49 protein-coding genes and 1 tRNA gene (2 of these 50 cut by a window edge) are annotated in these 57,671 nt (G+C 51.7%); 14 read left to right on the top strand and 36 right to left on the bottom strand.

Going from position 1 to position 57,671, the window contains the following annotated elements:
- On the top strand, positions 1-171 hold the 3' end of the coding sequence (locus NG653_RS04425; protein ID WP_252740460.1) for a DUF6733 family protein. It extends 582 nt beyond the left edge of the window; the window shows 171 of its 753 coding nt (coding positions 583-753); the start codon falls outside the window, past its left edge; the stop codon is at positions 169-171.
- Between the two features lie 162 nt (positions 172-333).
- On the opposite strand, the gene NG653_RS04430 is transcribed toward NG653_RS04425, so the two are convergent.
- The 3 genes from NG653_RS04430 to NG653_RS04440 all read right to left on the bottom strand — a co-directional run bounded on the left by NG653_RS04430 (position 334) and on the right by NG653_RS04440 (position 3,124).
- The gene (locus NG653_RS04430; RefSeq protein ID WP_252740461.1) at positions 334-1,017 is read right to left on the bottom strand and encodes a DUF1684 domain-containing protein; all 684 of its coding nucleotides are present in this window, start codon (positions 1,015-1,017) and stop codon (positions 334-336) included.
- Positions 1,018-1,122: 105 nt separating this feature from the next.
- The gene (locus NG653_RS04435; protein WP_252740462.1) at positions 1,123-2,535 is read right to left on the bottom strand and encodes an alpha/beta hydrolase family protein; all 1,413 of its coding nucleotides are present in this window, start codon (positions 2,533-2,535) and stop codon (positions 1,123-1,125) included.
- A 100-nt stretch (positions 2,536-2,635) separates the two neighbouring features.
- Complete coding sequence (locus NG653_RS04440; protein WP_252740463.1) at positions 2,636-3,124, bottom strand: Lrp/AsnC family transcriptional regulator; 489 nt, start codon at positions 3,122-3,124, stop codon at positions 2,636-2,638.
- A 112-nt stretch (positions 3,125-3,236) separates the two neighbouring features.
- Between NG653_RS04440 and NG653_RS04445 the strand changes: the two genes are divergently transcribed.
- A complete protein-coding gene (locus NG653_RS04445; RefSeq protein ID WP_252740464.1) occupies positions 3,237-3,629 on the top strand; it encodes a hypothetical protein in 393 nt (130 codons plus the stop codon).
- A gap of 18 nt (positions 3,630-3,647) precedes the next feature.
- Here the strand turns inward: NG653_RS04445 and NG653_RS04450 are convergent, their stop codons facing one another.
- The gene (locus NG653_RS04450) at positions 3,648-7,106 is read right to left on the bottom strand and encodes a methylmalonyl-CoA mutase family protein (RefSeq protein WP_252740465.1); all 3,459 of its coding nucleotides are present in this window, start codon (positions 7,104-7,106) and stop codon (positions 3,648-3,650) included.
- Between the two features lie 523 nt (positions 7,107-7,629).
- Between NG653_RS04450 and NG653_RS04455 the strand changes: the two genes are divergently transcribed.
- Positions 7,630-7,824 (top strand): hypothetical protein, encoded by a 195-nt coding sequence (locus NG653_RS04455; protein ID WP_252740466.1) that lies wholly within the window; start codon positions 7,630-7,632, stop codon positions 7,822-7,824.
- On the opposite strand, the gene pyrF is transcribed toward NG653_RS04455, so the two are convergent.
- The 5 genes from pyrF to NG653_RS04480 form a co-directional block, all read right to left on the bottom strand.
- Positions 7,821-8,645, bottom strand: coding sequence for an orotidine-5'-phosphate decarboxylase (gene pyrF, locus NG653_RS04460; RefSeq protein ID WP_252740467.1), 825 nt, complete (start codon positions 8,643-8,645; stop codon positions 7,821-7,823). The genes NG653_RS04455 and pyrF overlap by 4 nt on opposite strands.
- A gap of 6 nt (positions 8,646-8,651) precedes the next feature.
- Complete coding sequence (gene prfA, locus NG653_RS04465) at positions 8,652-9,728, bottom strand: peptide chain release factor 1 (RefSeq protein WP_252740468.1); 1,077 nt, start codon at positions 9,726-9,728, stop codon at positions 8,652-8,654.
- Positions 9,729-9,868: 140 nt separating this feature from the next.
- A complete protein-coding gene (locus tag NG653_RS04470) occupies positions 9,869-10,300 on the bottom strand; it encodes a QcrA and Rieske domain-containing protein (protein WP_252740469.1) in 432 nt (143 codons plus the stop codon).
- Between the two features lie 64 nt (positions 10,301-10,364).
- The gene (locus tag NG653_RS04475) at positions 10,365-11,543 is read right to left on the bottom strand and encodes an AIR synthase related protein (protein WP_252740470.1); all 1,179 of its coding nucleotides are present in this window, start codon (positions 11,541-11,543) and stop codon (positions 10,365-10,367) included.
- Between the two features lie 83 nt (positions 11,544-11,626).
- Entirely contained in the window at positions 11,627-13,813 is a 2,187-nt protein-coding gene (locus NG653_RS04480) for a glutamine synthetase III family protein (RefSeq protein ID WP_252740521.1), read from the bottom strand.
- Between the two features lie 211 nt (positions 13,814-14,024).
- Here NG653_RS04480 and NG653_RS04485 point away from each other — a divergent pair, with 211 nt between their 5' ends.
- Positions 14,025-15,050, top strand: coding sequence for a glutamine synthetase beta-grasp domain-containing protein (locus NG653_RS04485; RefSeq protein WP_252740471.1), 1,026 nt, complete (start codon positions 14,025-14,027; stop codon positions 15,048-15,050).
- A 48-nt stretch (positions 15,051-15,098) separates the two neighbouring features.
- Here NG653_RS04485 and NG653_RS04490 read toward each other — a convergent pair whose 3' ends face one another.
- Positions 15,099-16,040 carry a calcium/sodium antiporter gene (locus NG653_RS04490; protein WP_252740472.1) on the bottom strand — a complete coding sequence of 314 codons (942 nt, stop codon included), beginning with the start codon at positions 16,038-16,040 and terminating at the stop codon, positions 15,099-15,101.
- A 135-nt stretch (positions 16,041-16,175) separates the two neighbouring features.
- On the opposite strand from NG653_RS04490, the gene NG653_RS04495 reads away from it, so the two are divergent.
- The 3 genes from NG653_RS04495 to NG653_RS04505 all read left to right on the top strand — a co-directional run bounded on the left by NG653_RS04495 (position 16,176) and on the right by NG653_RS04505 (position 19,107).
- Positions 16,176-16,541, top strand: a complete 366-nt coding sequence (locus tag NG653_RS04495) for a BlaI/MecI/CopY family transcriptional regulator (RefSeq protein WP_252740473.1) — start codon at positions 16,176-16,178, stop codon at positions 16,539-16,541.
- Positions 16,538-18,439 (top strand): M56 family metallopeptidase, encoded by a 1,902-nt coding sequence (locus NG653_RS04500; RefSeq protein WP_252740474.1) that lies wholly within the window; start codon positions 16,538-16,540, stop codon positions 18,437-18,439. Before NG653_RS04495 ends, NG653_RS04500 begins: the two co-directional genes overlap by 4 nt.
- Positions 18,440-18,954: 515 nt before the next feature.
- A complete protein-coding gene (locus tag NG653_RS04505; RefSeq protein WP_252740475.1) occupies positions 18,955-19,107 on the top strand; it encodes an SsrA-binding protein in 153 nt (50 codons plus the stop codon).
- Here the strand turns inward: NG653_RS04505 and NG653_RS04510 are convergent.
- Positions 19,104-19,616, bottom strand: a complete 513-nt coding sequence (locus NG653_RS04510) for an adenine phosphoribosyltransferase (protein WP_252740476.1) — start codon at positions 19,614-19,616, stop codon at positions 19,104-19,106. The two genes, NG653_RS04505 and NG653_RS04510, sit on opposite strands and share 4 nt — an antisense overlap.
- 80 nt (positions 19,617-19,696) lie before the next feature.
- Between NG653_RS04510 and NG653_RS04515 the strand changes: the two genes are divergently transcribed.
- Positions 19,697-19,770 (top strand) — tRNA-Arg (locus tag NG653_RS04515).
- A gap of 242 nt (positions 19,771-20,012) precedes the next feature.
- On the opposite strand, the gene NG653_RS04520 is transcribed toward NG653_RS04515, so the two are convergent.
- From NG653_RS04520 to NG653_RS04595, 15 genes are all read right to left on the bottom strand, one after another.
- Complete coding sequence (locus tag NG653_RS04520) at positions 20,013-20,642, bottom strand: hypothetical protein (RefSeq protein WP_252740477.1); 630 nt, start codon at positions 20,640-20,642, stop codon at positions 20,013-20,015.
- Positions 20,633-20,932, bottom strand: coding sequence for a hypothetical protein (locus NG653_RS04525; protein ID WP_252740478.1), 300 nt, complete (start codon positions 20,930-20,932; stop codon positions 20,633-20,635). The genes NG653_RS04520 and NG653_RS04525 overlap by 10 nt, the downstream gene beginning before the upstream one ends.
- Before the next feature lie 697 nt (positions 20,933-21,629).
- Positions 21,630-22,904 carry a DcaP family trimeric outer membrane transporter gene (locus NG653_RS04530; protein WP_252740479.1) on the bottom strand — a complete coding sequence of 425 codons (1,275 nt, stop codon included), beginning with the start codon at positions 22,902-22,904 and terminating at the stop codon, positions 21,630-21,632.
- Positions 22,905-23,588: 684 nt separating this feature from the next.
- A complete protein-coding gene (locus tag NG653_RS04535; RefSeq protein ID WP_252740480.1) occupies positions 23,589-25,097 on the bottom strand; it encodes a serine hydrolase domain-containing protein in 1,509 nt (502 codons plus the stop codon).
- A 117-nt stretch (positions 25,098-25,214) separates the two neighbouring features.
- Positions 25,215-26,213, bottom strand: coding sequence for a class A beta-lactamase (gene bla / locus NG653_RS04540; protein ID WP_252740481.1), 999 nt, complete (start codon positions 26,211-26,213; stop codon positions 25,215-25,217).
- A gap of 46 nt (positions 26,214-26,259) precedes the next feature.
- Complete coding sequence (locus NG653_RS04545) at positions 26,260-27,924, bottom strand: M81 family metallopeptidase (protein ID WP_252740482.1); 1,665 nt, start codon at positions 27,922-27,924, stop codon at positions 26,260-26,262.
- Complete coding sequence (locus NG653_RS04550; RefSeq protein ID WP_252740483.1) at positions 27,921-29,258, bottom strand: metal-dependent hydrolase family protein; 1,338 nt, start codon at positions 29,256-29,258, stop codon at positions 27,921-27,923. The genes NG653_RS04545 and NG653_RS04550 overlap by 4 nt, the downstream gene beginning before the upstream one ends.
- 74 nt (positions 29,259-29,332) lie before the next feature.
- The gene (locus NG653_RS04555; RefSeq protein WP_252740484.1) at positions 29,333-30,970 is read right to left on the bottom strand and encodes an amidohydrolase family protein; all 1,638 of its coding nucleotides are present in this window, start codon (positions 30,968-30,970) and stop codon (positions 29,333-29,335) included.
- A gap of 24 nt (positions 30,971-30,994) precedes the next feature.
- On the bottom strand, positions 30,995-32,704 hold the full coding sequence (locus NG653_RS04560; protein WP_252740485.1) for an amidohydrolase family protein: 1,710 nt from the start codon (positions 32,702-32,704) through the stop codon (positions 30,995-30,997).
- Positions 32,705-32,724: 20 nt separating this feature from the next.
- On the bottom strand, positions 32,725-32,997 hold the full coding sequence (locus tag NG653_RS04565) for a DUF8691 family protein (protein ID WP_252740486.1): 273 nt from the start codon (positions 32,995-32,997) through the stop codon (positions 32,725-32,727).
- A gap of 134 nt (positions 32,998-33,131) precedes the next feature.
- A complete protein-coding gene (locus NG653_RS14775) occupies positions 33,132-35,855 on the bottom strand; it encodes a LuxR C-terminal-related transcriptional regulator (RefSeq protein ID WP_305882146.1) in 2,724 nt (907 codons plus the stop codon).
- 619 nt (positions 35,856-36,474) lie between these two features.
- Positions 36,475-37,056, bottom strand: coding sequence for a hypothetical protein (locus NG653_RS04580; protein WP_252740487.1), 582 nt, complete (start codon positions 37,054-37,056; stop codon positions 36,475-36,477).
- A 113-nt stretch (positions 37,057-37,169) separates the two neighbouring features.
- Positions 37,170-37,958, bottom strand: coding sequence for a hypothetical protein (locus tag NG653_RS04585; RefSeq protein WP_252740488.1), 789 nt, complete (start codon positions 37,956-37,958; stop codon positions 37,170-37,172).
- Between the two features lie 50 nt (positions 37,959-38,008).
- Positions 38,009-38,155: a hypothetical protein gene (locus NG653_RS04590; protein WP_252740489.1), complete on the bottom strand. Its 147-nt coding sequence runs from the start codon at positions 38,153-38,155 to the stop codon at positions 38,009-38,011.
- A 238-nt stretch (positions 38,156-38,393) separates the two neighbouring features.
- A complete protein-coding gene (locus tag NG653_RS04595) occupies positions 38,394-39,182 on the bottom strand; it encodes a DUF2490 domain-containing protein (protein WP_252740490.1) in 789 nt (262 codons plus the stop codon).
- Between the two features lie 222 nt (positions 39,183-39,404).
- On the opposite strand from NG653_RS04595, the gene NG653_RS14810 reads away from it, so the two are divergent.
- Both NG653_RS14810 and NG653_RS04600 read left to right on the top strand, forming a co-directional pair.
- Positions 39,405-39,863 carry a DUF6624 domain-containing protein gene (locus tag NG653_RS14810; RefSeq protein ID WP_370281067.1) on the top strand — a complete coding sequence of 153 codons (459 nt, stop codon included), beginning with the start codon at positions 39,405-39,407 and terminating at the stop codon, positions 39,861-39,863.
- Between the two features lie 203 nt (positions 39,864-40,066).
- Positions 40,067-41,209 carry a saccharopine dehydrogenase family protein gene (locus NG653_RS04600; protein WP_252740491.1) on the top strand — a complete coding sequence of 381 codons (1,143 nt, stop codon included), beginning with the start codon at positions 40,067-40,069 and terminating at the stop codon, positions 41,207-41,209.
- Positions 41,210-41,338: 129 nt separating this feature from the next.
- On the opposite strand, the gene NG653_RS04605 is transcribed toward NG653_RS04600, so the two are convergent.
- The 5 genes from NG653_RS04605 to NG653_RS04625 form a co-directional block, all read right to left on the bottom strand.
- Positions 41,339-43,090: an alpha-glucosidase gene (locus NG653_RS04605; RefSeq protein ID WP_252740492.1), complete on the bottom strand. Its 1,752-nt coding sequence runs from the start codon at positions 43,088-43,090 to the stop codon at positions 41,339-41,341.
- A gap of 214 nt (positions 43,091-43,304) precedes the next feature.
- Positions 43,305-44,354, bottom strand: a complete 1,050-nt coding sequence (locus NG653_RS04610) for a DUF6268 family outer membrane beta-barrel protein (protein ID WP_252740493.1) — start codon at positions 44,352-44,354, stop codon at positions 43,305-43,307.
- A gap of 1 nt (position 44,355) precedes the next feature.
- The gene (locus tag NG653_RS04615; protein ID WP_252740494.1) at positions 44,356-44,790 is read right to left on the bottom strand and encodes a DUF2147 domain-containing protein; all 435 of its coding nucleotides are present in this window, start codon (positions 44,788-44,790) and stop codon (positions 44,356-44,358) included.
- Positions 44,791-45,027: 237 nt separating this feature from the next.
- Complete coding sequence (locus NG653_RS04620; protein WP_252740495.1) at positions 45,028-45,660, bottom strand: hypothetical protein; 633 nt, start codon at positions 45,658-45,660, stop codon at positions 45,028-45,030.
- A gap of 215 nt (positions 45,661-45,875) precedes the next feature.
- Entirely contained in the window at positions 45,876-47,153 is a 1,278-nt protein-coding gene (locus NG653_RS04625; RefSeq protein WP_252740496.1) for a BamA/TamA family outer membrane protein, read from the bottom strand.
- Positions 47,154-48,101: 948 nt separating this feature from the next.
- On the opposite strand from NG653_RS04625, the gene NG653_RS04630 reads away from it, so the two are divergent.
- A complete protein-coding gene (locus NG653_RS04630; RefSeq protein ID WP_252740497.1) occupies positions 48,102-48,836 on the top strand; it encodes a DUF6090 family protein in 735 nt (244 codons plus the stop codon).
- A gap of 171 nt (positions 48,837-49,007) precedes the next feature.
- Positions 49,008-50,465 (top strand): serine hydrolase domain-containing protein, encoded by a 1,458-nt coding sequence (locus NG653_RS04635; protein ID WP_252740498.1) that lies wholly within the window; start codon positions 49,008-49,010, stop codon positions 50,463-50,465.
- An 11-nt stretch (positions 50,466-50,476) separates the two neighbouring features.
- On the opposite strand, the gene NG653_RS04640 is transcribed toward NG653_RS04635, so the two are convergent.
- From NG653_RS04640 to NG653_RS04650, 3 genes are all read right to left on the bottom strand, one after another.
- Positions 50,477-51,937, bottom strand: coding sequence for a serine hydrolase domain-containing protein (locus tag NG653_RS04640; RefSeq protein ID WP_252740499.1), 1,461 nt, complete (start codon positions 51,935-51,937; stop codon positions 50,477-50,479).
- A gap of 747 nt (positions 51,938-52,684) precedes the next feature.
- The gene (locus NG653_RS04645; RefSeq protein WP_252740500.1) at positions 52,685-53,773 is read right to left on the bottom strand and encodes a DUF6544 family protein; all 1,089 of its coding nucleotides are present in this window, start codon (positions 53,771-53,773) and stop codon (positions 52,685-52,687) included.
- Positions 53,774-53,830: 57 nt separating this feature from the next.
- Positions 53,831-54,421, bottom strand: a complete 591-nt coding sequence (locus NG653_RS04650) for an outer membrane beta-barrel protein (RefSeq protein ID WP_252740501.1) — start codon at positions 54,419-54,421, stop codon at positions 53,831-53,833.
- Between the two features lie 478 nt (positions 54,422-54,899).
- Here NG653_RS04650 and NG653_RS04655 point away from each other — a divergent pair, with 478 nt between their 5' ends.
- Together NG653_RS04655 and NG653_RS04660 are read left to right on the top strand one after the other, a co-directional pair.
- Positions 54,900-55,247: a hypothetical protein gene (locus NG653_RS04655; protein WP_252740502.1), complete on the top strand. Its 348-nt coding sequence runs from the start codon at positions 54,900-54,902 to the stop codon at positions 55,245-55,247.
- Between the two features lie 118 nt (positions 55,248-55,365).
- The gene (locus NG653_RS04660; protein ID WP_252740503.1) at positions 55,366-56,229 is read left to right on the top strand and encodes a DUF808 domain-containing protein; all 864 of its coding nucleotides are present in this window, start codon (positions 55,366-55,368) and stop codon (positions 56,227-56,229) included.
- Between the two features lie 30 nt (positions 56,230-56,259).
- Here NG653_RS04660 and NG653_RS04665 read toward each other — a convergent pair whose 3' ends face one another.
- The gene (locus NG653_RS04665) at positions 56,260-57,144 is read right to left on the bottom strand and encodes a glycoside hydrolase family 17 protein (RefSeq protein WP_252740504.1); all 885 of its coding nucleotides are present in this window, start codon (positions 57,142-57,144) and stop codon (positions 56,260-56,262) included.
- Positions 57,145-57,150: 6 nt separating this feature from the next.
- Positions 57,151-57,671, bottom strand: the end of a protein-coding gene (locus tag NG653_RS04670; RefSeq protein ID WP_252740505.1) for an MFS transporter. 1,834 nt of this gene lie beyond the right edge of the window; only the last 521 of its 2,355 coding nucleotides appear in the window; the start codon falls outside the window, past its right edge — the gene reads right to left on this strand; its stop codon occupies positions 57,151-57,153.

Here is a 57,671-nt window from a genome sequence, read left to right on the forward strand (position 1 = left end):
GGAGGGGGAGACCTCGACCGGGTCGATGGCTATGTCTGGCTGGGGCCCTATGTGCAGTTTCAGAAGGGCAATGCGGGCCTCCGGTTTTCCTTTGGCGGCAACCTTGCCGATGAAGACGACCGCTTTGCCCCCAACGACTTTTATAAGCTGTCCTTCTTCATGACCCTGTAACCTCTGGGTTGAAAAAAGGATCTCCCAAAGCCCTGGCCTTCCCGAATCCCATTTTGGGAACGGACGATCAGGAATGGATGGCCATAGGCGGGAAAAACTCCTGAAAAGCCCTCCTGCTGCCCGAAAAAAGGAATTCCCCGAGGCCTAAAGCCACGGGGGATTTCATTTTTTAAAGCTTTTTACCCCGGCACGCACCTCGGTTTCAAGGTGGTTGACCTCAGGGACTATGGGGCAGGAATATTTGGGGTTGTACGCGCAATACGGATTGTAGGCCTTGTTGAAATCCAGCAGGAGGGAATCCCCCCGGGGGATCCTCAGGTCGAGGTAACGCCCCCCTTCATAGGTGCCTTTGCCGTTGGTAAGGTCCGTAAACGGAAGGAAAAGGTAATCCTCATACCCCTTTTCCAACAAGAGCTCCGGGCTCTGGTAAACCTCCAGGGTAAAGGCCTGCCCGTTCAGTTCAAAGGTGAGGTAGCCATAGCGGCGCTCGCGGGCAACCTCCATGGTGCTGGTGGGCATTTCAAACGGAAGGGCTTCCGGGGTGCGCTGCAGGCGGGCCCAGGTGCGAAAGATCGTGTCTGCCGGATAGAATTCCAGCCCGTTGAAGTTTTTGCGGTACCGGTCCGGGAGTGGGGATGCTTCCGGATCCCTGAAGGTAGAATTGAGGGAGGCCTGGAATTCGCCGATATCGGCCAGGGCGTCGTTGCCCGAGGGCCATTGCCTGACCTGTTCATCGTGGTATCGCCTGCCGTCCCGGCAGCCTGAAACCAGGGCCGTCAACAAGAGGGCAACCGAAAGGAAAAAAGGGAAGGCAGGGGACAAAAAAGTCAGGCCGCGGGATTGCATAACGTAAGCTTTTGGGCAAGGGTGGTCCAAAAATACAACATGCCGGGCATTCCGCCTCAACCCCCCAACGCCAGGCAGTGGGACGGGCAGCCTTTCCATTCTCCTTTATTCCATGTCATAACGGGCCGCCCTGAGGTATTTTTCAATCAGCTGGTTGTATTCCGGGGTTATCCGCAACAGGGCGGTGTGGGGCAGGCTGTACAGGCGCTGGGCATCCTGGTAGCCCTTCCTGAGGAGTTCCTCGAGGTAAAAGTTGGCGGTCCCGAAATCCCCATATTTGGCGGTCAGGGAAACGACCTCCAGGTAATTCCCGAAATCCAGGGGCGCAGTCAGCGTTTTGAGCATGTACAGGAAAATAAGGGCATCCTCGTCGGGCTGCTCCGCCCTTGCCTCCCTGAGGATATAATCATCCACCAGGGCATTGAGATATCCCTCCAGGCGGTGTCCAAGCAGGCGTTCTTCGAGATTCGTGCTGCCTTTCATGCCGTTGATCTGGTCTGCCTGGTATTTCCACCAGCCCAAATTATTCAGGTTGAAGGCTGCGATGTCCTGGTCCAGGTAGTCGAAGTATTCGTATCTCTGGGTATTCTCTTTCTGGATAGCCGCATGCCATTCCTTTTGTTTTTCCTTATACCCTGGGCTCCGCCTTATGGCTTTTTCCTTTTCCCTGAAGGGGCCGGTTTCCGCAATGCCTTCAAACAGGGCCTGGGCACCCTGCAACTGATCATGCGCAAGCAGGTACGCGCCCTGGTCCTCCAACCCCTGTACATAGGCGGTAAACGCCTGGTAGGTGCGGGCAATGTCGACAGAATCCCCGAAAGTCCGTTTGTCCCGGATCGCCAGGAGGCTGAGCGTTTGCAGGCCCAAATCCAGGTCCTCCCGGGTAGGCCATCCCCCGTTCCCGGTATGGAAAATCATATGGTTTGGGAACTTGAGCTTATCCAGGATTCCCTCATCATTCCGCAGGTCGTGGTACTGGAAATCCCCTTTCCCCATGATCCCGACAATGTGGAACTTTTTCACTTCGAGGCTCAGGGCAATGTCCGGAACCCGGGAAGCAATCACCAGCCCGCCCCGTACCGCCGGGACCAGGGCCGGGTATATCAGGGCAAGTTCCCCCCCGTCCCGGTACCCCGCCGTGTATATCCGTTCGGGATCCAGGGGCAGCATATCCAATAGGCTTACCAGGCTGCTGCTGATTTTAAGCACTTTCGAGGCAAGGGACACGGTGTCGTGCAATTCCCTGTTCGCCGCTAAAACATATCCGTTGGCATCCGCAGCCCTTTTGAGGTAGCGCATGGCCTGGAGGGATTCCCCTTCGTCATCACAAATAAAGAGCAGGGGCCAGGTTTTGGAAGGGTCAAAGTCTTCAGGGAGGTACAACCGGAGGTGGCTGGCCACGGAATCCTGTACGGGCAGCGAATCCAGGACTACACCCCTCCTGAGGACCAGGTCCTGGCTATGCAGGCCGGGGCCCAGGCCGCATAAAACGACGAGAAAAACCAGCATTTTCTTCATAACAAAACCCTATCAAAAACCCGGCCAAGCTGAAAGCGATCCGCGGCCTGCTGAAAATACAACCCTAAATTAAACAAACTGAAGGCAATCTCCATTAAAATCACCCCTTTTTCCCACCCTCGGGAAGGGAAGCCCCCCGGGTCGTCCGCTTTCCTATAGGCGCATTGGAAATGATCTCCGAAAGGATAATGTGGGTGCGGGTCTCGCCGTACTGGATCAGTTGGTCGATAAATTTTTCCAGGTGGAACTGGTCGCGGAAGACCACTTCCATAATAATGTTCTCATTTCCAGTAATCCGGTAACAGTTAATGACCTCCTCCAGGTTCCTGACGTAATCGAGGAATGGCTTCAACTTGCCCATAAAGGCCCGCAGGGTGATGATGGCCTTGAGCTGATACCCCAGCCGGGTATGGGAGACGCTGGTCCAGTACCCTTCAATCACCCCTTCATCTTCCATCCGCTTCACCCGTTCGGTTACCGCCGGGGGAGTCAGCCCGACCTGTCTGCCAATTCCCGCCAGGGAGGCCCTGGCATTTTTTTGCAAGGCCCCGAGGATCTCGAGGTTTAGCTGATCCAGTTTAAATTCCAATATATTATTGTTTATATTTTTTATTTATTAAAGCAATATACCAATTACAGCTTAAAATAAAAATTAAACTTCCACCGGTTCATGGTAATTTTATGGAAAATTGCTACCGAAAATGTCTTCAAATCGTTTAATCAAGCTGCCGGTTTACCGAAAGGCCCTGGAGCTGCAGGCCATGAGCCAGGCGATTGCCCTGTGCGTCTCCCGTCGCCAGGACCTGCCTGCCCTGTATGCCTCAGAAAGCCTCAGGGACCAGGTCGCCGGTTCGCTGCTGACCGACTCCCTGCTCATCCCGGAGCAGATCGCCCTGGCCATGAATACCCGTTCCCTTGCCATCCGGGAACACAGCCTGCACTTTATCCATATTATGACCCGAAACCTGGCCAGTTACTGCAAAGGCCTTGAAATGGACGGGGTAAGGGAAAAAGAATACCTCGACCTGCTGCGGCAGGAGCTCCGGCTGTTCCGGCTTTCCTTCCGGAACTGGCGCAAAAGCCTGGGGTACTGACCCAGGAGCCCGCATTCCCTACATATTCCGACGATACTGTCCGCCCACTTCGAACAGGGCCCGGGTAATCTGCCCCAGGGAACAGTATTTGCAAACTTCCATCAGGACCTCAAACATGTTTTCGTTCCTAATGGCAGCCTCCTTCAGGCGTGTAAGCCATTCGGCAGCCGTTCCGGCATTCCGGGCATGCACGCGCTCCAGGGTTTCGATCTGCGCCATTTTTTCCTCCTCAGTGGCCCGGATGACCTCTGCCGGGAGGATGGTGGGCGAACCTTTGGAATTCAGGAAGGTATTTACCCCAACGATCGGGTAAGCCCCTGAGTGTTTCAGGGTTTCATAGTGGAGGCTTTCTTCCTGGATGCGCGAGCGCTGGTACATGGTTTCCATGGCGCCGAGCACCCCGCCCCTTTCGGTGAGCCGGTCAAACTCATAGAGCACGGCTTCCTCCACCAGGTCGGTGAGCTCATCGATAATGAAAGAGCCCTGCAGGGGGTTTTCGTTCCTGGCCAGCCCCAGCTCCTTGTTGATGATCAGTTGGATGGCCATGGCCCGCCGGACCGATTCCTCGGTGGGGGTGGTAATGGCCTCGTCATAGGCGTTGGTGTGGAGGGAATTGCAGTTGTCGTAAATGGCATAGAGCGCCTGCAGGGTGGTCCGGATATCGTTGAAGTCAATTTCCTGGGCATGCAGGCTCCGCCCCGAAGTCTGGATATGATACTTCAGCATCTGCGCCCTGGCATCGGCCCCGTACTTTTCGCGCATGGCCTTGGCCCAGATCCTGCGGGCCACCCGCCCGATGACCGCGTATTCGGGGTCGATCCCGTTGGAAAAGAAAAAGGAGAGGTTGGGCCCGAAGCTGTTGATGTCCATCCCCCGGCTCAGGTAATACTCCACATAGGTGAACCCGTTGGAAAGGGTAAAAGCCAGCTGGGTAATGGGGTTGGCCCCGGCTTCGGCAATGTGGTACCCTGAAATGGACACCGAATAGAAGTTGCGGACCTCGTGGTCGATGAAGTATTCCTGGACATCCCCCATCAGGCGCAGGGCGAATTCGGTGGAAAAGATGCAGGTGTTCTGGGCCTGGTCTTCCTTGAGGATATCGGCCTGCACAGTACCCCGCACCTGCCTTAGGGTCTCTTCCCGGATTTGTTCATACACCGCGGCAGGAAGTACCTGGTCGCCCGTGACCCCAAGGAGCATGAGCCCAAGCCCGTCGTTCCCTTCGGGCAATGCCCCCCGGTACACCGGGGGTTCCTCCCCCCTTTCCGCAAAAAGCTCCCGGATCCTGGCCCTGACTTCCCCTTCCAGGCCCTGCGCCAGGATATATTTTTCACAATTCTGGTCGATGGCCGCATTGAGGAAGAAGCCGAGCAGCATGGGCGCCGGGCCATTGATGGTCATGCTGACGGAAGTCATGGGATCGGTGAGGTGGAAACCGGAATACAATTTCTTGGCGTCGTCCAGGCAGCAGATCGAAACCCCGGCATTGCCGATCTTCCCGTAAATATCGGGCCGGTGCCCGGGGTTGTGCCCGTAAAGGGTAACGGAATCAAAAGCCGTGGAGAGGCGTTTGGCCGGCATATCGAGGCTGAGGTAGTGGAACCTCCGGTTGGTGCGCTCGGGCCCTCCTTCCCCGGCAAACATGCGGGTAGGGTCCTCGCCCTTCCGCTTGAAAGGGTAAAGCCCGGCCGTATAGGGAAACCCGCCGGGGACGTTTTCCTGTAACAGCCACCGGAGGATATCGCCCCAACTCCGGTAACGGGGCAGGACCACCCTGGGCACCTGCAGGTGCGACAGCGACTCCGTATGGGTCTCGATTTCCACCTCCCGGTCCCGTACCTCAAACCGGAAGACGGGTTCCCGGTACTTTTGTCGGAGCCCTGCCCATTCCAGGAGTTGGTCCCAATGATGAGGATTCAGGTCCTTGCGCACGGATTCAAACTGTCGGAGCAGGGCCTCCAACAACCCGCGGGCTTCCCCGTCGGGGAGGGCCTGCAGGAAGGTATCGGCATCGATGCCACTGGGGGTCAGGCAGGGCAGGGCTTGGGGATCCGGGTCGATACCGGAAAGGGTAAGGGCAGCCAGGTAAAGCCCGTAAAGCCTTTCGGCCACCCCCACCTGGGCAGCCACCATTTCGTCATACGCGCGGTTGCTTTCGGCGATTTCAGACAGGTATCGCGTGCGCGCCGGCGGGATGATGAAGATCTTTTCCGGTTCGGCCCCCGGGTCAGCAGGCAACGCCCCCGCCCAGGATACCCCCCGGTCCGCAAGGCCCTGGATTACGGCCCGGTAGAGCCGGTTCATCCCGGGATCATTGAACTGGGAGGCTATGGTGCCATAAACCGGCAGGGAGTCCAGGGCTGCCTCCCAGAGGCCGTGGTTACGCTGGTATTGCTTTTTCACGTCCCTAAGGGCGTCGGCGGCCCCCCGCTTGTCAAACTTGTTGATGGCTACCAGGTCGGCGAAATCGAGCATATCGATCTTCTCGAGCTGGGTGGCCGCCCCGAATTCCGGGGTCATCACGTAGAGCGACAGGTCGGAGTGTTCGAGGATTTCTGTGTCGGATTGGCCGATCCCCGAGGTCTCCAGGATAATCAGGTCAAAGCCGGCTGCCTGCAACACGGAAACCGCCTCTTTGACGTATTTCGAAAGGGCCAGGTTCGACTGGCGGGTGGCCAGGGACCGCATGTAGACGTTGGGGTGGTGGATGGCGTTCATCCTGATACGGTCACCGAGCAAAGCCCCGCCCGTTTTCCGTTTGGAAGGGTCCACCGAGATGATCCCCAGGGTCCGGTCGGGGTACTGGTTCAGGAAGCGGCGGACAAGCTCATCGACCAGGCTGCTCTTCCCCGCCCCGCCCGTGCCGGTAATCCCCAGGACAGGGGCAGGCTTTTCCGGTACTGGCAGGTCCTTCTGGATCTGCCAGTATGCCCCGGGCCGGTTTTCGGCCAGGCTGATCAACCGCGCCAGGGCGCGGGGGTCCTTCTCCTTCAGCAAGGCATCCAGGGGCTTTCCTGCCGGCAGGGGGAGGTCGGCAACGGGGTAATCAGCCCCCGAAACCAGGTCGTTGATCATGCCCTGAAGGCCCATTTCCCGCCCATCGTCCGGGGAGTAGATCCGCGCAATCCCATACGCCATAAGGGCTTCAATCTCCCCGGGCAGGATTACGCCCCCTCCCCCGCCATAGATCCGGATATGGCCTGCACCCTTCTCCTGCAGCAGGTCGTGCATGTAGCGGAAGTACTCGTTATGCCCGCCCTGGTAGGAGGTCATGGCAATGGCATTGGCATCTTCCTGAATGGCGCAATCGACCACTTCGGCCACCGAACGGTCATGGCCCAGGTGGATGACCTCAACGCCGGTGGACTGGATGATCCGGCGCATGATATTGATTGCGGCGTCATGCCCGTCAAAAAGGGAGGCAGCGGTTACGATGCGGATTTTATGGGTGGGAGAATACGGGGGGTGGGCGTCCATGAAAGTGTCCGGTTAAAACACCTGCAATTTACCGAAAATGAAAAGAAAGTCCATCCCCGTTCAGGATATAATAATTCCGGGGCCCGTTTTGGCCCGCTCATTCCTGATTTGTCAATGGTTGTCAGGGCATAACGGCAAGCCCGACATGCCCTTCCCGAAGGGTTATTGAATCCGAAGACATACTAAAGAGCTGAATTTTAGCGTTATACTTCCAGTATAGCGCAAAACATAATGCGGCCCTAACTTTTTGATAACCTCAGGCTCCCGCATAATGTTGAAATTTGCACCAGATTATTTGAGTTAGTCTTTTGAGTTAGTTAGTTAGTCTGGAAGCCCCGCCCTGGAGAAGGCGGGGTTTTCTTATTTCGGGTGCCCTGTACCCGTGCGCTGCCGCAGGCTATTTGCCGACCACTCAAGGAAACCCCGGGGATTTAGATAAATAACCTTATTTTTAGTTAAATCGCCATGCAAGGCGACATCTAAAACCGTGTTTTCCCCGTATATTTGATAAAAACAGGTTGCCATGGAAAAACAATATTGCAAAGTGGGTTCCAGCCATCCGCTGGATGAAGGGGTTCAGGGAATCACCCTCCTCGAAACCCAGTTGCAGCATTTTATGCGGAAGGCCTCTGAAGCGGCACGCGCCGATTCCCGGATGAAGGATTTCTTCGAAAGCAAAATCTTAAAAATCCAGAAGCAACTTCAGGAGTTTGCCTAAAGGCCTGCCGCCTTAAGGATCGCGGCCATCTCCATCTGGAGGGTTGCTGCCGCTTTTGTCGCTGCGGCGGCAAAATCTTCCCCCTGCGAGGCGTATATGATACCCCGGGATGAGTTGACCAGCAGCCCTACCCCATCGGTCATCCCATAGCGGCATACTTCCTCCAGGCTTCCGCCCTGGGCCCCGACCCCTGGGATCAGTAAAAAAGCATCAGGCACAACTTCCCTAACCTTACTGAGGTACGACGCCTTGGTCGCCCCAACCACATACATAAGCCTTTCAGGATGACTATATTCCCTGCTTTGCCGCAGCACGCGCAGGCAGAGTTCCTCGGTCCCGCAGGGCAGCGTCTGGAAGTCGAAGGCCCCGGGGTTGGAAGTCAGGGCCAGCAAGATGACAAACCGGCCTTCGAAGGCCAGGAAGGGCTCCACCGAATCCCTGCCCATATACGGGGCAACCGTGAGGGCATCAAAATCCATCCCTTCGAAAAATGCACGGGCGTAGCGGCCTGAAGTATTGCCGATGTCGCCCCGCTTGGCGTCGGCTATGGTGAAATGGTCCGGATAATGGGTGTTGAGGTAGGCAATGGTCCTTTCCAGGGACGCCCAGCCGCGGCTTCCCCCGGCCTCGTAGAACGCCGTATTGGGCTTATACGCCACGCAGAGGTGGTGGGTGGCATCGATTACCGCCTTATTGAAGGCAAAGACGGGGTCTTCCTCCCCCTGCAGCCCCGCGGGGAGTTGCTGCGGGTCCGTATCCAGGCCGATACACAGGAAACTGCGCTTGGCCAGGATTTGTGCCAGTAGGTGTTCGGTGCTCATCTCAGATCAGAATGCCTCGGAGGCCTCCTTTAGTTTTTCGGTGTTGTGGACCAGCATCAGTTCGTCGATTATGCGCTGCAGGTCCCCGTTGATGATATTCTGCAGGTCGTAGAGGGTCAGGCCGATCCGGTGGTCGGTGACCCGCCCCTGTGGGTAGTTGTAGGTGCGTATCTTGGCCGAACGGTCGCCGCTGCTGACCTGGGAATTCCGGCGGGCAGCATCCTCTTCCTGTTTCTTGGCCAACTCCATGTCGTACAGGCGCGAGCGGAGCACCCTAAACGCCTTGTCCTTGTTTTTATGCTGTGATTTTTCGTCCTGGCACTGGGCCACGATCCCGGTCGGGAGGTGGGTCAGGCGGACGGCCGAATAGGTGGTGTTCACCGATTGGCCCCCGGGTCCCGAGGAACAGAAATAGTCGATGCGGACGTCCTTCGGGTCGATGTGCACCTCGAATTCCTCGGCCTCGGGGAGTACCATCACCGTGGCGGCGCTGGTATGTACCCGGCCCTGGGTCTCCGTCTGGGGCACCCGCTGTACCCGGTGCACCCCGGCCTCGAACTTCAGGGTCCCATAAACATCTTCCCCCGTCACCTCGAACTGGATTTCCTTATACCCCCCGCTGGTACCCTCACTGAAATCGAGCACGTGGGTCTTCCACCCCCGAGATTCACAGTATTTGGTGTACATGCGGTAAAGGTCCCCGGCAAATATACTGGCTTCGTCGCCCCCGGTACCCGCGCGGATTTCCATCACCACGTCCTTGGCGTCTTCCGGGTCCTTGGGGATCAGGAGCATCTTGATTTCCTCTTCCAGGACGGGAAGGGCCTCACGGGCCTCCTCCAACTGCAGTTTTGCCATTTCGGCCATCTCAGGGTCGCCCCCATGGGAGAGGATTTCCTCGGCCTCCCGGAGGAGGTCCTTCAATTCCAGGTACCGGCGGCGCCGGTCCATGATGACTTTAAGGTCCTTGTACTCCTTGTTGAGTTGGACGTATTTCTTCTGGTCTGTAATGATGTCGGGTTGGATGATCAGGTCCGAGACCTCATCAAACCGCTGTTTTACGATGTCGAGCTTTTCGAGCATAGCCTCCTGAATTCCCCGCGAAGGTACGATTTTTTAGGGGGATTTTCCAGGCATCCCCCAGGCGGGAAAACAGGCCACCGGTACCCGGGGCGCCTTGAAGCAAAGGGCAAAGTAACGGCCGAAGCAGGGAACCCCGGGGCTTAATCGAACACCCTCAGGAGGTTGCCGCTCAGCGTGGTATTGAAGATTTTCAGGGGGTTTTGGGTAATGGCATTCAGGGGGGTGCCGTCCTGGGCAAACCGCGACCCGTGCACATAACACTCGAAGATGCCCCCCTGGATGTCGACAAAAGACACCCCGGGGTTCTGTTCGTGGCTGCAAATGCGGCTGGCTGCCACGAATTGCCCTTCGAGGTTGCGGGCCACCACCACATCATTGCGGACGATGAAATCCCCCGGGTCCTGCAGGGCGGTGCCGTCAGGGCCGCTAAGGTCGATGGTAAAGTCGACGCCCGTGGGGACTTCCTCCCCTCCCCCGGGTTCCCCGTCTTTTGAACATCCCTGCAAACAGGGAAAGGTAAGGGCGAAAGCCGCCCCGGCCCCCAGGGACCTTAAAAATGCTTTCCGTTCCATAGGCTTTTGTATTGGGGATGCCCCCACCTTTACAAAAACGTCCGGAACCTCGATTTCGTGTGCTTCAGTACTGAAACGTGCCGTAAGGGGTCTTCAGGGTCAGCTTTTTGGAAGGGGCCGCTTCCACGCGTCCGACCACCCGGGCTTCCACCCCGAAAGATTGGGAGAGGGCGACCAGCCCTGGGGCCAGGGATTCGGGAACGTAGAGCTCCATGCGGTGGCCGCAGTTAAAGACCTGGTACATTTCCTTCCAGGAAGTGCCCGATTCCCGCTGGATCAGTTCAAACAGCGGGGGCACCGGGAAAAGGTTGTCTTTGATGACGTGCAACCCTTCTACAAAATGCAGGACCTTGGTCTGAGCCCCGCCACTGCAATGCACCATGCCGTGGATGTCCGAAGGGCCATAGGCCTCCAGTACCTTTTTGATGATGGGGGCATAGGTGCGGGTGGGCGACAATACCAGGTGGCCGGCATCCAGCGGGGTGCCGGGGACCGGGTCGGTCAGGGCGGTGGACCCGGAATAGACCAGGGCTTCCGGGATTTCCGGGTCGAAGCTTTCGGGGTACTTGCCGGCCAGGTCGCGGGCGAAGACGTCGTGGCGGGCCGAGGTGAGGCCATTGCTCCCCATGCCCCCGTTGTACCCGGTTTCATAGGTGGCCTGCCCGAAGGACGCCAGGCCCACGATCACGTCCCCTTCCCGGATGCGGGCATTGTCGATCACCTGGTCGCGCCGGATGCGGGCCGTAACGGTAGAATCGACGATTACGGTCCGTACCAGGTCGCCCACATCGGCCGTTTCCCCCCCGGTGCTGTGGATGGTAATACCCCATTGGTGGAGGTCGGCGATCAGTTCTTCCGTGCCCCGGATGATGGCCGCAATCACCTCCCCGGGGATTTTGTTGGCGTTCCGCCCGATGGTGGAACTCAACAGGATGTTGTCGGTAATCCCCACGCACAGCAGGTCGTCGAGGTTCATCACCAGGGCATCCTGGGCGATCCCCTTCCAGACGGACAGGTCTCCCGTCTCCCGCCAGTACATATAGGCCAGGGACGACTTGGTGCCCGCCCCGTCGGCGTGCATCACCAGGCAGTACTCCGGGTCGCCGGTGAGGTGATCGGGGACAATTTTGCAAAACGCCCTGGGAAACAAGCCCTTATCGATATTCGCGATGGCTTTGTGCACCTCTTCTTTGGTGGCGGAAACCCCGCGTTTCGCATAGCGGCCGGAATGGTTCTGATCCATGGGTACGTCAGGTTGGGATGGGGCAAAAATACGCCAATTGGAGGGAACCCCCCGGGTTTCCCCCTGAAAAAGGCGAAATGACCCTACTTCAAAAACAACAATTCCCGGTAGCGGGCCAGGGGCCAGTAATCGTCGGCTACCAGGCGTTCCAGCCGGTCGCTGTGGTGGCGGATCTCCTCGAAAAAGGGTAAAACGGCCTCGCAATAGGCCTCTGCTTTTTTAGGGACTTCCCTAAGGGTATTGGCCCTTTTGCGCGCCTCCGTCATGGCTTCGGTTTTCTGGTGCAGCGCCTGCAAGTGCTCCGACAGCTGCTCCAAGAGGGCCAGCTGGGCCCCGGCCATTTTCTTGTGGGCAGCCCCGTAGACCTCCTTCAGCCCGGCGATGTTTTCGAGCAACTGGTTCTGGTACCCGACCACGGCGGGGATAATGGAGTGATATACAAGTTCCCCCAGCACGCGCCCCTCGATCTGCCGGTTGAGGATGTAGGTTTCCAGTTCCACCTCGTAACGGGCCAGGAGTTCCTTTTCGGTGAGCACCCCCAGGGAAGCAAACAGCTCCCGGGTTTCAGGGGCAGTCAGGACCTTCATGGCCACGGGGGTGGTTTTGTTGTTGCTCAGCTTGCGCCGGGCGGCCTCCTTTTCCCACTGGGGGCTGTAGCCGTCCCCATCGAACCGGATGCGCTTGCTCGATTTGATGTATTCCCGAAGCACATTAAAAATGGCCTCGTCCTTTTTCAATTTTTTCTTTTCGATCAGCTGGTCCACGGCAGCCTTGAATTCATTCAGCTGCCGGGCCACGATGGTATTTAGCACCGTCATGGGCCTCGCGCAATTTGCCCGGGAACCCACCCCCCGCATTTCGAACTTGTTCCCGGTAAAGGCAAAGGGGGAGGTCCGGTTGCGGTCGGTGTTGTCGAGAAGGATTTCCGGGATCTTGCCCACCACGTTGAGCTTAAGCTCGGTTTTCTCTTCCGGGGACAACTTCCCCTGTGAAACCCCCTCCAGTTCATCCAGCACTGCGCTCAGCTGGGTGCCGATGAAGATGGAGATAATGGCCGGGGGCGCCTCATTGGCCCCCAGGCGGTGGTCGTTGCTGGCCGAGGCGATGGAGGCGCGAAGCAACTCCTCATAACGGTCGACGGCCTTGATGGTGTTCACAAAAAAGGTGAGGAACTGCAGGTTCTTCATGGGGGTGGACCCCGGGCTCAGCAGGTTGGTGCCGGTGTCGGTGCTCAGCGACCAGTTGTTGTGCTTGCCCGATCCGTTGATGCCCTCAAAGGGTTTTTCGTGAAACAATACCCGCAGCCCGTGCCGGTCGGCCACCTTATCCATTACGTCCATCAGCAGCAGGTTGTGGTCCACGGCCAGGTTGGCCTCCTCAAAAACGGGGGCCAGCTCGAACTGGTTCGGGGCCACCTCGTTGTGGCGGGTTTTGACCGGGATGCCCAGCAGCATGCATTCCTGCTCCAGGTCGCGCATAAACTGGAAGGCCCTGCCCGGGATGACCCCGAAGTAGTGGTCGTCGAGTTGCTGGCCCTTGGCCGCCGATTGGCCCACCAGGGTGCGTCCGGCCAGGAGGAGGTCTGGCCGGGTCTGCGCCAGGGCCTTGTCGACCAGGAAGTACTCCTGCTCCCAGCCCAGGGTTGCAATAACCTTGTTCACGTTCTTGTCGAAGTAGCGGGCCACCGCGGTGGCTGCAACATCCACGGCGTGGAGTGCCCGTAGCAAAGGGGTCTTGTTGTCGAGGGCTTCCCCGGTGTACGAGACGAAAACCGTGGGAATGCAAAGGGTGGAGCCGTAAATAAAGGCCGGGGAAGTCGGGTCCCAGGCCGTATAGCCCCGGGCTTCAAAGGTATTGCGGATGCCCCCGCTTGGAAAGCTCGAGGCATCGGGCTCCTGTTGCACCAGCTGGCTTCCTCCGAATTTCTCAATGGCCCGCCCATCGGGGAGCAGGTCGAAAAAGGCGTCGTGTTTCTCAGCCGTTGCCCCGGTAAGGGGCTGGAACCAGTGCGTATAATGGGTGGCCCCCATGGAAATGGCCCAGGCCTTCATGGCTTCGGCCACCTGGTCGGCTATTTTCCGGTCTATCTTGGTCCCGGAAAAAATAGCGGCCTTCACGCTGGCCAGGGCATCGCGGGTCAGGTATTGCAGCATGCGCTCTTCATTGAAAACGCGTTGGCCGAAGTACTCGGAACGGCGGACGCCCTCTTCCTTAATGGGGGCAACGGGGGCCCGGGAGGCAAAATTGGCCTGGTTTCTTTGGGTGTTCATCATGGATTTATTCAAGATCAGGAGGTAAAATTACGGATTTCACAAAAACAAATTTCGATTTTTTATAAAACCATACCCCCCTCCCAAAAAGGGGTCTGTTGATAATTTTATCGCTTTTTTTGATAACTACCCCTAATAATTGCTGCACCCAGTTCATAAATAATATTATTTTTGTGCCTCGATACATGAACCCAAAGTAAACCCTTCAATGATGAACAAAGCTAAGTTAGAGTATATCTGGCTGGACGGTTACCAGCCAACTCCCAACATGAGGAGCAAAACGAAGATCGAGACGGATTTCAGCGGGAAGCTGGAAGACTGCCCCATCTGGTCCTTCGATGGAAGTTCCACCCAGCAGGCGGAGGGCGGCTCCTCGGATTGTCTCCTGAAGCCCGTGTCCATCTATCCGGACCCGGCCCGGGAAAATGGCTACCTGGTAATGTGCGAAGTCCTGAGCCCGGACGGCACCCCCCACCCCACCAATTCCCGCGCCACCATTGACTCGGATGCCGACGGGGATTTCTGGTTTGGCTTTGAGCAGGAATATTTCATCATGGACACCCATACAGACCTGCCCCTGGGCTTTCCCCCCGGCGGGTATCCCGGGCCGCAGGGCCTCTACTATTGTTCTGTAGGGGGCAAGAATACCCACGGGCGCGAACTGGTGGAACGCCATGCCGATTTCTGCCTGCAGGCAGGCCTCAATTTCGAGGGTATCAACCAGGAAGTGGCTTGCGGACAATGGGAATTCCAAATTTTTGCCAAGGGCGCCAAAAATGCCGGTGACCAGGTGTGGGTGGCCCGCTACATGCTCGACCGCCTTACCGAGGAATACGGATGGTACATTGAATACCACCCAAAACCCATCAAGGGGGACTGGAACGGAAGCGGGATGCACGCCAACTTCTCCAATACCCTGCTGAGGACCTGCGGATCCAGGGAAATTTACGAGAAGGTATGCGAGGCTTTCCGGCCGGTACGGGAGGAACATATCGCCGTATACGGAGCGGATAACGACCAGCGACTGACCGGGAAACACGAAACGGCTTCCATACACGACTTCAGCTACGGGGTTTCCGACCGTGGCGCTTCCATCCGCATCCCGATCCTGACCGTGGAACGCGGCTGGAAAGGCTGGCTCGAAGACCGCCGTCCGGCGTCCAACGCCGACCCGTACAGGGTTGCTGCGCGCATCATCAAAACCGTGGAAGGGGCCAACATCCAGGTGACTGCCTGAAACCCTTTGCCAGGAATAAGGAACCCCGCTCAAAAAGGCGGGGTTTTTTTATGCCTGCAGGGTAAAGAAGAGGAACAGGACATAGGTCCCGAGGAGCACCAGGCCATTTTTCCAGTCGAGGCGGAGGCCCTTGGGGAGGAAAACCATGGGGAGCACAAGGAATGCAAAAGCCAGCATCCATACGAGGTCTTCGGCAATCAGCCGGTCATCCACCACCCGGATGGGGGTGACCAGGGCGGTAATGCCGAGCACGCCCAGGAGGTTGAAAATATTGGACCCGATCAGGTTCCCGACCGAGATGGCCTTTTCCCTGCGCACCATGGCGATGACCGAAGCTGCGAGTTCCGGGATGCTTGTGCCCACTGAAACTATCGAAATACCGATCACCCTGTCGCTTACTTCAAAATAGGAGGCCAGGCCCACGGCACCTGAGATCAACAATTCGGAGCCACCCCAAAGGGCCACCCCCCCCGCGCCGAGGAAAAATACCGTCTGGTAAAGCGGGAGCAGGGTCACCACCTCGGGGAGGGCTTCCACAATAGCCGGTTTCTGGAAACGCAGCAGGAAGATCAGGAACAGGAATAGGGAAGATACCATAATGATGCCTTCCGTCCGGCCCAATACCCGATCGGGCGCCACAAAGGCAAAAAACAGCAGGGATGCCGCCATCATCACCGGCCAGTCGGTAAAATAAAAACTGCGGCGGATTTCCATACTGCCGATCAACAGGGTTATCGCCAGGACCAACCCCAGGTTGGCGATGTTTGAACCCACCACGTTGCTCAGGGCCAGGTCAGGGAAGCCCCTGAGGGCCGCCTGTACGCTTACAATGAGTTCAGGGGCCGAGGTGACAAAGGAAACGACGGTCATCCCCACGACGATTTTGGGGATATTCAGCCGGAAAGAAAGGTCCACAGACCCTTTCAACAGGAAATTACCCCCCAGGATCAGCAGGGATAAACCCACCGCGATATAGATAAAGTCAGCCATACAAAAAGCTGTAAATATAGTGTAGGGACAGGCAAATCCCCGGGGGGCAAACAACTATTTTTATAGTTTTTTAACTATATTTTTAGTTTCACAACTAATATTTTAGTTTATGTTTGCGTGAAATCGAATATAGCCATGCAACGACTCACCCAACGGGAAGAAGAAATCATGAAGCTGCTCTGGAAGCTGGAAAAAGCTTTTGTAAAGGAGTTGCTCGAGGCCTTCCCCGGCAAACGAAAGCCCCATTACAACACCCTTTCCACTATGGTGCGCAACCTGGAGGAAAAGGGTTTTGTGGGCCATGAAGCCTTTGGAAATACCCATCGCTACTTCCCCCTGGTAAGCCGGGAGGCGTATCGCAGGGAATTTATCGGGGAATCCATTGCCGATTATTTCGACCACAGCTACAAGAGCCTGGTCTCCCATTTTGCCCGGGAGGAAAAAATCTCAGCCGATGACCTGCGGGAGATTATCGCCCTGATCGAAAAACAAAAGAAATGACTGATATGGAAGCGTACCTGTTGAAAGCCTCGGCCATCCTCGCCCTCTTCCTGCTGGTCTACCAGGCCCTGCTCAGGAGGGAAACCTTTTTCAGGGTCAACCGGTTTTTCCTGCTCAGCGGGATTTTCGCAGCCCTCCTCCTCCCCCTGGTGACCCTGCGGGAAGAGGTTGCCATCCCCCTGGAGCTGATGGCCGGGACACCGGCCTCCGCCATGCCGGACATGGACAATACTGAATCCCGGGTGGGGTTAAGGACTCTGCTATTTGGCGCTTACCTGCTGGGCATGCTCTTTTTCCTGGGCCGCACCGCAAGGCAACTCCTGGGGGTGCTGAAGCTGATGAAAGGCCCCCGCAGTATCCGAAAAGACGGCGTGGTCCTACGGCCTACCGAACAGGTCGTCGGGGCGCCTTTTTCGTTCCTGAAGCATATCTTTTACAACCCGAAGGCGCACGACCCGGCCGAGTTCCAACAGATCCTGGAACACGAAAAAGTGCATGCCCGCCAGTGGCATACCCTCGACATCCTGCTGGCCCGGGCTGCAGCCGTGGCCCTCTGGCTGAACCCCCTGGCCTGGATCTACCAGAAAACCATACAGGAAAACCTGGAATACCTGGCCGATGCCGGGGCCCTGCGGCACCTGCCCTCGCCCAGGGAATACCAATACACCCTGCTGAAGGTCTCCGGGAACCCGATGAGCCCTTCCCTGGTCAACGCTTTCAACAGTCCAATCCTCAAAAAACGAATCGTTATGTTACACCAAACCCCATCCAAAACCATCCATTTGCTGAAGTACCTGTTGATTGTGCCGGTCCTGGCCCTGTTCCTGATGGCCTTCAACCGCGAGACCGTCTATGTGCCACAACTGGATTCCGCCCAGGAGCTCATCACCCCTGGGGAGAAAACCATTGAGGTGACCATCGACAAAAATACCTCGGATGCCGAATTGCTGGAACTCAAGGAAAAAATGGCTAAAGACGGGATCGACTTCTCTTACACCACCGTCCGGAACGGGGCCGGGGAGATCATTGACCTGTCCTTTAATTTCAGCGGCAAGGCCGAAAACGGAAACCCCTTCAGCGGCAGTTACAATTCGGATTCAGAGGAGCCCATTAAACCCGTATTGATCTATATCAATTCCGAAGGGGGTGTCTTCTTTGGGGAAGCCAGTACCTACAGGAAATTCAGCAGTGGCAAAGAAGTTCATTTCACTACAGGATCTGGCGAGAAGATGATCTGGGTACAGCGCTCCGGGGAAGAAGATGGACCGTTGTTTGGAACCCGGATGGCGCCGGGGAATCAGGTCATTATCGTGGACGGAAAGGAGGTCGACGAAGTGAAAGGGGAAAAGGCCTATCTCAGGCAACTTGAGGAACGGGAAAAAATGATGATCCTCACGATGGAAGACGCCAAAACAATAGAGGTACGTGAGAAGGACGGCGAGAAAGTCATCCTTGTGGACGGGAAAGAAGTGAGCCGTGAAGAACTCCGCGAGCAGGGCGAGGCCAACAAGATCTTTGTGAAAATGCTTGAAACGGACATTACTTCAGAGGCGGACATCCAAATCCATAACATCGAAGTACAGGAAGACGGGAAGACCGAAAGGATCATCAGGATGTCGCCTGATGCCAAGGACTCGGTTCGCTACAGGGCCATTGTGATTGATTCCGAAAAATCGGGGGATTTCCCCCACGGGAAACAATCAAAAATGAGCTTTTATTCCACTGGAAACAACCCCCTGATCTTTATCGATGGAAAAAAGGCCAGCAAAAAAGATATGAAGGGCCTGGCCCCGGACCAGATTGAATCCATCAATGTCCTGAAAGGGGAAGCCGCCCTTGAAAAGTACGGGAAAAAAGCGGCTGACGGGGTGATTGAAATTACCACCAAAAAGCAGTGATCCCCGGCGGAGGCCAGCCAGATTACGCCCAAGGCCTGGCCTGGAAACAGGGTCCCGGGAAGTGCAAAAAGACAAAAGCATACGAAACAGGGGGAAAAAGGTCCTTTTCCCCCTTGGTTTTCGAAAAACCAGGGAAAAACCCCCTACAATTATTACAGTATATAAGCATAATGCCTTATTAAAATTCCATTTAACAATCATTTACAAGGTTTCATGCTTTTTATTTACAGGTTAAAATGTTTTAAGACTTACAATAGTGTACGCAACTTCGCAGATTTTCCCCGATTTCCTTGGAGGGTACCCGGCCGTTCCGATATATTCGCCCCACAATCAGAAACAAGCAACCCAATCAAAAAAACGTTACCATCATGATCGCTCTGGCAAAATTTGTTCTTTCCCTTTTGCTCACCCTCATATTGGCCCTCTTCTAAGTTGAAGGGAAAAACTTCGGATTACAGGCCTTCCCGTTCCAAGGGAAGGCCTTTTATTTTTCGGGAAAGGGTATCTTTGGCAGTATGAAAAGAATGCTGTTCCGCCTCCTGGCCCGCCTCAACCGGTGGTTCCTGCCGTCCTTCAGCAAAAAACGGCTGGACCTGGCCAAAGCCAAAAAATGGCAACTGGCCCTTATCGGCTGGCGCTACTATGTCACAAGCCGTGCCCTGGACTAATAGGTGATAAGGGCTTTAAGTGGGAAACCCCTGAGTTTGTCACGACCTTTAAGGAACCCCAGTTCGATCAGGAAATTGCACTGCACTACCTGGCCGCCAAGGCCTTCGACCAGGTCGCAAATCGCCCGGGCCGTGCCCCCGGTGGCCAGCACATCGTCGTGCACCAGCACCCGGTCGCCCGGGGAGATGCTTTCCGCGTGGATCTCCAGGGCATCGGTGCCGTATTCCAGTTCGTAGTCCTGCCTGCGGGTCGGACGGGGGAGCTTCCCGGGCTTGCGGGCAGGGACAAAACCGGCCCCCAGGCGTTCGGCCAGCAACAGGGCAAAGAAAAAGCCCCGGCTCTCGATGCCCACCACCTTGTCTACCCCAAGGCCCTCGGCGAACTGCCACAGTGCCCGCGCGGCTTCCTTCAGGGCCACCGGGTCTTCCAGCAGGGGGGTAATATCCTTGAAAACCACCCCCTTCTGAGGAAAATCGGGAACTTCCCTGATGTAGTCATTAAAATTCACGGAAATCAACGGTTGGTTATTTTGCCCTAAATGTAAAAAGAAATATATTTGCATCCCCTTAGTTAAGGGAACACATTCCCGGCCACGTGGCGCAATTGAATAGCGCATCTGATTACGGCTCAGAAGGTTCCAGGTTTGAATCCTGGCGTGGTCACTTAAGGATGAAAGCTCGCCCGCAAGGCGGGCTTTTTTCTTTTCGAACAAGGCGCAAGCTCGCTTGCATGTCGCAGTGAGGAAAGAAAAAGAAGCCAGCCATGGGCTGGCAGCTTTTCATGTAGACTACGGGACCGCCAGGAAAACCGAGCGAAGCGAAGGTAATCCTGCTGTAGACATGAAATCTTTATGTTATTTTACACTGAATTCCTGATCTATGATTGGGATTTGGATACAAACGTATTATTCATCGAAAAGATGATCCAGGTTAATGAAATAAGACTCTTTTTTTCCCTTATCATCATACCTGGAAAAGCCAACCAAATAGTGAAAACGACCGAAAGAACGATATGGCCAATGATATTTTCGGCCTTTAAGTTCGACCCTTAGTTCACCAAAAACATCGAGGCTCCCTTTGAGCATCTCAGGATTCGTATTTTGAGCAGTCTTCTGAAGTTTTTTATCCCAATGTAGGTCTCCGTAAAAGACAAAATAATCATAGGGATTTTTCTCGGTGGCGGAAGCTAAATGAAAATAATTAAACGAAGATTGAACAACCTTTAAATTAGGAATTCCAATACCGAGGGCATCAAAAGGAACCTCAAAAAGTTCAAATTCCATTGTTTTTAGTGTATGTTCTAAATTATCCGAAAGCGAACTAGAATAGTCATAGGAATCTGCTGGAATGAAATACATCTCCTGAGGAATTCCATCAAGTCTAGATCGATTATCGAAACAAAATGATGAAAAGATTAAAAAACCCTTTTCAGTATGTATTTCAGTTAACAAAGTAGGAGGTTTATTTTGTCCATTTAAACTATCATTCCAGAGCAAAGAACTATAAACCAACAGAAAAAGTATAATTATCCGCATGGATCATAAGTGATTGCGTTGGCTGCTGTTTGAGGATGGTTAGAACCTAATTGATCTATTGTACCCAATCCATTCGTGAGATCGATCCAAGTAGCTCTTAATTGGTTAATGAAATAACGCTGATAATCACTTTGCCTTAAAGTTGGGTTTTTTCGAAAATATCGCTTTAAATCCGTAATAGCAATATATAAGGCTCCTGCTGCTAGTTCCCGTGCCATATTTCTAGTAAAGAGTAAATCGCCGTCTATATTATATTTAGGCAATCCAAAAGTTAAACTAGAATAGCTCACCGTAGAATAATTTGTGTCAAAAATATTGCTGAGATCAGTATATGCTAGGTTTTGTTCAAAATTCTTAAGTCTACTTTCCTGCCATAACTCACTATCAGTAACAGAATTAAAGCTGAAATTCTTATCGCAGGGAATAGCAAATCCTACACCACCACCACCACCAGCACTTGGACTTGCATCTATAGTGCCGAGGGTTTAGATCCTGGCGTGGTCACTTAAAGCGCAAACCCCGCTCGTTCGAGCGGGGTTTTGTTTTTCGGGGAACCGTCGAAAGCTTGCTTTCGTAAGGGAACCCGGAAAATAAAACCGCACCGCCAGGGGCGGTGCTGGGTTTGCATTTTCAGGCGGGAGCACTTTCAGGATCACGAGCGCAGCGAGTACTCCTGGGAAACCACTTGCTTGCCGAAGAGAAGGCGGAAAAAGAAGCCAAACGATAGTTTGGCGAGCTTTTCATTTAGACTACGGAGCTTCACAGGATCACGGAGCGAAGCGACGTAATCCTGGGCCGGTGCTGCGTTTGCTATCCCTCACGCATATTCGGGACAAGCTTTCAGGCGGGAGCACAAAGGAAAACCGACCCCGTCCCGATAGCTATCGGGATCGGGGGAGGTACTCCTGGCCCTGAAGTCCACAGTTGGCAGTTTCTCAATTTGAAAATTTGAGAATTTGAAAATGGGTAGGTGGGTTCCCAGGAAGTTTAAAACATATATTTGACCATAAACTGCAGGCGTTTTCCGGTACCACTGTTCCCATCCACATTTGTGCGTTTTAACATCATGAATTCTACCCCCATATTTACCTTTTTATAGGGAGACCAGATCAGGTTCACATGGCCGGATCCCCCTCCTTTGAGGTTATTCGGATCCCGGAATTCACTCGGATCAATGCCGAACCAAGCTGTGTTAACAGAAGTCACAAGTGTGGGGGATATATTAAAGGCAAATCCACCTAACAGGTTCCAGGCCGGCATGGTTTTCAGGTTTCCTTCCGGGTCGAGTACCGCTGAGGCCTGCGTGCCAACGGTCGCAACGATCTGGCTGCCCCATCCCTGTCCGTAAGAGGACAGCCAGTTGAAATAGTGCCTTTTTGCACCCAGGTACTTCCGTCCGCTAAAACTAAAACCCCATCCAATGGCCGTATCGTCCGGATTATCATCTTCTCCGTCCCACCTGAGTTGAAAAACGGATGCCCCCAGAAACAATCGGCCCCCATCTTTCAAACCCTTTGTAACATTTCCCACAACCATCGGAAGTATCTGGCTGGCTTTTCCCACCTGCCCGTTCGGATCAATACCCGGAAATTCGAGCATTTCAACAGCAACTGCATATTTATACGTGTCGGTTATATGGTCTTCAAAACGGATCTGGGCCCTGCGGCTCCCCGTCAGTGCATCCCCGGCCGCAAAGTCTATGGTTGAGGGTACGGCATATAAATCACTTTGAGTCCCCCAGGTCCGTCCCACCAACAGCCGTCCCACTACGCCATAAAAATGCCGCAACCTTGGCGTTTGGTTAAATGGTCCCCTGTCCAGGTTATAGAAATCAAATTCAAAAAATACCCGCATGGGCATACCGGTTTCCGTCAGTGTGCGGATATCCACATTTAGGCGGGATTCCCTGGCATGCATGTTCATGTAGCCGTCTTGTAAGGGCCTTCCGTCACCAGGTACAGGTACATTTTGTATTTCATATTGAAAACGATCATACCCTCCGTCAAAATCCTGGATATAATCCAGTTTGACATATCCGCCGATAGCCATACGCGCTTTCGTGCCGAATAGAGGCCATGAGTTTGGAAATGTGTCGTCCACCAGGTCCTGCCCGGTTGTCGCGATGACGTTGTCCCTGAAATCATCAATGCGATCCTGTTTTTTATCCACTGTCTTAATAGAATCCTGGGGATTCCAGTCCTGGGCATAGGTCAGCTGTAATCCACACAGGATCAGCGCAACCAATAGATGTTTTTTCAGCATTAGAGCAGTTATTAGATTAAAAATGCAGTATTCTTTCAAACAATTTTCACGTATGGGTTTGTGATCAATCTCAAACAAAAAACATCCGGTTAAGGGCTTTCTTCAAAAGCCTGGCGATCCGCTTATGTCTGCCGACTTATTCTTGTCTTATTTCTTTTTAAAGCTTTCAATAACACTATAAACTGCGTTCGGGTCTCACAATGGTGTAACCAATCATTATTCCCACAAGGATAGTCATGGCTACAACAAACATTTGAAAAAACTGTTGCACGCCTAGAGCCATCCCTGATACTACTTCGCCCAAAGGTTGGGGGTATTTGGTCAATGGCGTCAATATGAACAGAAGCCTCTTTAAAAGAAAAGGTCCCGGTTTCCACCTCGTTCAACTCATTGCCAGGTCGGGCAAGCCTGACTAAATCAAAATCCGGAGGTGTTGTAGCCATTATTTCTACACGCTGTGGTGAATCCGTCGTTTCCCGCAAACCAAAGCTAATTTCTACCGGTTTAGATTTAAATTCAGCCTGATAGCAAAAACCTTTGGCCAAGCAGGTTAGTAAAGATTCCAATCTGCCCGATGTAGAGCCCTGTTTATGAGCGGCCAAGCCAACTTTTATGATAAAACGTCAGGCATCGTCAAAGGAAACCTTTGACGATGCAGAAAACGTTTTCTCTTTGCCGACCCGGTTAATTGTCGAATACCGATCCGGAGAGATCGAACTCGTCGACCGCCCCGTCGCCCCGAATGAAGATCCGGTGGTTGAATCGCACATAGTTCAGTTCTCCAGACGGATCTTTGAGCAATTCGCCAAGGGATCCCTCGTTCGGGCCTTCGGTGATGATAAAATAGCCCTCGGCCGTGTTGGCCACATTGGCAGGCGCGGGATCCGCTCCTTTGGTCAATGCGGAGAACTGGATAAACACATATTTGTCACCCTCTTTCCGGATCTCGATGTTTTGGGAATTGCCCTTGAAGACGCCGACAAAGGGGTCGAGCACAGACGGATCAACGCCCGCTGCGACCGGAGACTTGGCCTCGATTTTCGTGAAGGCTTTGACCATTGCGTTCGCAACTTTCTTGTAGGCCTCGACTCCGCGATCACTGTGGACCAAAACCACCACGGCAAAGTCGTGATCCGGGATAAGCTGCAGAAAAGAACGTGTGCCGGGCCAATTCCCCCCGTGGCTGGGACTGATGACCCCGTCGTAGTCGTGGACGAACCAGGTCAGCCCGGTAAAGTCGCCGGCCTCCGCCTCGACTGCCGGAGCGTGGGCGTAGTCCAGCGCTTCCCTGGACAGCAGCTGCTTGCCGGAGGCGTCCTTGCCGTCCAGCTGAAAGCGGGCGTATTTCAGCATGTCGGTAACCGTAGACCGGATTCCGCCGGAGGCTGCGGACTCTCTTATCATCGGAATGTAGTACGGCTTTAGATCACTGATGCTGCCTTCCCCGTAGATCGGCGGATGACCCCATGCGTAGTTATTAGCCGGAGGAGTGGTGTCGTAATTAAAGGATGACGCATCCATGCCGAGCGGGTTGAGCAGGTGCTCTTCGATCAGGGTCTCGATCGGCTTTCCGCCGACATGCGACACCACATGGGTAGCAAAGGTGATACTGGTGTTGTTGTACATCCAGGTTTGATCGAACGGATAGATCTGCTGGATGTAAGCCCCCTGGAGCATGACCTTCTCGGAAATGGATCCACCCGGGGGAACGGGCAAGAACCCATGGTCGCCATACCAGCCAGCGCGATGGTGGAACAGGTCAACGACCCGCGCTTTCGAAGTCGCCTCGGGATCCGCGACCCTCCACCACGGCAGGATGTCGACGACACGGGCGTTCAAATCCAGTTTGCCCTGTTCGGACAGCTGCATGGCCACCGTCGAAAGGAAGGTTTTTGTCACAGAGCCAATTTGGAATTGCGTATCAGGGGTAACCGCCTCGTCGGTGCCTACCTTGGTGACGCCGAGGCCGGCGCTGTAGGAGTTGGGCCCGTGGATGACACCGACAGCAAGTCCCGGTATGCGCATTTCCTTGATCAGTTCAGCAGTTTCGGCGATGACCGCATCAAAGGTCACCTGGCCCTCCTTCTTCGTCATTGTCACTTTGGACGGTGGCTTTTTCTGAGCAAGTGCCGGTTGAACCGCAAATAATGCCGAGATCATTACGGTAAATAATAGTTTAATTTTTTGTTTCATGGTTTCTCTTTATTAAATACTTGTAATAAAGTTTATCTAATGTGTGTGCCTAAGGCCTTGGTTCAGAGGTGACTATAGGCGCCGTCCGCTGCAACGAATTGATAGGCACGATAAAGCTTATTTGTCTTCTGACTTTAAATAATAAAAGTCATATAAAGTCCGGGTAACTTCCGCAATGGCCCGATCACGATCAGCTTCTGAGGTTGTACTGCTTTTGGTGAATACCACAATCGCAAAACGTCGGCCGTCGGGTAGCGTGATATAGCCGACGTCGTTGGCCACGCCCCCTATGGTTCCGGTCTTGTTCGCTACGGGCGTTCCCTTGGGCAGCAGCCCCTTGAGCCGGCCAGAGCCCGTGCGCGTGCGCGACATGACATTAATCAAGAAGTCGCGGCTCTCGGAGCTCGTCGCTTTGCCACCGTCAATGGCAAGCAGGAGCTGCAGCATCGCAAGGGGCGTTGCTTGGTCACGTGGATCTGCCTCGAAGTCCAGATTGCGGTCACCCTGGATCTTCAAGAGCTCCGGCCGGGCCTTGAAGACCTCTGTGGCGAGTTTATGCGTGGCCGGTCCCGGCAAACCATAGAACTCCCCGATGATCTCGCCTGTCGGCCGATCGACTCTGAAATCGCTGATCCCAATCCTGCGCAGATATTTGGTCACTGCCGCGGGGCCACCGGCCAGCCCCATCGAGATGTCGGTCGCCGTGTTGTCGCTCTCCGTGATCATCACCTCGATCAGGTTCGCGATCGACAACTGGAGCCCAGGGTGAACGAATCTGCCATTAAGCGCAGCGTCCCCGATCATCATCATATCGAGTGTGACATCGACCATCTGGTCGAGCCGCAGCTCCCCCCTGTCCACGCGATCCAGCACGGCAGCGGCAATCGCAACCTTGTAGGTACTCGCCATCACAAACTGTTCATCTCCGTTTATGGTAATCTTCTTATCCGAACCAATTTCCTGTGCCGCCACTCCAATGCGACCCGCTAACTTCTCTGTGAGTTTCTCGATCTTCTGAGAAATAGCTTCAGCATTTTGTTTTTGAGCAAATGCCGGTTGAACTGCAAATAATGCCGAGATTATTACAGTAAATAATTGTTTCATCTTTCTCTTCATCTTTCTTTTCTTTTAAATATTAATCATTGCGTTTAATCGATTTGTATTAATCTCCTATACTAAAAGTTGCGTTTTCGTCTAGAGGGTAGATAGGATACTTGAGCTGGGTATGCTCAAAAAGCGTAATATCACGGCTAGTGGTTCCTGGAACATCTGCTAGCAGTAACTTGTCGGTGAAGTTTTCATAGAATGCTCTAAAGTGCATCCCGCTTTTGACACCTATAACGTCATATTCCTGAATGATGATGCCATGTGGCCGTCCCTGCGTATCATCATAGGTCTGGCATAGGCCGGAAATAACGATAACATCCACCGTATTCTCAGCTTCGATGACTAACCTGGCGGTAGGGCCAAGCTGGAACGGGCCGTTGAAAGCGGTGCCCCCGCGAACGGTCTCATTCCCATCCGAAAGAGACTTGACATAGGCTTTGGTCTTAATCGGTTCACCCGCCAATGTCTCATATTTGCCCCCGAGGCTCACATCGATTGTTGCTCCTACACCGGCAGCGACTGCTGCCTTTGCGGTTTCTGGATCGTGTATGGACATGAAAGCGACTTTCCCCAGGCCCTTTGTCTCCATCAGGGCCTTCAGCAGGTGGGTGCCGCCACCTCCGGCACCACCTCCAGGGTTGTCTGCCGCGTCCCCAATCACTATAGGGGTATGGTCTATGATATCGCCTTTTGTTGGCAATTTACGCACATAGTGGCCGTCCTTTTCGAGCATGGCCAGCACAGTGCTCATCGTTTTGTCCAAAGTTTCTAAAGGGATGATGGACTCTTTCCTATGGTCCCATATCCACTGCGCCAGTTCGTCCACCAGTTCTTCTGCCAGCTTGAGGTTATTTTCGGTAGTGACCATTGGGTACACGCCACAAAAATTGCTGTCCTGATATGGGAAACCATGCATCACAGAGCAGTTGAGAACACCGGGCCTTTTTTCTATTTCAATGCACTTTTCTTTAAGTCGATTGGCAAAGGTTCCCTCCTCTTCGGTATTACTCATCCCCATCATCAGGGGCACTTTGCGATAGGCGGGGGTAGGATGTGATTCTCCTGCAAGGATGGCAGCGCCACGATACATCGCATCACGTGCGCATGCATTCATATCCATATGAGGATATTCTTTGCAGGCACTGAAGAAATTCATATTATCCTTCATTTTATCGGTGATCTTGCCATGCAGGTCACCGCTCCAGACAATTATCGTGTCCTTTCCGACTAATTTTCTTACTGACTCCGCTAAGTCCCCTTCAAGATCGTTCGTGCTTTTTACCATGCCGGCACCGTGTACACCAAGGTAGACGATGTCCATCGGCATCTGTGATTTCAGCGTGTCCATGATATCCTTTTTCGCATCTTTCCAAGCCTGATCACTCACTGTGCTAAAGCACCAGTCTATGTAGTACATAACGCCTGGCAGCAGCTCCCATCCCTTCTCTTCACAAACATCTACCGCACCGCCAATAGCAGTCCCTTTCAACATATTCTTAATTTGATCACCCCGGAACGTGCGCATTCTGTCGAGCGTGGTTTCGCCCATACCTTCGGTGAGGTAGGTGTTGGTTTCATGGAAAAAACCAACATAGGATACTCTCAATTTTTTACTTTCTTTTAATGTGTTTTCATTGTTTAAAGAGAAGGAAAGTAGAGGTGCTGATGCTGCAGCAACACCTGCAGCACTGGATAGCGTAACAAACTTTCTTCTTTTCATTTGTTTAAATTGTTTTTATATAGAACACCGTCTTTCATGATCACCTTAAATTTATTTTCGGGATCGGCAACTAAATCGATGTTCTCTAAAGGATTGCCATCCACCAATATCAGATCCGCATAAGCACTCTCTTTGATAACTCCTATGGGGTGTGGATAGGGGTCCCGAGGGCCGCAGAGTTTCACCAATTCGGCATTGACAGAAGTGGCCATTTTCAGGATTTCGTAGGGGGTGTACCATCTTTTCAGTTTAGCAAGTAATTTCCCTTGCTTTTCGCCCAACCTGGCATCGAAGAGAATGTCAGTACCGAATGCGGTTTTCACTTTATATTTTTTGGCTAAAGCAATCGCATTGTCGAGACCATCCGTTACTTCAACAAATTTTGCTGTGCTTATCGGGTCTTCAAATCGAATGGCATCTTCATCATTTATGATGGGTTGCATGCTAAACCATGCACCTTTCTCGGCCATGAGTTTAGCGGTTTCTTCGGTGATGAGAAAAGCATGTTCGACGGATTTTGCCCCAGCCCTTACCCATATTTGAATTGCATCATCAGTATTGGCATGTATGGCGACATAGGTGTTCCAACTTGCGGCGACCTCAACCATAGCCTCGGCCTCAGCCTTGGTATATTGGGTAACATCGAGCGGGTCATACAAAGAAGATACTCCACCGCCAGCCATCACTTTGATTTGGGTAGCACCCATTCTCAATGCTTCACGGGTTCTTTTTGTTACTTCCGGCACTCCATCCGCAATGATTGTATGGCCTGTTCTCTGAATGTAATCTAATGCTTGATCCGGGTTAGAAGGAACTGCATTGGGCGCCAGAAAATCGCCATGCCCCGAAGTTTGGCTAATCGTGGGTCCTGAAGGGTATATCCTGGGGCCAATAATGGTGCCCTCATCTATCGCCCTTTTTACACCAAAAGAATTGCCGCCAACATCTCTCACCGTAGTAAACCCTCTTAACAGGGTTTTTCCTGAATGGTGGCCTGCATTGATTCCGAGGTGAGCTAAATCTGCATTCAAAAGTTTGCTTATCGACCAGAAATTAAATACAGTATGCCAATGGTTGTCGATGAGACCGGGCATGAGTGTCATGCCCTGCCCATCAATAATGCTGACATTATCGGTTTGCACAACCATCAATGGTTCTTTTGATATTTGCTTGATGAGGTTGCCCTCTACCAAAACATCTGCCTTGAACCGTTTATCGGATAGTCCATCAAAGACTTGGACATTGGTAAACAAGGTGATTTGCTTTGGTTGTTCCTGAGCAAACAGCCCTAAACTGAAGAAGCAAAGGATACATGCGAGTAGCGATTTTTTCATTTTCAAAGACTCTTCAGCTTATTGATTATTTAGCTTTTTGAGATACTATGGCGCTCTTAATTATTAAAGTTGTATTACTTTAAAGCAGCTCCACTGAAATCAGCAGGTGAGGCATAGAAAGCTTTTTCCCAATTTTCGACAGATAATGGTTCAAAACGTCCTTTTTCTTCAACCTCAAAACGAATAGGTTGACCCGCATCAAAGCGTTTTATAGGTTCTGAATCTCTCATTACAATGATGCCATTTACTATCACATGAGGGATCCCGGTTGATGGAAGGGTACCTTTGGCATAAGTAGAGTTATCAGTTACGGTTTTAGGATTGAAAATGGTAATATCAGCTACCATACCCTCTTGTAATCTTCCTCTCACTTGCATGGCTTTAAGACCCATTTTCCCTAAAGGATTTGCGTAGTTATAGCTGGTCATAGAAACAGCCTGCATCAATGGGATATTGTTTTCTCTTGCTAAACGTAAAACTTTGGCAAAAGAACCAGCTAAGCGCGGGTGGGTATTCGGAAAGTCTTCGTAGGGAGTTTCCCATGTAAGTCCATCATCGGGTATGAAAGGCATACCGTCGCTACCTATGGCCACTCCTTTCATTTTAATCCAATTCACTATCCATTCCTCTTTGCTTTTGTAAACAAGCACTAAACGGGTAGGCTCTTTCTTCAGCATTTCTTCTCGTGTTTCTTGGGTGTAAAATTCTCCAGTTTCCACGTCTTGAAGGGTTTCTTCATATTTATTGCCAAGTGCATTTACCCAAATCTCCGGCTCCAAGAATACTGCGTTTAGGGCTGTTGAGCCAGCAGCATACGGATATATTTCTCCCCATACATTGTTGCCCTTTCCTTGCATTCTAAGCAGTAGTTCATAGACCAAGTTATAACCAGGGTTATTGAAATGAAGTGCATTGGCCGGGGCACCTAATGCTGAAGCATTGGCGAGCATTTCCTGAATACCTAAGGTTTCTTCTACATCCGACCCGGGTGTCAATCTAAAATGCATACCTATTTGACGACCGTAGGCTCCGGCAAGTTTTTGAAGTTCAAAAATTTCTCTAGAGGAAACCCCTTCACGCATATAGCCAACAGTAGAACCGATACCTATGCCTCCTTTACGCAATCCTTCATCCATCATTTTGAGGATTTCATTGGCTTGTTCAAGACTTGGACGGGTCTTTGACCATCCTTCTTTTCCCGATCGTGTACCAACCGCATCCAAAGTGTAATATCGTTTCCAATCTTTGAATTCATCTAACACCGCGGCACGAACTAATTCATGGGCAACGGCTACTCCATAATTGACCGGAGCGTTGCCTTCTCTTTGTTTATAAAATTTGTCGATTTCCGGACCGAATCCTCCAACCTCTAAATCTAAAAGAGTTGTGCGACCATCACGCAACATGAGACGATAGACATACGGCTCAATAGTATGTTGATGGCCGTCGATAAACCCAGGTGCTACCACATGGTCTTTGGCATCAATGGTTTCTTTTCCAGAGATTTCAGCTTCTGTGATGATCGCAATTTTACCGTCTTTAACTCCGACGTTTCTGATGCCGTCAAAATTGGTTTCCGGATCCATGACACGACCATTTAAGATGACTATGTCAAATTCCTGATTGGGGTCAGCCCCTTTTTCTGTGGATTTCTGATTACAGCTGCTGAAAATAAGTGCAGATATCAAGAGGGTTAAAAGAGTTTTTTTCATTTTACAGAGGGTATATGGTGTTTTTTAATCTTTTTTATCCAAAACTTTTCCAGCACCAGAGTCATCCTCTAAATGTATCTCTGTTAGCTCAGGATTTAAACCAATAGTATGTTCACTTAACCATTTTTCTTGATTAATTGGTGTAAACCTTCCCCTGGCTTCGACCGGAAAACGAATTTCCTGTCCTGGTTTTACGGGCAGTATTTCATTGTTTTTTACCACGATTACGCCATTCACAATTACATAAGGGATGCCGCTGGTAGGGGTACCATGTTCGCCTACTTTGAAACTTGAGTTATCCGTAATGGATAGAGGATCAAAAATGGTGATGTCGGCAATTTTTCCAACCTGAATTCTGCCGCGTTCCTTCATGGCTTCAAGCCCGGTATCTCCCAGGTGTTTGGCTGGCCAGTAACTGGCTTGCGATATAGTAAACATCAATGGCACACCCTGTTCACGAGCCATTCGGAATGCAGCACCATGCGAACCAGAGGTACGAGGGTGGCCTCGGTATTCAGTCCAATCCGCATCCCATGGCAACAAATTACCATCCGCGCCAACGCCTGCCATCGCATCGCTCGCAATAGTCATGTGAGGAATTGCCAACCAGTGATTCATCCACGCTTTTCGATAAGGAAATTCAACCACAACCGATCTTCCCGGATCCTTTTTCATCAGTGCAGCGTACGTTTCGTTGGTAAGGTATTGATCATCAACAGGGTCGTAGATGGTTTCTTCGTATTTATAACCACGCTTTTCTATCCATTCCGAAGGGCTTAAGAAAGCAGCTGTAATCGCTGTTGATCCGGCAGCATAGGGATAATATTCAGACCACATGTTCAATCCTTTATCTCTTGCCAATTGCAATTTTTCTTCAATTTCCCACCAACCATAATCATTGTTATGCGCCATCAATAACGGAGCGTCTAACAACATTGCATTGGTAAACACCTCGTCGAAGGCTATTGGAGCTTCAGTGGGTGTCTCTGATAAAAGATGATACCTGGTATGAACAGAGGTAAGACGGCCATGGTTCGCTCCGGCCCGTTGTGCTGCAAAAAGTTCGTAGCTGGTCATTCCCTTGGCCATATATGCGCCGGGAACAGCAACACCAATGGCTCCTTGTCGCAGATCTTCATCCAGCAAAGCCATCACTTTATTCATTTCCTCGATAGTGGAATTGGTTTCTGCCCATCCTTGAACGCCATCTGTCAAAGCTTTGGCTGCGTAGGTTGGAACAGTAGAAAAATCAACTGGACCGCTAAGTTCCGCATCAGGATCATGCACAGCCATTCTATTAAATAACAAGCTGGCTGTTGTACCGTAGTTGACTTGCCACCCTGTCTTTGCTTTTTCGTCGTACCACGCTTTTACATTGAACGAACCGGCTTCAAGGTCCATACCTGTAGTGACACCGTCTCTTAATGCCATTTTGGTAGCGAAGACGTCGGTGGCATGGTAGTGGGTATCAATAAAACCGGGTGCAACCACATGCCCGCTGGCATCAATGGTTTCTTTACCATTAATCTCACTTTCGGTAATAATGGCAATTTTACCGCCTTTCACACCTACATTTCTGATACCGTCAAAATTGGTTTCCGGGTCCATGACGCGCCCGTTGAGGATGACCACGTCAAATTCCTGATTGGGATCAGCCCTTTTTTCAGTGGTTGTCTGATTACAGCTGCTGAAAATAAGGGTAGAAATAAAGAGGGTTAAAAGTGCTTTTTTCATTTTACAGGTGTTTTCAAATGCTAATAATCTCTTTCAAGTAAGTGGGGTTCCCGAATAAGGGAGATAAGTACCAGCCGATGGTCATAGAGTATATTGATGATGCCACATAATTGGGCCTGATCCAGGACATTCACGATTATTGAAGTGGAAACCCTTCCTTCACCTTTATCTTCAACGCGTTCCACCACCCCCTCAAAGCGCTCCAGTATATCCTCACCTATGTTCCCCAGGACCGTGATTCGATAGGTGCCAGGGCCTGAAAACTGAATATTATCGGTATATGGATAAGACAAGGTGCTGATGATCTGTATGCCCTAAAGGTATTGATCGAAATCCGTCAGCAATAGCCACTAAAGTGGACTTCTTTCCTGTGAAAAGCGGACATTCAATAAGGAGAAGAGATATGGAGGGAAATTTTTGTCAGGAGCTACTCCCCGGGCAATAAATCGAGTTCCTGAGCCCTGCGGACGGCTGCCATACGATTACTGACATAGAGCTTCTGGTAAGCCCTGTAGAGGTGTTTTTTAACGGTGTCCAGGGAAATGAATAATTCCTCTGCAATATCCCCATTATTGGCACCCCGGGACACAAGCGAAAGAATTTCCAATTCACGTTTTGACAAATCTGATATAGACTTTTTGGGCTTTATGATTTTATCAGACCCTTTTTTAAGGGAGTAACGCTTCTCTTCTTCAATGGCATGTAAAAGATCCAGGACCTGGCCGTTATCTGCCCGGGCTTCGCCAATTTCCTTCAATAAAGGAAGGATAGCGCTTCCCATATCCAGGAAGGTACGCTTATGATTTAAATCCTTTGACAGCGTCAGCGCTTCCTCCAGGGGGTTCTTAGCCTCCTCATACCGGGATTCCCCCGCATAAACTATCGCATGCAGTACGAGGCACTGAATAAGCAGATTATTATGGTGAAACTCCCTTGCCGAATGTATTAAATTTTGAAGGAGCTCCATCCCCTTTCCCTCCCTACGGGTTTGAATCAGGAGCTTTACCTGAGTTAATTCCGGTTTGTAATAGTGCCCCCAAAAAGAAGATCCAACGTTGAAGTTTGCGAAGGGTGAAACCGCAATTGCACTATCAATATCACCCTTTCTCAGAAACAATTCAACTTGAAATGCTTTTACCAATCCCTTAATCGATTCCTGGCCAAATTCATTTGCCAGTATTTCGCAGTGAACTATTTCCCGGTCTAATTCATCCCACCTGCCTGCGGCCATGTCCGAAAGACACTTTATAAAATAAAAGTGCATGATCCATAAGGGCCAACCTTTATAACGGTGTTTTTTTACCTCTTCGTGGAATGGCCCGATGTTATCGAGACGGTTCGTCATGTATAGAGAAGCGGCTAAACTATACGCACCCATCATCCAGGCAGCAGGGAATACCTCTGGGGCAGCGAACGTTTTCAGCGCTTCGCCATCAGTCGCCATCAGGTCCGTATTACCTTCCAGGAAATGAATTAGACATCTTCCCTGCAACAAGCGCATCTTATAAAATGGATCCGAAGACGCTAATTTCCCGAATTCGCTATCCAGTTTTTCCAATGCCCTGTCATTGAAACCTTTTACGTACAGGGCCATGGAATAATAGGCCACAGAGGATTCCCGTTGAAAATAGTGTTCATCCCCGGGGATGAGCTCCATGGCTTTCTCAGCATGAAAGAGCGTTCGCTCCATGTCCCCTGATTTGAAGGACAAAATATCTTTTAAAGAGTGCAACTCTCCAAACAACTTCCTGTCATAGGGTTTGTTGAGATCCAGCACTTTGGATAGCTCTTCGGCACGATGGATGTGTTTTGCCATATCCGAAAAATTGGCATTGTAATTCTGCAACATTGCCGAACTAAGTACTATTTCCAGGCAATTACTCCTGGCCTGAGGGGGAAAAAGTGCAATAAACCGATTCAACCTTTGTATCCGGTCGTGATTAAACAATTCAATTCGATGCCTGTTAAAAACTGCCACAGCAAATTGAAGATCCTCAGAGCGAATTGCATTTATCAGTGCTTCTTCCAACATTTGGTTTTCCTCAAACCAACCACTTGCTGTTTTATAAAGACGCTCAACAACTTCCTTGCTAAAATAACGCCCGGTTCGATTATTCAGCTGACTCTTGAATAAGTGGTGATATCTGTACCACTCCCCCGTGGAATCAAGTGGAATGAGAAAGAAATTTCGCTCCCTTGATACTCTTATAAATTCCCTGCACCCGGATTGTGACAGGTCACTGTCATCAATGGCAGCTACCATAGCTCTGATCAATTCCAATGAGAATCGATCCAACAGGGAAGTCAAAATCAGGTATTTTTGGGTATTAATTGCCAGGCCCTTGTAGACAACTTCATCAAACAGATCTGAGATTATGGAACTGCTGTTTGTCAGAGATGCGAGAATTTTTTCAAATTCAATCCCCTCATTTAATCCCATAAGTCCCACAGTGATACCGGTAATCCAGCCTTCCGTATTCTGGAGTAAGGCCTTTATTTGTTCATCCGTAGTTTGGGAAGCAATTTTAGATCGAAGTTTTTTTGCCTCATCCGCCGTAAATGCGAGATCCGCCATTCTGATTTCCAACAGCTTATGCTGTGCCCGCAGCCTGGCCATTTTAAATGGGGGGTCCCGTCGGGTCAGAATCACCAGGTGGAATTTCTCTGGGGGAAATTCTATAATTCCCTGGATGATTTCATGAATTTTCTCTTCCCTAATGACATGATAGTCATCCAGGACCAGTACATATGGCTCGTGGGATTCATCTAAATCATTGATCAGAAGGGCAGAAATTAAATGTGATGGCAGATCACTTCCGCCCAGCAAAGATTCCAAATGGAAAGTTCTCTGCGGCCATTGTTCTTTGAATAAGGCAACTATGTACGTTAGGAAAACCTGGACGTCATTGTGTTCCTCATCCAGGGAGAGCCATCCGTAATTATGGCCCTTAGCTTCAATCCATTGGCTTACCGTTATGCTTTTGCCGCAACCCGTTGAAGCAGAGACCAGGGTAAATGGTGCAGAAATATTGGCCTCCAACCGTTCGATAAGAGCATTACGCCTTACAAACTCCTTCCTTAAAGCAGGTTTGTAAAGTTTGGACTTCGCAACGAATTGAATTTTGGTTCGATGTTCAGATGAACCATTCATCGAGTGGTACTCTTATTATTCCTATGGGGCAATTATGCATTGCTTTTCTTTGGTTAAAAGATATTAAATAATAATCTAAAGGTGAAGATCCCCAGAAATCCAGGACATACCTTCTTCAATTGTAGTTGTCAGCAGAATTGATAAATACCTGGTATTATTTGCTAAATTTTAAGCGATTAGTCAAATCAAAACACACTAAATTTTAGGTTCGCAGATCGTCAACATTTGTCATAGGATGTACAACGAAACCCAATAAAATCAAGGGTCTTAGACAAGGATCACCGGGCGCAGCGAGGTACTCCTGGCGTGGTCACTAAAATTTGATGCGATTTGATATCAAAACCCTGCAAATCATTTGACTTGCAGGGTTTTTTGTTTTGAATTGATATTATTTGAATTGAAATAATGCGTCTTTTAAGAGGCCAAAATTGCCCAAAAAGCTCACAATTCAGTCACACCTGGATTAAAATCGGTAACGGTGTGACCTTTCCAGCTTCTGACTAAGGAAAGTTAATCTATCCCATATCAAACCTATGGTCTAGAATTTAGGGAGTATTACATACAACCGCGAACAAGGCCTGAAAACCTCCCTGCGCCGTTCGTTAAACCAACCGTGGCATTATTTGGTTGGCATGTACTGAATGACCCCTTTCCCGTAGGTGTTGATGCACTTTGTAAACTTGTTATTCGGCATGTCCAATTTGCGAATGAGCCCGGAAGGCACAATTTTCACTTCCCCGGCATCGTGCTTCGGGGCGTCGGGCAGGAATACCGTGCTTACCTCCATGCCCTCTTCCACCAAAAACCCAAGGTTCCAGGAATCCCCGTCCTGCACCAAAACCGGGACAAGTTTTTCATCCAGTTGTTCGCCAATAGCATCGGCTGTGATCGACTTGATCAGGATATATCCCGGTATATAGATCAAAACGTTTTCTTCCAGTTTGGCAATCCATTTTTGGACCTTCCTGGACCGGAATAGCAACCCAGCAAAAAAACAGAGCAACAACAGAATAAAAAGGGTATAAAGATTGCTGCCATCCAGCCCGAAAATAACCTCGGGCAAACGCTTCGAAATGGGTTCGGATAGTTTCGATAGCACCGAAAATCCCTTTTCGACCAGGATAAAAAGTAATACCGCCGGTAGTAAAAAAAGGATTCCTCCGGTGAGTGTCGAACGGACGAAAAAAAGTATGGACTTCATTTTCCAAGGATTTTTTGGTGGGCGTTGATACAATAAATCCAATCCAAAATAGGCAAAAGGACGTTATGATGCCTATGCGCCGAAAGGGGGGGGACTATGCTGAGGCCTTCCCGTTAAAAAGTGAACCCAAGCCTGATTTCCGGGCCAAAGGTATTTACGTCGTACAGGAACCTGTTGTTGTTGAGTACCCCTTGCGCCGAGTTGTTTTTCTCATAATTTATCCCAATGAGGCGATATCCTCCGGTAAGTTGGAAGAGTTTTGAAAACCTGTAGCCGGCATTGGCCTGAAATTGCCAGGCAAATTTGGAACCTACCCCAAACCCTCCGATTTCTCCCCGCACCCTGTAAATGAACTTCGAGCCCGGCTTGCTTCCGGTCCTGGCGATTAACATAGGGTCAAACCAGGTTTGGGATAGGTTCCTGGAGCGATTGCTGGTACCCCCGCCAATTTCATTGACATTCATGTCGGTTTCCAGTTTTAAAGAATTTATGGTACCCCCGAGGCCCACATCGAGCCAGGAGGTAATACTGTAGAGCACTGCCCCTTCCCACGCAAATTGTTTTGCGGTCACCCTGCCATTGGCTATGACAACACCAGGATCCAAATCCTGTTTTAACTTCATATAGATCAGATCGCTTCCGAAATGCCAATTCCCGGTCGAGGCTTCCGCATAGAGCATGGTGCCTATTTGCAATTTCTCAAAGACATCTCCCGGGTTTGCGCTTACGGGAGCATCAGGGAGCGCCCCCAATCCTGTGGTGCCATCCATGTTGGGAAACATCAGATAAGGTTCCAGGAAAAATGTCCAGGTATTGGTTTGCCCGGCAGGCTCTTCCTGGGAGGCAACAGGCTGCGCGAGCAGCACCATTATAAACACCGATAAAACCGATAATTTTTTCATAATATGTCAAATTTAGGATTAGACAAAATGCCCGTTAGCTCCGAATCTCTTCAGAAGGCTTCCATAACACCAAAATAGAGCCCCTGATTTCCGTCGACACCCAGGGCGTAATCGAGGCGTACATTTATCTTTTTCACCTTTGAGACCATGTAGCGCAACCCCAATCCGGCACCCGGGAGCCATTGCCAGCTACCCATACAGGTTATCGCGCTTAAACTGGCCTGGCCGCAGGGAAACTTACCCTATCCCGGAAATGAACCCTAATCACCTGAATGTAAACCAAATCACGCGTTTACTTTCTGGAAATTCAGTTACACGGAGAGTTTCGATAAACGCATAAGACTCACTCGAAATTCTACATAAATTTACTCATAAAATACCACTATCGCGCACTGAAAATCAGAAAGATGTGATCTTTCAGATACCCTCTCCCCCTCAATCGAATGCAGGGGCTTTCCCTGGCGGCCCTTCGCCATTATCTTTCCTTTGTGGAGGGCTGTAAACCCGCACCCGCATGATAAAATCGCTGGATTTGTCATTGGTTTCCGTGATGTTCTTGGTGCGGTTAAAGATGAGGTAGGTTTCAATCCTCCATCCGGTTTTAAAACGATAGCCCAGCCCGGGTGACAAACGTATCAGGTCATTAAAGCGTTCCGTTTTTTTCAGGTTGATGAAGACCTCAGCCTCCAAAGGAATGTAGAATCCCTCCGTGAATTCGAGGTGGAGCCCGTTCAGTGCGATTTGGGTGGCTATTCTGTATCGAAACCGAAAACCAGCCTCCCAACCCGAGTCGTCAAAAGTCTTTTGCAACCGTTCCTCAATACGGGCGTAGTTATTCAAGGTCATCTGTTGTATAGTCGGTATGTCGAAGGTCAGGCCTTGCGATAACCTGAATTCCAAATTGTCCCTTGCACCCGTATTCTGGGTATAAATAACGCCTCCTCCCAGGCGGAAGGATTTGATAAGGGCCTTTCCCGAAATCAACCCCCGTTCCCTTTTGTTTCGAAAATCCAGGGTGGAAATCACCTGGAAGCGGTTGTACACTTGCGGGATGATCGTTCGGTAGCTAATCTGGGTGCTCAGACTCCGATATTCCGAAAGGATACTGGTGGGGTTGTAATCAAGCCAGAGTTGCTGGTTCACCTTTACAGCCTCGTCCACGATGCTGTCCTGGCTAATCCCGGGAGCCGTCCCGCTTAAGGTGATGACTACCGTTGCCAGCAACCTGAAAAATGCGCTTATGTGCTTGCCGTTAATCTGAATGCATGCAAACAAAAAGCTTGCCTGACAAGGTTGGTCCATAGATGATTATGCCCAATAGGCCTTAACGAAGTTAGCAAAACAATCTTAACCATCGTATCCGATACCAAACAGCTTTGGAGCAGGTACATGGACCGCATCATCCAAACTTATGGGTATCCTTCTTAAGCCCATGCGCAAGGACTTATCGACGGGCAGGACCTGGCTTCGTTCACCGATCGCCTTTTAATGTATCAGGATCTTCCCCAGGCGTATGGTACGCAACAGATTTATAATGAAGAAAAGAACGCATGGGAATTATACCGGGTCAGGGAACCCGAAATACTGAATGCAAGAAGGAAACCGCTCGGGCTGGCCCCTTTGGAGGGTTTTCCGTTCCAATGTTCCGGGGAGGTTCCATGGGAAAAGGCCGCTGGCGTGCCCGGCACCTCATTCGAAATCCTGATGATTTTTCCGTATTGCTGCGTTCTATCAGGGCGATCAAATCCCCTCCGGGGAGTTGCTTTATGGGCCTTACCCGTCCTTCAAGGTTCAGGCCATAGGTCTGCCGGGGGGCACAGTCGTATTACATCGGGACCCCTCCCAAAATTCATGGGGTGCAAATCGGACAAAAACACTAGCTTTAAGCTGGGTCAATTCACTTAAAAGCCATAAAAACAGGCTCCCGGTTCGGCAGTATTCCGGAAAAGTGTCAGGATCCCGACAACCCTGTGGTATTGACCCGTGATCCTTGCCGTTACGGTGGGGATCTCAGCCTGATCAGGTCTCGGTTTTTTTTGGATAACGCTTCATAAAGACCCGTACCGTTTCATGCTGGCGCTATCCTTATAACCCCATCAGAATTGAACATGAACAAACACGTGAACATTATAATAGCCGGAGCCGGCGGCATCGCAGAAGCCGTCGGCCTCATCCTTGCCGAGCAAAGCAAGGTACCCCCTACCCTGTTTATTGGCAACAGGACCTTATCCAAAGCTCAGGAAGTGGTACAATGGATTGAAAGGGGGACTTCAAAACCGACGACGGTAAAGGCATTTGAATTGCATCCTAATGCGCTAAGCGAGGAAGCCAATGCCATCTTCCGGCAAGGCGACATCCTGTTGGACTGCCTGCCCGGGGGTTTGGCGCCCCAAATGGCCCGCTATGCAAAAATACATCACCTGCATTATGCCAACCTCACTGAATATGTTGATGAGACCAACCAAATCCGGGCTTTGGCCAAAGATGCCAGGACGGGTTTCATTTTGCAAACCGGGTTGGCCCCCGGATATATCAATGTACTGGCGCATAAAATGTTCCGGGATTTTTGCGACGATTTTAACGTGGATATAGCGGACTATTTGGGTTTCAAGGTTGGGGCATTGACCCTTCACGCAGTTTCACCCCATTTCTATGGATTTACCTGGAGTCCCATCGGGGTGGCTACGGAATATGTAAAGGATGCCATCGCCATCCGCGCGTTCCAAAAAACGGCGTTGCCCTCCCTGTCCCAACGGACGCAACTCCTTATAAACGGGGTTCTGTATGAGGACGATTTAACCTCAGGGGGGGCCGCCGACCTGCCCGACGCCCTGGCCGGCAGGGTACGCACGCTTGATTACAAAACCTTGCGCCATCCCGGGCATTACGGGTGGGTGTCAGACCAACTGAAGAGCATCCCCGGGGAAGAAGACCCCATCCCGGCCCTGCAGCGCGCCATGGAGGAAGCCATACCCCACGTGGAAGACGACCAGGTCGTTTTGTATGCCGCTGTGGAAGGAAAGGACGCCTCCGGGGTACTGAGAAGGCGGGAGGTTGCAAAACAAATCCTCCCCCTGCTGGTCGGAAAGCACAAATTGCGTGCTATCCAGGCAACCACAGCCGCGCCCTTGATACAGGCTGCCCAGCTCTTATGGGAGTCGGACCTCAAAGGGGTCGTCCTGCAAAGTCAAATAAACCCGGATACGTTCCTGAATGGAGATTTTGTGAAATCTGTGTATGGGGGAGTCTGACCGTGCGATATGCCCTGGTCCTGCCGGGCAACCAAAAAACCAGGCCTTATACCCAAAGCATCCCATAACGGGGGTCCGTCCATTCGGCCCTGAAAGGGAAGCCCGCCTTTGTGGGGCCGGAATAGCCGGCTAGGGGCCTTGCAGGATCACCCCGGTGTTCGGGGGGAGTTCCAGGGTACCCCCCTGCAGGCTGGCTGCACCAGAAGCAAACAGTACCGACCTATTCCCGGGAACCTCCAGGAGTTCCGTTTGTTCAGAAAGGTTTATCAGGATCCTCAATGACTCGTCGCGATGGATGCGTTCATACCCCAGTATGTGCCCCCGGTCGTATTCGGGAAGCCACCTGAGGCTTCCCCATTTCAGGACGGGGTATTCCTCCCGGATCCGCAGCAGGGACTGGTTGGTGTGCCACAGGGAATTCGCGTCCCTTTGCTGGGAGGCTACATTTCGGCCCCCGGGGTCTTCCAGCACGGGAAGCCACGTGGTTGCCCCTGCCCGGGTAAATCCGGCATTCGGGCCTGTTTCCCACTGCATCGGGGTCCGGCAATTGTCCCGGTTGAAAACCTGGCCTTTGGCAAAATCGGGAAGCCAGTCAAATGCCGCCGGCAGGGGATCGAGCGCCTCCTCCCCCGGAATGGTGCCGGTAGGCATCCCGATTTCCTCCCCCTGGTAATAAAAGGGGACGCCCCTCACCGTAAGCTGCAACAGCGCCAGGGCCTTTGCCTTCTGCAGGTCATCCGCCAACAGGGTAATGCTCCGCACCCGGTCGTGGTTGCTAAAGACATAGGTAGGGGTATACGGATAGGGGTAAAAGGCCTCAATCCTCTTTATTTTTTCCCTGAAAAAGCCGGCATCCCACTCCAGGTCCGAGATATCGAACAGGAATACCAGGTTCAGGCCATCCTGGTTTTCACCCAGGAAGTTTTTCAGGGTTTTGTGATCCCCGAACACCTCCCCCACCATAAACCTGGGCGGGTCATAGGTGTCCAGGATTTCCCTCAGTTCTTTGGCCAGGGTAAAATCGTCCGGGTGGTTCATGGTGTATTCCTTTTCCTGCCAGAACATTTTGGTGTAATCCCGGGTAGGGATTACGCGAAGGCTGAACGGGTTGTCCCTGAAGCCAGGGTCCTCATAGATATAATTGAAAATATCCAGCCGGAAGCCATCCACGCCTTTATCAAGCCAGTGCCGCACCACTTCGAACATCGCGGCCTTGACCTCCGGATTCCGCCAGTTCAGGTCGGGCTGGAACGATAAAAAAGAAGAAAAGTACCACTGCTGGCGGGTTTGGTCATAGTGCCAGCCGTTCATGCCCAGGGCACTGTGCCAGTTGGTCGGGGGGTCGCCGCCTTTGCCGTCCCTCCAAAGGTACCAGTCGCTCTTCGCGTTGTCCTTGCCGGAGCGCGACTCCACAAACCAGGGATGCGACTCAGAGGTGTGGTTCAACACCAGGTCAAAGACCACCTTCATGTCCCTTTTGTGGATCTCCCGGATCAGGCTGTCCACCAAAAGGCTATCCCCGTACTGGGGGTCGGGCAGGTAATAGTCGCTGACGTCGTACCCAAAATCCTTCTGGGGGCTCCTGAAAAAAGGCGAAAACCAGATCGTCTCAAAACCCAGGTCCCGGATGTAGTCGAGGCGGGAGATAATCCCGGCAAGGTCCCCCACCCCATCCCCATCGGTATCCTGGAAGGACCTGGGGTACACCTGGTACACCGTGGTGGCTTCCCACCAGGGCCGGTCGCTGTAGTCGGCCTCCTCCCCATGGGCCACCACCAGTTCCGGGATGGGTTCAGCTGCATTGGTCAGATTTACCACGGCCAGCACGGCGATGGCCGTGACCAGTACAAGAACGAATCCCAGCAGTATCTTTCTCAGCATTGCCTCCCCTTTTGGTGCGCTTTTGTAAAGCTATCAAATTTTGAGCGAGCCTGTGCAGGGCAATTATCCATAGAATTTCGGAAGATTTGGAGGCGTTATCCTAAATGTTGGCCCTGGCTTTGGTGCAAATACCGCCAGGGGAAAGGGCCCAGGGCCGGTTAAGCCGTATTCAACCCGTCTGCCTGCGGCCCTCTTCCAAAAGGCCTGCGGCATCTCACGGGCTCACCCAACGCAAACTCAACTGGGCAAACAGCGGATTGCCCTGTTCATTTTCAAACAAGTAGGGGTCGTCGCTGAAAAAGCTCCTGAAGAAATCCCCATCATCTGCGTTAAAATCCCAACTATAGCGAAGCCCACCCTGAAGGGAAAACCAAAGGGTGTTGGTGATGGCCCTGTCGTATATGGCCCTGATCCTCAGTTCTGACCTGCGCAGTTCAGGCTCCAGATTGGCCTCTTCATCCTGCAAGGCATTCAGCCTGTAACTGTTCCCCTGCACATTCCAACCCAGCGAAAGGATATTCTTCCGGCCAAAATTGCGTTTCAGGTCTGCCCTGGAGGGCAGCAACACGTCCACTCCCCACTGACCATCCACAGAAGAGTATTGGTAGTAGAACACAGGAAGGTAATTCAGGGAACCCCCGATATAGGTCCTGGAAAGGCCAAGCCCCCACATTTTGCGATCGTTTGGCTTCCAGCCATAGATAACGGCTGCAAAGAACCGGGTATGCGACAGGCTTTGCATCTCGCCCAGGGTGTAGTCACCGTTCAGGGAAGCCCCGGCCTGGACCAGCAGGAAATTGTCGAGGTCCAGGGGTTTGAAAACCACAGTGGAAAAGGACATACTGGTAAGGCCGTTTTCATCAAGGGTTTGGAGAAACGGATGTACCAGCAATTCGTCTTCGCCGTATGCAAACCAGGTACGCAGGTAGTTGAACTGCAGATTGACGGTAATGTTGTTTTTGGAAATGACCGGGTACTGCGCATCGATGCGAAATTCCCTGATCCTGTTCACCTCTATATCCTGGTCCGGAAAGCCCTGATAACCCCCAGCTGCAAGGTCGTGGGTCCCCTGAACATCGTAGCCTATGGAAAACAGGTTCTGGGGCCCTCCGTTCAGGATCCGGGGGGAACAGAAGGCCTTGATGTCCTCTGCAGGCACCAGGTTGCTGAAGTCAAATTCCTCTTCCGGGCCCTCTTCCTGGGCCGGCGCGGCAGCGGTTATAAAAAGCAGGATTGCCAGCGCTAGATGTTTCCCCGGCACCATATTACTTCGCTTTCATTCTGACCCACACATCGGTACGCCCCACGATCCCGAAAGGGTCCAGGGAGCCGCGCACTTCAAGCTTGTCTTTTGAGGGCATTTCTATGGTACAGTAATAGAGGTTCCCCGATTTCGGATCATAAATGGTGCCGTCCGTCCATTCCTCCCCTTCAAAAACAAACTCCTTGAGGTTTATCATCTTCAGCACCAATTCCCCTTCGGGATCCCTTTTGGGTTGGCCCTTCTCATCGTTGGGTTCCTTCAGCCAAACAATCCGCCCATAGTATTTCTCGTTCTCCTTGCTCTTGTAAATCTGTATATAAGAAGTGCCTTCACTGGGCATCCAGATGCCAATGATATCATCTGCCTTCTGGGCATGAGCCTGCTGGCAGAACAACGAAAAGAAAAGCACTACAGGAAATGTCAAAAGATACTTCATATCAGCTTCCTTAGGATTCGAAAACATGTTCCATGTCCTGCGGCGGGTCAAAAAATGTACCACAGTCATAAAGACATGAATCCAAATATAAATGACGGGGAGGTTTTTTCCTTAACCCGAAGCGCTAAATTCAGCAAATTGCAGTTTTTTGCATGGTTGAACGTCCATTCGGATCATTCCCGAAGCATTCCTGCCTTCGGGCATATTTCCGAGGGCCCGGTAAAAGGCTGCAAAGACTTACAAGCCGGAGCCCATCGAAAGGGCCCATACCGTATAGAACCAGCCCAAACCGGCCCAGCTAATGGGATGAATTCGTTTCAGTGTTTGCCAGTCGTATATCAGGAAAGACACAAATAACACGTGCCATACCAGGGCATAAAAGAGTCCCCACTGTTCGATGTGGAAGAAATCAGATACCCTTCCCATTATTGGTTCTATGGGCAGTACAATGGCCCAAAAGATAAACCGCTTATGTCGAACCCCATTACTACGGTCCCTGTAGGCCAGTACCAGGAAGAGTGCAAAACTCAGCATGAACAGGCGGTTGGCCTTCACAAAGGGCTCCATGTTATCCCAACCTTCGTAAACGGCAATGAAGACATAAACCGTACTGAGAAAAACGGCAATCGCCAGGCCAAATCCTAATTTACCCAGCCTGACATGTGCATCAAACTTTCTCTTAAGGATGCAATAGGTCTGGGCGACGAAGGTCCCAAACCAGGCGAACATCAGCAGTCCGTGAATAATGAACTTTGGGTCCTTATTGCTCGGTTGGCCGACATCGGTAATCAAATTGTCCGAGAAGGCGATGAGCGAAAGGATCAGCAGTAGCCAGCTTACACCCTGGAAATAATACTTTTTAAACATCATACCAGCACCCTAACTGAAACCGTAACTTGCTCGCATGGGTCAGAATACCCTATTGGCCTTCTACCCTTTGAACGCCCTCGTAAGGTAAGCCATTTAGTCCAGTCCATCCTTTTCCGGCCCGGTAAACCATATAAAGACTTTTAAAAAAGGGTATCTGCCATGGCGGCTGCTTCCGGTGAACATCCTAAACAGGGTTGGAAGGAAATCCAAAGGGTTCATAAGTACTGGCCAATCCCGAATACCAGACCGCTGTTCACTTTATCGGTAAGGCTAAATCCATAGTCTATTCGAAATACGGCATTAAAGATCCGCCTGTGTATGAACCGAACGCCCAAACCGGTAAACAGGGCGGAATTTTCAAAGGCGATGAGATCACCAAGTTGGCCGCCAGGGTCCTGCCAGGTACCTGCATCGACAAAGACATTGCCCTGCATGGCAAACCATCCTTTTTCAATAAAGGTATACCGGTATTCGGTATTGATTACAGCAGAAGCCGTTCCCCGGTCCACAACATTGCCAACACCCCTGATGTTGAGCTGGTTGTCCAGAGCAAAGGGGGCAAAAGGAGAGGTGTCATTGGTTGCAAAGCCAAGGCGCAGTCGGTTGGCCCAATTTCCTTTCTGCCCAAACCTTTTGAAATATTCGAAGTCATTGCGACCGATGAAAAAACTCCGCAGCAGGTGGGTATCGCCCTGGGCACCCACGGTAAAGCTGTAGGTGAAGATACTTCGGAACCCCCCCACATACTGATATTCGTTGGTAATGTTGTTATACTCGTAAGAACCAATTACGGCAAGGCGATCAAGACCCAATTCCAGAGGCAGGTCCTGCGTTAAATCACCATTCAAAAAGTCATAGGTTTCCCTGGAATAATTCAGCCCCAGCATAAACCGGTTGTGGAAATTATGCTCGTAAAAGGTGCGGAATTCAAACGCCCGGCTATCAAACTTGTAGTTGACATCCCGGTTGTCCTGAAAAAAAACAGGCTCCTGGAGTACATTGTTCTGGTAATTGACCCCTATGCCCCATTTCCGGGATATCAGGTTAGGAGCTTCCCAAAAAAAGCCGTAGGAGTCAAAGACATTTCTGCGGTAAAATCCCCCAACGATTTGATTCTGGCCCAAAAAATTGAAATCGAACACAGAGGTACGGTAGGCAAGGTCTCCGTTGACGTCCTGGGAAACGTTCAACCCGGGGATGATGGCAAAATTTTCGACGACCCGGTACTCCACGCGGTACTTTCCCGGGCCCAGCGGGACGACTTCGTAGGAGGCGCTGGCAACGGAAGGGAGGAGTTTAAACCTCCTTACGTCCGAGGCCAATCGCATCGAATCGAGCTGGCTGTTGACTTTGACGAATGCGAGTCGCTCCAAAAATGAAGTTTTGGTCCTTTTATTCCCGCTGATCTTAATTTCAGAGACCAGGGGATTCTGCGACAGGACAACAAATTGGCTGCATTGTAAAAACAGCAACAGGAATACTTTGAATTTCATGGCATTTCACATTTTAATCTAAATGCCCCCAGGGCATTGGCTGTTCAACAAAGGCTAAAAAAACGGTTCAGACGACGTCCTGATGACCTTCGTTCGATTGCCTGCCTCTGATTTCGGCTGATAAAACCCAGGGTATTTGCGAATCCTAAGGGCTAAAACTGTAGGCGACGCCTTTACTCGCCTGGCTGAACCCCTTAGCACTGTTAAGGTGAAGCTCCGGTGTTCTCCCTGCCATAGCCAGCCCAGGGCCGGAGCCTTCTTTTTTTGCCCGGCTTCAGGCTGACGGAACCGATCGAAAATCAATGGCCGGTTTTGGTGTTTTTAGCCCCTTTGCCGCCATCACCTTTGACGCAAAACCCGCAAGAATCTTTCAGGTAATCCCGTAAAAAATTTTATATTATTGATTTAGTGTGTGTTACATTTTATTTCGTTTGTATGATCCCGCTAAAGCAACTCACCTGTTTTTCGTGGGTAACATTCATTTGCCATAGGGGGTACTTTAATAACACCTGAACGGGCAATCCCAATGGGAAGCCTGCTCCTGAACCGTGAAGATGATGTTGCCAATAGCACGATAAGTTCCCTTGATACCGGCCCACGATCGGGGAGGCCCTTCGAATTCACCGTCGACAGCTCCCCGGGCTTTGTCCCTGGTAATGCCCTGATGGATGTTGATGGGGCTGCGGTGAACAGAACGATGTCAATACCGATCGTTCCCGGCGGGCATTGCATTGCCAGGCGACCAGTGAGCTTTGCAATAAATAAATGTGTCAGCAAACACTGTCACCGTGAATCGCCCCGGGGATTTGATGGCAAACACGTCCTCAACGACCCCGGAAACAAGCCTTCCGACCAAACCTTTTGAGGGCGTAAGACAGAGAACTTCGCCACCTGCATCTTACGGTAAACTACTTTTTCGTACTTTGAGTTGGTAACCAAACGTGTCCAATGCTACGCTTCTTCCGCCAAATACGCCATGGACTCCTTTCCGACAACCGATTCGGCAAATACGCGCTGTATGCCGTTGGGGAAATTACCCTGGTGGTTGCCGGGATATTAATTGCCCTCCAGGTCAATAACTGGAATGAAGAAAGGAAACTTAAGGCGGAAGAACTTGCCATTCTTGCAGAGCTGAAAGCAGACCTTGAATATTCAAAACAGGAGTTGGGGTACGCCATAGAAAGCAACGCCGGTTATCTGGAGAGCTATAAGCGGATATTTTCCTACATCGAAAAAGACAGCGCCTATAGCGTTGTTTTGGACACTGCTTTTGCCGCCCTCGACATCTGGGCAGTCCCTTACATCTCAACAACCACCTACGAAACGATCAAATCCAGGGGAATGAACCTTATCTCGAACGACAGCCTCAAGAAGCATATCAACCAGGTCTATAACTTAAACATACAATCCCTTTTGGAAGATATGGGGCGATGGGAGTGGTCTTTCAGCCAAAATACCACCCAACGGATGATGGTGCGCAACATAAGGCGGAGCATTGACCAGCACAAGGCCTTTCCCAATGATTTTGAACGCCTTAAACGGGATGACGAGTTCGGGAATTTCTTAAGCATCCTCATCAACATAAGGGCAGACAACATACGTTATTCACGGAATACCCAAATGGCCATTGAAAGACTTATTGCATCTATTGCACAAGAACTTGAACGCAGGAAATACCCCTAGGGCCCCCGGATCTTCAGGGATTTATGACCATTTATGAAATCGGACCCCTGAAAGCGTTTTCGAGGTCCTTTTCGGGAATATTTCCGGTGGCAGGGTGGTTGTTTAGTATAGATACTTCCTTGCAACAGCACCAACCAAAGGTGATGATTCGCAACATAACGAATTGATTCCATGAAGCGCCTGTTCTTTATATGCTCCTTTGTCGCTCCCTTATGGGGCCACAGCCAGCCCATGGTTTCGGAAGAAAAATCGCGGGAGATCGATGTGTATCTCCGGTCCGTTATGAGGGAACAGGAAATACCGGGTATTGCCCTGGCCATACTTAAAGATGGACAGGTGCTGAAAGAAGCGTACTACGGTTTGGCCAGCCTGGAATTCCAGGTTCCGGTAACGGAGGCGTCAGCGTTCTGGATGGCTTCGGTCTCGAAACACATGACCTGTACCGCAATCATGCAGCTGCATGAGCAGGGGATCCTTGAAATTGACCGGGAAATTCACACCTATTTGGCTGACGCCCCTGCTTCCTGGAAAGGAATAACCCTCCGGCACCTGATGACCCATACTTCGGGACTTCCCGAAAGCGGGAAGGGTTCAGAAAGGGGGGCGCGGTCTGCAAGGGGCACCTACAGCGCGGCACAGATGTACGGGAACGCCGGGAAAGACACGTTGGCCTTTCCCCCCGGTGAAGGATTTCTCTATAGTGACGAAGGCATCTTTTTGCTCGGGTACCTAATCCATAAGGTAAGTGGGTTGTCCTTCAGGGAATATATGCAGAAAAAGATATTTGACCCCGCGGGGATGCATTCCGCCTACCTGATGGACCAGTTTAAAATACATCCCAACCAGGTATCCGGATATGCCAAAAGGAACGGGGAGGTTATCCCCGACCGAAACTCCTGGCGACTCATAGACACGGAAATAAATGCAGCGGGGGGTGTATATGCCACCCTCCGGGACATGGTACATTGGGAACGTTCCATGACGGAACAGACCTTGTTGTCAGAGAATAGCAAAAACTTAATGTGGGAGTCTTATACCCTTAAGGACGGGCGCAGGACGCATTACGGGTTTGGCTGGAATACCCAACGGGTAAACGGAAAGCGGATCCTCTATCATCCCGGGGTATCCGGAACCGAGTACCTGCGCTTTCCGGATGATGGATTAAGTATTATTGTCCTTACAAATCAGGCCGATTATGTTCGATCCATCGCTCAGAACATCTCAGGAATCCTGGGGATTTCGCCGGGGATTTCAGAAAAGGACATCAAAACCGGCACCCCGGTAACCTACGAGCCAGACCTTTCTGAAGTAAAGAGCCTGGTTGGACAGTATGAGTTCCAGCCCAATCAGCACTTTTACCTTGACGAAAAATTTCTGGTAGAAATCATACTCAAGCAAAACGAGCCCTGGATTGAATTCCCTGCCAACAAGGAAATTCGGAACCGGTTCAGGCTGGCAAAACTGGAAAACGGCCGTTGGATGCAATTGTCGTGGGACCCCGCGTTTTTGGAGGTAAGCCTGGAAACCACAACAGGAAAAGATGCTAACCGGTCCCTGAAGGTTTATGAACATGATGGGCTTGAAGAGTACTGTGTCGGGGAACTGGTAAAAGTGGCCCCACGCGATTGAGGGTAAATTTGCTATTGGATAACTCTTTCAAACCGGTAACGGTCGTTCAGCACCAGTACTGGCTTGTCACCTTCCATTTTCAGTACCGCCTCATCGCCGCTTTCCAAATCAAGGTATCCGGAAGGTTCCACGGCAGCGAAGAAGTTAATTTCCCCATTATTCGGGTCATTTACCCGTAACTGAGCGTCATGAATATCCAATTCGATATAGTAATCGCCTACGCCTGGCACCTGGAAATCGAGTTTATACCGGCCCAAAAAGCCCTGGAGGAATTCCACGGGCAGGGGTACCGTTTCCACTACCCTTTGCGGGCTAATCCCCCAGTTGTAGTGATGCGATATGGCGCGCAACACCTCCCCAATGAGCTTGCCGCCGTTATCGGCATTGGTCATTACCACTACCGCTTTTCCCTTATGGGCAAAGGCGACCATTTCATTGGTAAACCCGGCATTCTTCCCTCCGTGCCTGAAGATCAGGGAATCCCTTTCCCCCTGTAAGGCGGGCCCCAGCCCCCAATCGTTTTTATGTTTGGTGAGCATCATTTCAATGGTTTCCTTCTTGAGGACCCCATGGGTTTTACCTGCCAGGATCCGCTGCATTTCAAGGCAATATCTGGCCAGGTCAGCCGGGGTGGTCCACAAACCGGCAGCGGCCTTTTCCGGGTAATTATGCCAAAGGCCTTCAATGGCCTTCCCCTCTGCATCATAAGCCGGGCTGATATTGGTATACTTTTCAGGGTCAAGGGGTTGCGCATACGTGCTGTTGGCCATTCCCAAAGGCTGTAAAATGGTTTCAAGCAGGTACGTCTCAAAAGGCTGCCCGGTGATGTCTTCCACTACCTTTTGCATGACCGTATACCCGCCCCCCGAATACCGCCAGAAACTCCCCGGAAGGGTATCCACCGCGATTGCGGGGGTCTTCCCCTTCCCTTCCAAGACCTCCTGAGTCGTCGGGAGGGTATCGGTTTGCCGATATCCCGGGAACCCGTGAACGTTCATCCCGGCTGTATGCGTCAACAGCCCCCTTAAGGTTACCTTTTGACCTGAGGTGAAGGGGTTTTCCGGGACCTTCCAGTCCTGTAAATATTCATTCACATCCTCATCCAGGCCAATTTTACCTTCTTCAACCAGCTTCAGGGCAGCGAGTGCCGCCACAGGTTTGCTGATTGACCCCGCCTGAAAAAGCGTGGCAGTGTCTATGTTTTTGCCATCCCGGCCAGGGTCAGTGCCATAGGCCCTGGCCCATTGTATCTCGCCATTTTCCACTACCGCAATACTGACCCCGGGAACACGGTAATGTTCCATTCGTTCCATAAGGGTATACCTGACCAGGGAGTCCCCGGCAACCCGGATGGCCGGCAGCAAGCTGCTCTCAATGGCATGGATGTCTGAATGGACCCCATTCAGCTTCTCTTCCTTGCAGGAAATACCCGCCAGAAGTAACAACAGGACAAAAAAAGGCAGTCTCTTCATAGCCGCGCTTACCGGTTTTCAGCATTCTCGTATAAGGCTCCCTGAGGTTTCCTCAAGTATTTCCTTCCCATTCTACAGGCGGGGCTCGCATGATTCCGCAAAGCGTTTTTCGGTCTGTAAACCAGGGTATAGCCAGACGGACCGGCTTTCGGCCCTTAAGGCGAAGCTACACATCTCTCCCTCAAATTCCTAATGGGCGGTTATCCGGTATTTCCGTTTAAGCCGGGCAAAAACAGCTCGCGGAGGCCCAACCCACCCCGAAAGGCAAAAACGAAATACAGGAAAACGAACAGGCTGTCGATTATCCCGGTAAACCAAAAGGTATTCGGAAAATCTCTTCCAAAACCCATAAATGCATAAAGGGTGATAACATAGAAGATCCTCCCAAAGATCAGGCAACCAACCACAAAGGCATACCTCTTGATATTCAGGGAGGAAAGAAGCTGCAGGTAAGCAAAGCACAGGAAAAAGGATCCTAAGAATATTGCGAAGAATGGGTCAATGGGAAGGACGTCGATCTTCCGGCCCGTTCCAATAAAAAATAAATACATGATTCCGGCAACGGTATCCCAAACGCCACTCAGGGCAAAGGCAACGGCCAAAGGCCTTAGTGAACTGGCAGGCATTCTTCGATGTTTAGTTGTTCGGTACTATAACTATTTCCATTCTTTTCCTGGTATTGGCACGCCTTAATCCGTGAACCTTTGGAGAAGCACCCGCAGACGGCAACGGAAGAACTCCGGGGCTTCATTCAAGTTGCGTTACGTTGTAGGCGATTTCCTTAACCTGAAATTTCCCATAAACGAACTCCCCATCGGGATAGTGCCAGATCGCTTCCCCGTAGGTCGGCAGCCTGTACCCGTTGACCTGTTCGTAATTTTTTACCGGCGTGGAAAACGGGAAGGTTTTCATCTCATCCACGGAGATGCGGTCTTCTGAGCGAAAATTGACCAGTTGTCCCTTCTCATTGAAAAAGAGCAGGGCGGAAATTGCCGTACCCCCGGAAGAGAAAGTCGCCTTTACGGTCAGGTCATTTATCTCCTCCCAGGCGATGCGCGGATCGATCAGCCCTGCGGGCGCAAACAGGCAGAGGTCGTTGAAATAGGTGACCGTTTCCGTGGGGTAAAGCTCCGGCCCCTTTATGTTGACCACGGGGAAAAGCGAAAGGAGTTTTATCCGCATCCCGGCCGTTCGGTCTTTGTAGGCGTGATAGCCCGCGGTTGGCAGCCCATTGATGGTGGCCTTCATAAAAAACAGGCGGGCGGGGGGTGCAACAAAACTGTATTGCTCCGAGGTAAAGTGAAACCAGTCCTTCCCCCTGCCGCGCATTTCGCCCTCAAATCGGATTCTGAAATTTCTCAATTTCGGCTTCCCCACCACGCCGACATACCGCAAGTAGTTCCGGACGGGTAGCGGCAGCCCTCGCAGGTCTGCTTCCCCTATGACTTCCCCCGCGCTTTGGGTGGTTTGCAGGCTGGAAAGCACATCGCTTCGATAGGCATTTTCAAACCGCATCGAGGCCAGGCCGATTACAGCCAGTACCAGGATGATGGCATTGGGTATGGTCCCGAATTTGGCGTCTGCCCAAAACATAACGATCAGGGTTTGCGACAGGGCCACCGCCACAATGGCCAGGATGGGCCAGGCTTCCTTTTTCAGGAGGTAAGACAGGGCCACTGCAAGAAACAGGAGCCCCCCCGCCAGCCACAGCCACCCTAAGGGTTTGGAGACCTCCTTTGAAAACTGTTCCGGCTTTCCTAACCCCATGGCCTGTGTAAAGCCCAAAAAGTGGATCAGCCCGTGGACCAGCAGCATAAAGCCAACGATGCCTTTCATAGAAACCTGGGTTTATGGGTCAATCTCAGAAACGATTTATTCCATCTGGTGCGCCCCCTAAAAGACTTTTGCAATCCCCACGCCAAAAGACAGGTAGTTAAGGTCTGCCTCCGTGGTGACCTGCCCGATCTCAATATCCCTGGACAAGGCGCGATACCCCAACTGCGGGCGCAGGTTCCAATTGTTGCCCAAGTCTAACTGCACCCCGGCACCCAGTTCCCAGCCCAGGCCATGCCCGGAGTCGGCCGTAATGTCCCCTGCATCATTTTCAACCTCTATATGGTTATAGATACCCCCCAGGCGTATGAGGTAGGACCATTTTTCGGAGGTCCCGAAGGGTCGGATGTACTGCAAACCAAAGGTATACCCGGTTTCATCAAAATCCGTTTCCCCGGGACCCGCAAAAGAAGAATCATCGGTACTAAAGGTGTTGTAACCCCAGCCGACATAGGCCCCTAAATGTTCCATAAAGCGATAGCCGACCGCAGCCTCGAATCCGAAACCTGTATTCAGGTCCGCATCTCCAAGGTCCTTAGTCGGAAAATCAAGGTTCGGCCTGAGTTCTACAGACCATTTTTCCTGTGCGGTAATCGCCTGGAAAAAAACGAGGAAAAGCGTAATAAACATGGGTAATTTGAAAACTTTCATGGTGTATGCATTTTAATTTAAGGATCAAAAGTACCCTTGCCCTTTCATATCTACAATGACCAAAATCATGGATAAATAAATGATAACGTGAGTATTATCATTGTTTAGGGGTATCCTGTGCCAGGTCATGTTGTATCGAAATGGGTTTTTGCCCTGTTCATCCCCGGCTCCGGGTGTTCCCCTCACGCAATGGACAGGAGCCCGAAGGCAAATAGCGGAATGCATCCTGGATAAGGTCTTAAGTCTGTTCCGGTGAGGGCAGCCCCTTGTGCCTGCCGGCATGCAGCAATGAGGGGTCTCTATGGTTGCGACTATTGGCAACGAAACAAAACAAGGTGCTACCCCCATAACAGGGCCACCCCTTCGGAAAAACGGTTACCACGCCATACTTCATCCCCCAAAAAAAGCCGGAGAACGAAACGGCTATTGCGGTTTTCCGCATACCCCGTATTTTTACCTTAGCGAATCCGGCCCCGATATGAAATGCCTCCTGTTCCCAATCCTGTTCCTTTTTGGCAGTCCCCTGGCCATTGGTCAGGTAACCTTCGATGAAAAACTTCACTTCGGGGCCGGGATTGTTGCCGGGGCTGCCGGGGGGTTTGTCGCCCATAAAATTTCCAAAGGCGATAAATGGTGGACCATTGCAGGGGCCGTGGGCACCAGTTTGGTGGCAGGGGTGGCCAAGGAAGCCATTGACGAGGCCCAGGACGGCGACTGGGACAACCGGGAACTCGCTGCCACCGCCCTGGGCGGGGTGGTCGTGGGGGTAACCATCGAAATCTTTAGCGGAAAAAAGAAAAAAAAGAAAGCCGGGCAGATCCCATAAGCCCTTTCTGCACTCCCCCAATGCAGGGCAGCCAAAAAAGCCCGTGTGGCTGAGCAAGTGGATCTCGGTTTGGTTCCCGTGTCATAAAAACCCTATTTTTACCACAAATCCCAAGGATATGGCTTCGGGCTTTTTTGCCGTACTGGACGATATTTCAGCGCTTATGGACGATGTGGCCTCCATGAGCAAGATCGCTACCAAAAAGACGGCGGGCATCCTGGGCGACGACCTGGCCGTGAATGCGGAAAAAGCCACGGGCTTCATGGCCAGCCGGGAGTTACCGGTGCTGTGGGCCATCATCAAGGGCTCCTTCCTCAACAAACTGATCATCCTGCCGATCGCCTTCCTGTTAACCGCCTTCCTGCCGGCAGCCATTACGGTCATCCTCCTGCTCGGCGGGGTATACCTGGCCTACGAGGGGGCGGAGAAGGTTATCGAATTTGTATTCGGCCACAAAACCGGGGTGCCGGAACCCCCTGTGCAACGTATCCCGGAAGCCGAGATGCCCGAAATGGAAAAAAAGAAGGTACGCCAGGCCATTGTCACGGACTTCATCCTTTCGGTGGAAATCGTCATCATCGCCCTGAGCACCGTAATTGGGGAGCCGCTGCTTACCCAGATCCTCGTGGTTTCGGCGATTGCGATACTGGCCACCATTGGGGTCTATGGGATTGTGGCCCTTATCGTGCGCATGGACGACCTGGGGTGCAGGCTGATCAACTGGCACAAAGGGGATAATGGCCTCTCAGACAGGATCGGGCGGGTTTTGGTCCGCGCCCTGCCCTGGGTCATCAAAGTGCTTTCCGTGGTGGGTACCCTTGCCCTGTTGCTGGTTTCCGGGGGCATTTTCAACCATAACGTGGAATTCCTGCACCACCTCTTCCCGGGAATCCCATCGCTGCTGAAGGACTTTGTGACCGGCCTGGCCATCGGTTCGGCAGCTGTGCTTGTCTTCGGGTGGGTCAAAAAAGCTTTTAAGTAAGTCCGCCGTGCCCTGGAGGGCCAGGCCCATTCAGAACTTCAGCTTCTCATCCTTGTCCCACAAGCCCCAGTAGGCCCCTACATCGCCTTCTGCCCCGGTTTTCCAGGATTCGTCAAAGGAAGAGAAATAAAAGACCTCAATGTCATCCTCTGCAGCCCATTTCTGGGTATTCATGAAGTACTTCAGGAAATTGTCGAGCGAGGGAAATGCGCCTTCCAAATTGGTTCCCTGGCTGGGCCACCCCGTTTCCGAAATGATCACCTTTTTCCCATTTGCAGCCCGGAGGGCCCTGTGGTACATGTCCTTCATGTAAAGCAGGGAATAATCCAGGTCACACCCTTCCCAGAACGGATAGCAATTCGCCAGGATCACATCGCAGGCCTCGGTGATCCGGGGCCGCTCCGAGAACTCGTAGTACGCATCCACATAACCCACGGGAACGCCCGATACCTGCTCCTTGACCCGATAGATCGCCTCGAGGAGCTCATCTTCCCTGAGGTCGCCCCGGTACATGACTTCATTGCCCACAGCGGCGATATCGACCAACCCCTCATGGCATAAGGCGATCAGGCCGGCAAGTTCCCGCTCGTTGATTTCCGGGTCGTTTCCCAACCAGGCCCCTACCAGGGTCTTGATGCCGTATTCCCTGGCGATCTGGGGGATGAGTTCATTGCCCTCCGTACAGGAGAACGAGCGGATCCACTGGGTGTACGGACGTATGAGCTTCATGCGCCGGCGGATCTGTTTTTCGCTCAACTGGTCCCCGGGTTTCTGGCCCTCCTCATAGGGGCTGAAACACAGGCCGTGGACCCCCGCTTCAAGGGTCTCCCGGGAGAGGCGCTTTAGTTCTTTGGTCGATTTTCCGGCATAATCCAGTGCCGCAAGCGCCAGGTGTTTTTCTTTTCTTATTGACATGGCCTCCTAGGTGTATTTTAAGGTGTTGTTTTGATCCCACAAGCCCCAACTGGCCCCTACGTCCCCTTCGTGATGCACCTTCCAGGACTCGTCGAAGGACGAGAAGTAAAAGAGGGGCACACCCGATTCGCGTTGCCAGTTTTGGACATTGACAAAGTATTTCATGGCGTTGGCCCGGGAGGGCAGGGCCTCCCCGGATGGTGCTCCCTGGCTGGGCCAGCCGGTTTCCGTAAGGATCACCGGTTTTCCCTGGGCCGCTTCCCGGAGCACTTCATTCATCTGGTCGAGGTAGCCGGTGGCCAGATCGATCGGGCAACCCTCCCAGAACGGATAGCAATTCGCCAGGACCACGTCGCAGGCCTTAACCAGCTCCGGTCGCTGGGCAAACTGGTAATAGGCGTCCACATATCCCACGGGGATTTCCGGCAGGGCCGCTTTCACCCTGCCAATATACGCCAGGATTTCGGCTTCCGGCAATTCACCCCGAAGCAGTACCTCGTTCCCCACGGCTGCGATATCGACGTATC

The sequence above is a fragment of the Robiginitalea marina genome, assembly GCF_024006985.1.
Lineage (GTDB): Bacteria > Bacteroidota > Bacteroidia > Flavobacteriales > Flavobacteriaceae > Robiginitalea > Robiginitalea marina.

Bases quoted from the DNA above. Each gene is read 5' to 3' on its own strand.
- NG653_RS04430 (WP_252740461.1), bottom strand. From the start codon at position 1,017: ATGCAATCCCGCGGCCTGACTTTTTTGTCCCCTGCCTTCCCTTTTTTC.
- NG653_RS04545 (WP_252740482.1), bottom strand. From the start codon at position 27,924: ATGAAAAGAAGAAAGTTTGTTACGCTATCCAGTGCTGCAGGTGTTGCT.
- NG653_RS04650 (WP_252740501.1), bottom strand. From the start codon at position 54,421: ATGAAAGTTTTCAAATTACCCATGTTTATTACGCTTTTCCTCGTTTTT.
- NG653_RS04475 (WP_252740470.1), bottom strand. From the start codon at position 11,543: ATGGATCAGAACCATTCCGGCCGCTATGCGAAACGCGGGGTTTCCGCC.
- NG653_RS04625 (WP_252740496.1), bottom strand. From the start codon at position 47,153: ATGAAATTCAAAGTATTCCTGTTGCTGTTTTTACAATGCAGCCAATTT.
- NG653_RS04535 (WP_252740480.1), bottom strand. From the start codon at position 25,097: ATGAAACAAAAAATTAAACTATTATTTACCGTAATGATCTCGGCATTA.
- NG653_RS04590 (WP_252740489.1), bottom strand. From the start codon at position 38,155: ATGGGTAGCTGGCAATGGCTCCCGGGTGCCGGATTGGGGTTGCGCTAC.
- NG653_RS04470 (WP_252740469.1), bottom strand. From the start codon at position 10,300: ATGGAACGGAAAGCATTTTTAAGGTCCCTGGGGGCCGGGGCGGCTTTC.
- NG653_RS04585 (WP_252740488.1), bottom strand. From the start codon at position 37,958: ATGAAAAAATTATCGGTTTTATCGGTGTTTATAATGGTGCTGCTCGCG.
- NG653_RS04495 (WP_252740473.1), top strand. From the start codon at position 16,176: ATGCAACGACTCACCCAACGGGAAGAAGAAATCATGAAGCTGCTCTGG.
- pyrF (WP_252740467.1), bottom strand. From the start codon at position 8,645: ATGAGCACCGAACACCTACTGGCACAAATCCTGGCCAAGCGCAGTTTC.
- NG653_RS04665 (WP_252740504.1), bottom strand. From the start codon at position 57,144: ATGTCAATAAGAAAAGAAAAACACCTGGCGCTTGCGGCACTGGATTAT.
- NG653_RS04640 (WP_252740499.1), bottom strand. From the start codon at position 51,937: ATGAAGAGACTGCCTTTTTTTGTCCTGTTGTTACTTCTGGCGGGTATT.
- NG653_RS04450 (WP_252740465.1), bottom strand. From the start codon at position 7,106: ATGGACGCCCACCCCCCGTATTCTCCCACCCATAAAATCCGCATCGTA.
- NG653_RS04655 (WP_252740502.1), top strand. From the start codon at position 54,900: ATGAAATGCCTCCTGTTCCCAATCCTGTTCCTTTTTGGCAGTCCCCTG.
- NG653_RS04620 (WP_252740495.1), bottom strand. From the start codon at position 45,660: ATGATGTTTAAAAAGTATTATTTCCAGGGTGTAAGCTGGCTACTGCTG.
- NG653_RS14775 (WP_305882146.1), bottom strand. From the start codon at position 35,855: ATGAATGGTTCATCTGAACATCGAACCAAAATTCAATTCGTTGCGAAG.
- NG653_RS04615 (WP_252740494.1), bottom strand. From the start codon at position 44,790: ATGAAGTATCTTTTGACATTTCCTGTAGTGCTTTTCTTTTCGTTGTTC.
- NG653_RS04630 (WP_252740497.1), top strand. From the start codon at position 48,102: ATGCTACGCTTCTTCCGCCAAATACGCCATGGACTCCTTTCCGACAAC.
- NG653_RS04645 (WP_252740500.1), bottom strand. From the start codon at position 53,773: ATGAAAGGCATCGTTGGCTTTATGCTGCTGGTCCACGGGCTGATCCAC.
- NG653_RS04480 (WP_252740521.1), bottom strand. From the start codon at position 13,813: ATGAACACCCAAAGAAACCAGGCCAATTTTGCCTCCCGGGCCCCCGTT.
- NG653_RS04505 (WP_252740475.1), top strand. From the start codon at position 18,955: ATGAAAAGAATGCTGTTCCGCCTCCTGGCCCGCCTCAACCGGTGGTTC.
- NG653_RS04605 (WP_252740492.1), bottom strand. From the start codon at position 43,090: ATGCTGAGAAAGATACTGCTGGGATTCGTTCTTGTACTGGTCACGGCC.
- prfA (WP_252740468.1), bottom strand. From the start codon at position 9,728: ATGCTCGAAAAGCTCGACATCGTAAAACAGCGGTTTGATGAGGTCTCG.
- NG653_RS04555 (WP_252740484.1), bottom strand. From the start codon at position 30,970: ATGAAAAAAACTCTTTTAACCCTCTTGATATCTGCACTTATTTTCAGC.
- NG653_RS04485 (WP_252740471.1), top strand. From the start codon at position 14,025: ATGAACAAAGCTAAGTTAGAGTATATCTGGCTGGACGGTTACCAGCCA.
- NG653_RS04635 (WP_252740498.1), top strand. From the start codon at position 49,008: ATGAAGCGCCTGTTCTTTATATGCTCCTTTGTCGCTCCCTTATGGGGC.
- NG653_RS04610 (WP_252740493.1), bottom strand. From the start codon at position 44,354: ATGGTGCCGGGGAAACATCTAGCGCTGGCAATCCTGCTTTTTATAACC.
- NG653_RS04435 (WP_252740462.1), bottom strand. From the start codon at position 2,535: ATGAAGAAAATGCTGGTTTTTCTCGTCGTTTTATGCGGCCTGGGCCCC.
- NG653_RS04580 (WP_252740487.1), bottom strand. From the start codon at position 37,056: ATGAAGTCCATACTTTTTTTCGTCCGTTCGACACTCACCGGAGGAATC.
- NG653_RS04600 (WP_252740491.1), top strand. From the start codon at position 40,067: ATGAACAAACACGTGAACATTATAATAGCCGGAGCCGGCGGCATCGCA.
- NG653_RS04560 (WP_252740485.1), bottom strand. From the start codon at position 32,704: ATGAAAAAAGCACTTTTAACCCTCTTTATTTCTACCCTTATTTTCAGC.
- NG653_RS04550 (WP_252740483.1), bottom strand. From the start codon at position 29,258: ATGAAAAAATCGCTACTCGCATGTATCCTTTGCTTCTTCAGTTTAGGG.
- NG653_RS04530 (WP_252740479.1), bottom strand. From the start codon at position 22,904: ATGCTGAAAAAACATCTATTGGTTGCGCTGATCCTGTGTGGATTACAG.
- NG653_RS04490 (WP_252740472.1), bottom strand. From the start codon at position 16,040: ATGGCTGACTTTATCTATATCGCGGTGGGTTTATCCCTGCTGATCCTG.
- NG653_RS04660 (WP_252740503.1), top strand. From the start codon at position 55,366: ATGGCTTCGGGCTTTTTTGCCGTACTGGACGATATTTCAGCGCTTATG.
- NG653_RS04455 (WP_252740466.1), top strand. From the start codon at position 7,630: ATGGAAAAACAATATTGCAAAGTGGGTTCCAGCCATCCGCTGGATGAA.
- NG653_RS04445 (WP_252740464.1), top strand. From the start codon at position 3,237: ATGTCTTCAAATCGTTTAATCAAGCTGCCGGTTTACCGAAAGGCCCTG.
- NG653_RS04500 (WP_252740474.1), top strand. From the start codon at position 16,538: ATGACTGATATGGAAGCGTACCTGTTGAAAGCCTCGGCCATCCTCGCC.
- bla (WP_252740481.1), bottom strand. From the start codon at position 26,213: ATGAAGAGAAAGATGAAACAATTATTTACTGTAATAATCTCGGCATTA.
- NG653_RS04520 (WP_252740477.1), bottom strand. From the start codon at position 20,642: ATGCGGATAATTATACTTTTTCTGTTGGTTTATAGTTCTTTGCTCTGG.